This window comes from Kitasatospora sp. NPDC094016, from assembly GCF_040304045.1.
In the GTDB taxonomy this organism is placed as follows: Bacteria; Actinomycetota; Actinomycetes; order Streptomycetales; family Streptomycetaceae; genus Kitasatospora.
Genome location: NZ_JBEOUK010000037.1, coordinates 1 through 57,671, shown reverse-complemented (window position 1 = coordinate 57,671; position 57,671 = coordinate 1). Strand labels below are relative to the sequence as shown.

Genomic DNA, 57,671 nt, shown 5'->3' with positions numbered 1-57,671 from the left:
CCCGCAGGACGCGCCGCTCCTGGTGAACATGTACGGCATCACCGAGACGACCGTGCACGTCACCCAGGCCCCGCTGGAGCGCGCGACCGCCGCCGCCGGCGGCCCCGCACCGATCGGCACCGGCCTCCCGGACCTGCGGCTGTACGTCCTCGACGCCGACCTGGCCCCGGTGCCCCCGGGCGCCGTGGGCGAGCTGTACGTGGCGGGGGAGGGCCTGGCCCGCGGCTACCTCAACCGGCCCGGCCTGACCGCCACCCGCTTCCTCGCCGACCCCTTCGGCGCCCCCGGCACCCGGATGTACCGCACCGGCGACCGGGCCGCCCGACAGGCCGACGGCACCCTTCGCTACCTGGGCCGCGCCGACCAGCAGGTCAAGATCCGCGGCTACCGGATCGAACCCGGCGAGATCGAGGCCGCCCTCCAGACCCACCCGGGCGTGGGCGCCGCCACCGTGGGCGTGTACCAGGACGCCTCCGGCACCCGCCGGCTGGTCGCCCACGTCGTCGCCGGCCCGGGCGCGGCCCACCCCCCGGCCGCCGCCGACCTGCGCGCCCACCTCGAACGGCTGCTGCCCGCCTACCTGGTGCCCGCCGCGTACGTCCCCCTGGCGGCCCTGCCGCTCACTCCCAACGGCAAGCTCGACCGGCGCGCGCTGCCCTCGCCCGGCCCGGAGGGCTTCGCCGCCGGCCGGCAGCGCACCGCGCCCCGCACCCGCGCCGAGCGGCTGGTCGCCGCGGCCTGGACGGAGGTCCTGGACACCGGGGAGATCGGCGCCGAGGACGACTTCTTCGCCCTGGGCGGCGACTCCATCCTCGCCGTGCGGGTCACCGCCCGGCTGCGCGCGGCCTTCGGGGCGGCGGACCTCTCGCCACGGCTGCTGTTCACCCACCCGGTGCTGGCGGACCTGGCCGAGGCACTCGGCTCGCCCGGCGAGCCGGGCGCGGCGGACGGCCCGTCGGCCCTGGTCATCCCGGCCGCGGACCCGGCGGCCGAGCCGCCGCTGTCGTACGCCCAGCAGCGGCTCTGGTTCCTCGACCGGTTCGACCCGGGCAGCACCGAGTACACCTCGCTGTCCGTGCTGCGCCTGCGCGGAGCGCTCGACCGGGCCGCGCTGGGCACCGCCCTGGACGCCCTGGTCGCCCGGCACGAGGCGCTGCGGACCACCTTCGCCGAGCGGGACGGCCGCGCCCGGCAGGTGGTGTGCCCGCCGCAGCCGGTCGAGCTGCCGTGCGAGGACCTCGCCGGGGCGACCCCGGCGGCCCTGGACGCACTGCTGGAGCGGATCGCCGCCACCCCGTTCGACCTGGCCACCGGGCCCCTGCTGCGGGCCCGGCTGGTCCGGACGGCCGCGGACGAGCACGTGCTCGTGCTGGCCGTGCACCACATCGCCACCGACGGCTGGTCGATGGGCGTCCTGGGCCGCGACCTGGGCGAGCTGTACGCGGCGGCCCGCGAGGGGCGCCCGCCGCGGCTGCCCGAGCTGCCCGTGCGCTACACCGACTACGCGGCCTGGCAGCGCGCGCGCACCGACCTCGCCGAGGCGGACCTCGCCCACTGGCGCCGGACCCTGGACGGCCTGACCCCGCTGGAGCTGCCCACCGACCGGCCGCGCCCGGCCGTCCGCACCCGGGACGGCGCGCTGGTCGCCTTCACCCTGCCCGCCGGGCTGACCGCGCGGCTGCGCGAACGGGGCCGGGAGGTCGACGGCACCCTCTACACCACCCTCCTGGCGGCCTGCCAGGTCCTGCTCGCCCGCTGGTCCGGGCAGCAGGACATCGCGGTGGGCACCGTCACCTCGGGCCGTGAGCAGGGCGAACTCCACGACGTGGTCGGCATGTTCGTCAACACCCTGGTGCTGCGCGGCGCCGTCCGGCCGGAGCTGTCGTTCCGCGAACTGCTGGCCGCCGCCCACGGCACCGTCCTGGAGGCCCTCGCCCACCAGGAGGTGCCCTTCGAACGGCTGGTGGACGCCCTCCAGCCGGAGCGCGACACCAGCCGCACGCCGCTCTTCCAGGTCATGGTGGCCCTGCACAACCTCGGCGCCGAGGTGCCGAAGCTGCCGGGCCTGACGGTGGAGCCGGTCACCCCGCCCGTCCACGGCGCCACCTTCGACCTCTCCTTCGACTTCGTCGAGCGCGACGGCGGCCTGACCGGCTACCTGGAGTACAACACCGGGCTGTTCGACGCGCGGACCGCCGAGCACCTGGCCGGTCGGCTGGGCACCCTGCTGGCGGCCGTGGCCGAGGCGCCGGAGACGGCCGTCGGGGAGCTGCCGCTGATGACGGCCGACGAACGGCGCCGGGTGCTGCGCCAGGGGCGGGGCGCGCCGCTGCCCGCGCCGGACACCACCTTCCCCGCCCTGTTCGAGGCGCAGGCCGCCCGCACCCCGGACGCCACCGCCCTGGTCGCCCGGGACGCCACCCTCGACTTCGCCGCCCTCAACGCGCGGGCCAACCGGCTCGCCCGCCACCTCGCCGCCCTCGGCGCCGGCCCGGAACAGGTGGTCGCGGTCCGGCTGCCGCGCACCTCGGACCTGCTGGTGGCGCTGTTCGCGGTGCTCAAGGCGGGCGCCGCCCTGCTCTTCGTCGACCCGGACCTGCCCGAGGAGCGGGCCGCCCTCCTCCTCGACGACACCCGGCCCCGGGTGGTGCTGACCGCGCAGGCCCTGCGCGAGGTGCCGTGGGCGGCCCTGCCCGCCCACGACCTGACCGACGCCGAGCGGACCGCCCCCCTGCTGCCGCGGCACGCCGCCTACCTCGTCCACACCTCCGGCTCGACCGGCCGCCCCAAGGGCGTCGTCGTCGAACACCGCCAGCTGGTCAACCTCTGCCGGGACCACCAGGAAGGCCTGGTCGGGCCGCACACCGCCGACGGCGGGCGGCTGCGGGCCGCGCTGAGCGCCTCCTTCTCCTTCGACACCAGCTGGGAGGGCCCGCTGCTGCTCGCACTGGGCCAGGAGCTCCACCTGATCGACGAGGACGTCCGGCTGGACCCGCAGGCGTTCTGCGCCCAGGTCGTCGACCGCCGCCTGGACCTGGTCAACGTCACCCCCTCCTTCCTGCGCGAACTCACCGCCGCCGGACTGCTCGCCCCCGGCCCGCACCACCCGCGCCTGCTGCTGGTCGGCGGCGAGGCCGTCCCCGCCGCCGTCTGGCGGGAGCTGTGCGCGGCGTACGCGGACCTCGGTGTCACCGCCTACAACATGTACGGGCCCACCGAGTGCACCGTCGACGCCGCCTACGCCCGGTGCGCGGACCACCCCGAACGCCCCGTCATCGGCCGCCCCGGCCGCAACCTGGGCGCCTACCTGCTCGACGGCGCCCTGCGGCCGGTGCCGCCCGGCATGCCGGGGGAGCTGTACCTGGCGGGGGAGCAGGTCGCCCGCGGCTACCTGAACCGGCCCGGGCTGACGGCCGCCCGCTTCCTCGCCGACCCCTACGGCCCGCCCGGGGCCCGGATGTACCGCACCGGCGACCTGGCCCGCTGGGACGCGAACGGGCAACTGGAGTTCCGGGGCCGCGCCGACGAACAGGTCAAGATCCGCGGGTTCCGGATCGAGCCCGGGGAGGTGGAGGCCGCCCTGCTCGCCCACCCGGACGTCGCCGACTGCGCGGTCGCCGCGCGCGAGCACGCCGGCCGTACGGTGCTCGTCGGCTACCCGGTGCCCGCCGGCCGCCGCGTCCCGCCCGCCGAGGAACTGCGGACCTGGCTGCGCCGGACGCTGCCCGACCACCTGGTGCCCGCCGCGTTCGTCCCGCTGGCCCGAATACCGCGGACCACCGGCGGCAAGACCGACCGGCGCGCGCTGCCCGCGCCGCCCGCCCAGCCCGACCGCACCACCCCGTACGTCGCTCCGCGGCCCGGTGCCGAGGAACGGCTCGCCGCGATCTGGGCCGAGGTGCTGGGCGTGGAGCGCGTCGGTACCCGGGACAACTTCTTCGCGCTCGGCGGCGACTCCATCCTCAGCATCCAGATCGTCTCCCGCGCCCGCGCCGCCGGGCTCGCCCTCACCACCAAGGACGTCTTCCGGCACCAGAACATCGCCGAACTCGCCCTGTGTGCGGGAGATCTGACCGAGCAACGGGAACTCGGCGAAGCCGAGCCCGGCGAGGCGCCGCTCACCCCGATCCAGCACTGGTACCTCGACGGCCGCCGCCCCGGCGACGCCCTGCGCTTCACCATGACCCAGCGCCTGGAACTGGCCCCCGGCACCGATCCGGCGGCCCTGCGCCGGGCGGTGCTGGCCCTGGTGGAGCACCACGCGGCCCTGCGCACCCGCTTCCACCGCACCGAGGCCGGCTGGCGCCAGGAGGTGCTCGCCCAGGGCGCGGACGGCGTCTTCACCCACCACGACGTCACCGACCCGGGCCTCACCGGCCATGACGTGGAAGCACAGGTCCAGCGGGCCGCCGACGAGGCCCAACGCTCCCTCGACCCGGTCGGGGGCCGGGTGCTGCGCGCCCTGTTCTTCGACCGCGGCCCCCGGCAGCCGGGCCAACTCGTCCTCACCGTCCACCACCTGGCCGTGGACGGCGTCTCCTGGCGCATCCTGCTGGCCGACCTCGAAGCGGCGTACCGCACGGCCCGCGCCGGAGCCCCCGTCGCCCTGCCGCCGACCGGCACGTCCTACGGCCGCTGGGCGACCCGGCTGGAGCGGCACACCCGCGCCGGCGCCCTGGACGGCGACCTCGGCCACTGGACGCGCACCGGCGCGGCCCCGGCCGACCTGCCCGCCGGCCGCCCGGCCCCTGACACCGGCGCCCCGAACACCCACGCCACCGCCGCCACCGTCCAGGTGACGCTGGACGAGCGGACCACCGAGGCGCTGCTGCGCCGCGTCCCCGAGGTCTACCGCACCCAGGTCAACGACGTCCTGCTCAGCGCCCTGGGCCGCACCCTGGCCCGCTGGTGCGGCCGGGACACCGTGCTGGTCGGGGTGGAGGGGCACGGCCGCGAGGACCTCTTCGAGGACCTGGACCTCTCCCGGACGGTGGGCTGGTTCACCGCCGAGTTCCCGCTCGCCCTGCGCGTCGACCCCGACGCCGGATGGCACGACACCCTGCGCTCGGTCAAGGAGCAGCTGCGCGCCGTCCCGCTGCGCGGACTCAGCCACGGCGCGCTGCGCCACCTGCGGCCGGACGGCCCGCTGACCGGCTCGGCGGCGCCGCAGATCGGCTTCAACTACCACGGCCGGTGGGACACCCGCGGCGGCGCCGACGGCCTGGTCCGCGGCGCGCTGCCCCCGGCCGGTCGCGACACCGACCCCGACGAGCCCCGCCCCTACCTGCTGGACATCACCGGCGCGGTCCAGGACGGCCGCCTCGAACTGGCGTGGACCTACCCCGCCGCCGTCTACGACGAGGCGACCGTCCGCGGGCTCGCCGAGGAGACGGTCGCCGCGCTGCACGAGGTGGCCGCGCACTGTGCCCGCCCGGACGCCGGCGGCCGCACCCCGTCGGACTTCCCGCTCGCCGGCCTCGACCAGGACCGGCTGGACCGGCTCGTCGGCGACGGGCGCGAGACCGACGACGTGCTGCCGCTGACGCCGCTGCAGTCCGGCATGCTCTTCCACGGGCTCGTCGACGCCGACGGCGCCTACGTCGACCGGATCGCGGTGCGCCTGGCCGGCGTCGCCGACCCGCGGGCCTTCGCCGAGGCCTGGCAGCTGGTCGCCGACCGCACCCCGGCACTGCGTTCAAGTGTTCACTGGCGCGGCCTGCCGCACCCCGTCCAGGTGGTCGCACGGCACGCCGCACTGCCCGTCCGCCACCTCGACTGGCACGACCTGACGCCCGGGCAGCGCGCCGACCGGACGGAGCGGCTGCTCGCCGAGGAGCGCGCCGCCGGGATGGACCTCGCCACCGCGCCGCTCACCCGGCTGACCCTGGCCGCGCTGCCCGGCCACGAGGTCCTGCTGCTGTGGTCCAACCACCACCTGATCCTGGACGGCTGGAGCACCGGACAACTGCTCACCGAGGTGTGCGAGGAGTACGCCGCGCTGACCGGCGGCCCGCAGGCGCCCCGGCCGGTCCGACGGCCGTTCGCGGACTTCCTGGGCTGGCTGCGCGACCGGGACGAGGAGACGGCCGAGGCCCACTGGCGCGGCCTGCTGGCCGGATTCACCGGCCGGACCCCGCTGCCGTACGACCGCCCGCCGACCCGGGCCCACCGCGCCCGCTCCAGCGCCGCCGCCCACCGCGAACTGGACGAGACGCTCTCCCGCCGGCTGCGCGAGAACGCCGCCGCTGCCGGGCTGACCGTCAACACCGTGGTGGAGGGCGCCTGGGCGCTGCTGCTGGCCCGCTACAGCGGCGGCGACGACGTGGTCTTCGGCACCACCGTGTCCGGGCGCCCGGCCGAACTGCCCGGCGTCGAGTCGATGATCGGCCTGTTCATCAACACCGTGCCGACCAGGGTCCCGATCCCCTCGGGCGGCGTGCTGCCCTGGCTGCGGGAGCTCCAGGAACGCCAGAGCGACGGCCGCCGCTTCGACCACCTGGCCCTGCCGCGCGTCCAGGCCCTGAGCGAGGTGCCCGCCGGGGAGCCGCTGTTCGACAGCATGGCGGTCTTCGAGAACTACCCCGTCGACGAGTCGGCCGCCGACCGGACCGGGGTGCGGGTGGTCGAGGTGCGCGCCGACGACGCCACCACCTTCCCCTGGTGCCTGCGCGCCCACCTGGCCGAGCGGCTCGGCTTCGACCTGGCCTACGACCCCGCGCTCTTCGACCACCGGACGGCCCACGGCGCGGCCGACCGCCTGGTCCTGCTGCTCACCGCCCTCGCCGACGGCCTCGACGGCGACCTCGCCGAGCTGGACCAGCTCACCCCCGCCGACCGGGAGCAGCTGGCCTCCTGGCACGGCACCGCCCGCCCGGCGGCGCCCCGCAGCCCGCTCCAGGTCTTCGCGGAGCAGGTCCGGCGCACCCCCGGCGCGCCCGCCGTGCGCGACGGCGACCGCGAACTGACCTACCGCCAGCTCGACGACTGGTCCGACCGCCTGGCGGCCCGGCTGCTGGCCGACGGCCTGGCCCCCGAAGGCCGGGTGGCGCTGCTGATGGACCGCTCCGCCGAACTCGTCGCCGCCCAGCTGGCCGTCCTCAAGGCGGGCGGCGCCTACCTGCCCGTCGACCTCCGGGCCCCCGAGGAGCGCCGCCGCGCCCTGCTCGACCAGGTCGGCGCCGCCCTGCGGCTCACCGCCGAGCAGGTCGCCGCCGTGCGCACCGGCGCGGCCGGGCCGGTGGCGCCGACCCTGCCGCCCGCCGACCCCGACCGGCTGGCGTACGTGATGTTCACCTCGGGCTCCACCGGGGTGCCCAAGGCCGTGGCGGTACGCCACCGCGACGTGGCCTCGCTCGCCACCGACAGCCGCTTCGCCGACGGCCGCTGCGCCCGTGTGCTGCTGCACTCGCCGGTCGCCTTCGACGCCGCCACCTTCGAGGTCTGGGCGCCGCTGCTGGGCGGCGGCTGCGTGCTCGTCGCCCCCGACGGGCCGGTGGACGCCGCCCTGCTGCGGCGGCTCGCCGGACCGGACGGGCCGACGGCGCTGTGGCTCACCGCCGGGCTCTTCCGGCTGCTCGCCCAGGACGCGCCGGACTGCTTCGCGGGTCTGCGCACGCTGTGGACCGGAGGGGACGTGGTGCCCGCCGCCGCGGTGCGCCGCGTCCTGGCGGCCTGCCCCGGGCTGACCGTGGTGGACGGCTACGGGCCCACCGAGACCACGACCTTCGCCACCGCCCACGCCGTCGCACAGGCGGCGGCGGTGCCCGACACCCTGCCGATCGGCCACCCCCTGGACGACCGCCGCGTCCACGTCCTCGACCGGCGCCTGCGGCCCGTCCCGCCGGGCTGCGCGGGCGAACTGTACCTGGCCGGCGAGGGCGTGGCCCGCGGCTACCTGGGCCGGCCCGGCGAGACCGCGGCCCGCTTCCTCGCCGACCCCTCCGGCCCGCCCGGCGCCCGGATGTACCGCACCGGCGACCTGGCCAGGCGGCGCCCGGACGGCACCGTCGAGTTCCTGGGCCGCGCGGACGACCAGGTGAAGATCCGCGGCTTCCGGGTCGAACCCGGCGAGGTGGAGGCCGCACTCGCCCGCCACCCCCAGGTCACCGACGTCGCCGTGGTCACCCGCGAGGACTGGCCCGGCGCCCGGCGCCTGGTGGCCTACGTGGTCGGCCCGGCGGGCGCCGAACCCGAGGAACTGCGGGCCTTCGCCGCCCGCGCGCTGCCCGACTACCTCGTCCCCACCGCCTTCGTCCCGCTCGCCGCCCTCCCGCTGAGCCGCAACGGCAAGGTCGACCGGGCGGCCCTCCCGGCGCCGGACGAGGAGCACGGGAGCGGACGCCGCGCGCGGGTCGAGCCGCGCACCGAGGCCGAACGCCGCACCGCCGAGGTCTTCGGCGACGTCCTGGGCATCCGGCCGCCCGGCGTGGAGGACGGCTTCTTCGAGCTGGGCGGCGACTCCATCCTCAGCATCCGGCTCGCCGCCCGCCTGGCCGAGGCCTTCGGCGCCGACCTCACCCCCCGCGCCGTCCTCGACCACCCCACCCCGGCCGGCCTGGCCCGCCTGCTCACCGAGGAGCAGGGCCGCCCGGGCGGGCGCCCGCCCGTCCTCCCGGTCGTCCGCGACGGCGCGGCGCCGATGTCGTACGCCCAGCAACGCCTCTGGTTCCTGGAGGAGTTCGCGCCCGGCGGCGCCGAGTACGTGACCGCGCTCGCGCTGCGCCTGCGCGGCGCCCTGGACACCGACGCCCTCGGCGCGGCCCTGCGCGCCCTGGCGGCCCGGCACGAGTCGCTGCGCACCACCTTCGACAGCGTCGACGGCCACGGCGTCCAGCTCGTCCACCCGCCGCAGGACGTGCCGCTGCCGCTGCACGACCTGTCCGGCCGGCCGGCGCAGCCGCGGGCGGAGGCCCTGCGCGGCCTGCTCGCCGCCGAACGGGCCCGCCCCTTCGACCTGCGCCGCGGACCGCTGCTGCGCACCGCCCTGGTGCGGCTGGCCGAGGGCGACCACGTGCTGGCCCTGACCCTGCACCACATCGTCACCGACGGCTGGTCGACCGCCGTCCTGCTCACCGATCTGGCCCACCTCTACCGCGCCGAACTCGGATCCGGGGAGGGCCGGTTGGCGCCGCTGCCGGTGCAGTACGCCGACTACGCGCACTGGCAGCGCACGGTCGGCGCCGCCGGGGCCGACCAACTCGCCTACTGGAAGGAGCAGTTGGCCGACGTCTCGACGCTGCGCCTGCCCACCGACCGGCCCCGGCCCGCCGTGCGCACCACCAACGGGGCCACCGCCCGCCTGGAGCTGCCCGCCGACACGGCCCGCCGACTGGCCCGGGTCGGCCGGGAGCGCGGCGCCACCCTGTTCACCACCCTGGTCGCCGCCGCGCAGGCCTACCTCGCCCGGCTCGGCGGCGACCAGGACATCGCCGTCGGCACCGTCACCTCGGGCCGCGAGCAGGCGGAGACCCAGAGCCTCGTCGGCTTCTTCGTCAACACCCTGGTGCTGCGCTCGCGGGTGGAACCCGCGCAGCCCTTCGGCGACTTCCTCGGCGCGGTCCGGCAGACCGTCCGGGACGCCTTCGCCCACCAGGACGTGCCGTTCGAGCGCGTGGTCGACGAGGTGCAGCCGGTGCGCGACACCAGCCGCAGCCCGCTCTTCCAGGCCCTGGTCGTCCTCCAGAACACCCCGGCCGCCGACCTCGACCTCCCGGGCCTGCACGTGACCGACGTCGAGACCGACACCACGCAGGCGGCCTTCGACCTCGCCCTGGAGTTCGCGGAGGCCGACTCCGGCGCGCTGCACGGCCTGATCACCTACAACACCGACCTGTTCGACCCGGCCACGGCCGAGCGGATGGCCGGCCAGCTCGCCACCCTGCTGACCGCCGTCGCCGAGGACCCGGATCGCGCCGTCGGCGCGCTGCCGCTGGCCGGTGACGACCAGCTGGCCGCCGAACTCGACCGGGCGCGCGGCACCTTCCGGCCCGTCCCCGAGGCGACCCTGGCCGAACTCTTCGAGCGCCGGGCCGCCCGCACCCCCGACGCGGTGGCGCTGCTCGACGGCGGCCGCGAGCTGAGCTACGCCGAGGTGGAGCGGGCGGCCAACCGGCTGGCCCACCGGCTCATCCGGCGCGGCGTGGGGCCGGAGCGGCTGGTCGCCCTCGCCCTGCCCCGCTCGGCGGCGGCGGTGGTGGCCCAGCTCGCCGTCGCCAAGGCCGGCGGCGCCTTCCTCCCGGTGGACCCGGACTACCCGGCCCCCCGGCGGGAGTTCATGGTGCGCGACGCGGGCGCCCACCTGGTGCTCGACGACCCGGCCGAGGTGTGGTCCGCCGCCGGGCCGCAGACCCCGCCCACCGACGCCGACCGCGCCACCCCGCTCACCCCCGGACACCCGGCCTACGTCGTCTACACCTCCGGATCGACCGGCACGCCCAAGGGCGTCCTGGTGACCCACGCCGGCCTCGCCGTCTTCGCGGCGGCCGCCGCCGAGCAGTACACCGCCGGCCCCGGGGCCAGGGTGCTCCAGTTCGCCTCGCCCAGCTTCGACGCCTCCGTCCTGGAACTCTGCGTCTCCCTGCTCAGCGGGGCCACCCTGGTGACGGGGGAGGAGGGTCCGCTCGTCGGCGAGCGGCTGGCCGAGGTCCTGGCCGAACGGCGCATCACCCACGCCCTGATCCCCCCGGCGGCCCTGGCCACCGTGGACCCGGAGACGGCCGCGACGCTGCCCGCGCTGCGCACCCTGGTCGTCGGGGCGGAGGCCTGCCCGGCCGATCTGGTCGACACCTGGGCCCCCGGCCGCCGGATGATCAACTCCTACGGCCCCACCGAGGCCACCGTGGTCGCCACCTGGACGGGCCCGCTGTCGCCGGGCACCGGCGCACCCCCGATCGGCCGCCCCGGCGGCGCCGCCCGCAGCTACGTCCTGGACGCCGCCCTGCGGCCGGTGCCGCCCGGCGTGACCGGAGAGCTCTGGCTGGCCGGCCCCGGCCTCGCCCGCGGCTACCTCGGCCGCCCGGGACTGACGGCCCAGCGGTTCCTCGCCGACCCGTTCGGCGCGCCGGGCGACCGGATGTACCGCACCGGCGACCTCGCCCACCGGGACGCCGACGGCGAACTGCGCTTCGCCGGCCGGGTCGACGACCAGATCAAGCTGCGCGGCTTCCGGATCGAACCGGGCGAGATCGAGAGCGCGCTGCGCCGCAGCCCCCTGGTGCGCGACGCCGTCGTCACCGTGCGCGCCGACGCCCCCGGGAGCGGTACGGGCTCCGGGGCCGGCCGGCTGGTCGCCTACGTCGTCCCGGCGGTCGGGGCCGTAGCGGGCGGTGCCGCACCGGAGGGCGACGGCGACGGCGAGGCCGTCGCGGGCCTGCCCGCCGCCGAACTGCGCGCCCACCTGGCCGGGTCGCTGCCGCCGCACCTCGTGCCGTCGGTGTTCGTCCCGCTGGAACGGCTGCCGCTCACCCCGAACGGCAAGCTCGACCGGCGGGCCCTGCCCGAACCCGGTCCCGCCCAGGCCGCGGCCGGTCCGCGCCGGGCGCCGGGCACCGACACCGAACGCCGGATCGCCCGGATCTGGGCCGACGTCCTGGGCATCGAGGAGGTCGGCGCCGACGACAACTTCTTCCTGCTCGGCGGCGACTCCATCCTCAGCATGCAGGTGGTGTCCAGGCTGCGCCGGGACGGCCTGTACCTCGCCACCCGGGAGCTCTTCACCCACCAGACGGTGGCCGAACTGGCCACGGTGGTGCGTACCGCCCCCGACCGGGAGGACGACGGCCCGGTCACCGGGGACGTGCCGCTCACCCCCATCCAGGAGTGGTTCCTGACCACCCCGCGCGCCGCCCACCACCACTTCAACCAGTCGACCCTGCTCGAACTCGGCGCCGACCCCGACCCGCAGGCACTGCGGGCCGCGCTGGACGCCCTGCTCGAACATCACGACGCCCTGCGCCTGCGCTTCACCCGCGACGAGACGGGCTGGCACCAGTTCAACCCGCCGCCGGCCCCCGCCGAGGACCTCCTCGTCCGGTACGACCTGACCGGGCAGAGCGCCGAGGCCGCCGACGCGGCGATGGCCAAGGCGGCCGACGAACTGCACGGCGGCTTCGACCTGGCCCGGGGCCCGCTGCTGCGGGCGGCCTTGTTCACCGGCGCCCCGGACCGCCCGGCGCTCCTGCTGCTGGTCGCCCACCACCTGGTCGTCGACGCCGTCTCCTGGCGCCTGCTGCGCGACGACCTGGAGAGCGCCTACCGGCAGGCCGCCCTGGGCACGGCGATCACGCTGGGGGAGCGCGGCACCTCCTACCGGGACTGGGCGCTCCGCCTCGCCGCCCACGTCGCCGACGGCGGCCTGGACCACGAACTTCCCTACTGGGACGAGGCGGTGAGCGCCACCGAGGCGCTGCCCGGCCGACCCGCCGAGCCCGGTGCCGCCGACCCCGGTGCCGCCGACCCCGGTGCCGCCGACCCCGGCGCGGCAGAGCCCGGGACCGTCGAGCCCGGTGCGGCCGAGACCGCGACGGTCACCGTCGAACTGGACGAGGAGGACACCGAGGCACTGCTGCGCGCGGCCCCGGCGGCCTACCGCACCCGCGTCAACGACGTGCTGCTGACCGCCCTCGCCCTGGCACTGGCCCGCTGGACCGGCCACGAGCGGATCCGGCTGGACCTGGAGGGGCACGGCCGGGAGGACGTCGTGGAGGGTGTGGACCTGTCCCGCACGGTCGGCTGGTTCACCACCATGCACCCGGTCACCTTCCACGTCCCCGACCCCGAGGACCTCGGCCCGGACCGCGACTGGCGGGCCCTGGTGAAGTCGGTCCGCCGCCAGCTGCGTGCCGTGCCGGGCAACGGGCTGGGCTTCGGCGCCCTGCGCACCTTCGGCCCGCCCGAGGTCCGCGAGCGCCTCGCCGCCGGCGCGCACGGCCAGGTGGTCTTCAACTACCTCGGCCAGTGGGACGCGCGGCCCGAGACCGCCGGCGACGGCCTGGTCCGCGCCGAGCACGGCTCCTTCGGGCAGGACCACGACCCCCGCGACGGCGGCTCGCACCCGGTGGAGGTGGTGGGCGCGGCGCAGCACGGGCGCCTCGCCTTCACCTGGCACCACCGCCCCGCCCTCCACGACACGGCGACGGTGCGCCGGGCGGCCGAGGAGTTCGCCGTGGCGCTGCGGTACATCGCCCGGCACGCCCGGGGAGGACGGTGACGGCCGCCCACCCGCCGACGCCCACCCGCCGCTGAACCCCCTGCTGTCAGACCACCGCTGTCAGACCACCGCTGGAAACCCGGCAACGACGAAGGAGTACGACATGGACGAGAACACCCGCTACCAGGTGCTGCGCAACGACGAGGAGCAGTACTCCCTCTGGCCGGTCGACCTCGACGTGCCCGCCGGCTGGCAGCCCGTCGGCCAGGAGGGCAGCGAGGCGGAGTGCACCGCCTACGTCGACGAGGTGTGGACCGACATGCGGCCGCGGAGCCTGCGCGAGCGCATGGAGAACGCCGGATCCTGACCGGCCGCAGCACGCCCGTCCCACGACAACCCCGAGGAGCTGACCGTGACCCCTTCGCTGCGCACCGAACACCTGGAGTTCATCCCCTACCGGGCCGAGGACGAGGACGCCTTCGTCTCCCTCCTCCGCGACGCTGACGTGTGCAGCTGGATGGGCCAGGACCTGGTGCCCGAGCCGCAGATCCGCGCGCTGTTCCGCGCGATCCTGACCGACGTGTACCCGCAGCAGCTCTTCGACGTGTGGGGCCTGTGGCTGGACGGGAGGTACGCGGGCCACGCCGAGGTGAAGAAGACCGGGAACGTCGACGGCCACGAGCTGGTCACCGCCCTCGCCCCGGAGTTCTGGGGCCGGGGCCTGGGCACCGAGGTGGTCCGCGGTCTGGTCCGTTACGCCGCCGATGAGTTGGGGCTCAAGGAGGTCTACGGCATGGTGGGTGCGGAGAACGCCCCGAGCCTGGCGATGTCCCGGCGGCTGGGCTTCCGGCACCTGCGCGACGTCGTCGGGGACGACGGCTCGGTGACGAAGGTGGTGGTGCTCTCGACGACCGGCCAGGCCTGACCGGGCCCGGCCGGGTACGACCGCGGCCCGCGGCGCGTCCGGTCGCGCCGCGGGCCGCTGACGTGCGTGTCCGCTCAGCGGGCCGGTACCGCTCCGTTCGGCGCTCCCGGCCCGCTCGGCGTTCCCGCCGCGCCGTGGCCCAGCAGCAGGGCGAGGTCGTCGGCCTGGCAGCGGATCTCCGGGATGGCGGTGGTCTCCAGCAGGTTGCCGCGCCGCAGCGACCCCAGCGTCCACAGCGGCGCCGGCGCCCGGCCGCCGGTGGGGAGGAGGCGGCCGTCGGCGGCGGTGTCGAAGCCGCCGCCGACGGGGGCGGGGGAGCCGAGGCCGGTGGTGAGCAGGTCGGTGATCAGCGGGTCGTCGACCCGGGTGAGTTCGGCCTCGGAGCCGGTGCAGTTCAGCAGCGCCCCCACCCGCAGCGCGCGGCCGTCGTCCAGCCACACGTCGATGACCTCGGCCACCTCGCCGGGGCCGTCCGCGGTGGTCTTGGCGTCGGACACGGTGCCCCGGCCGATGCTGACCAGACCCGCGTCGACGGCGGCGCGCAGGGCCCTGGCGCTGACCGGCGGGATCCGGTGGCGGTGGGTCTCCCAGAGCCGGAGGTCCCGGGCCAGCAGCCGGGCCTGGTCGGCGGGCGGGAGCTGCTGCCACAGGGCGCTGGTGAGGGGGCGGAGGCTGTCGACCCCGGCCCGCCAGTCGCCGTGGACGCGGCGGCAGCGGGCGATCTGGCACAGCACCGCCCGGCGCAGCGCGGGCAGCCCCGCACGGGCGTCGAGCCGCGGGACGGCCGGTGCGTCCGGGGTGGTGAGCGGGGTGGCGGCGTGCGGTCGGGGGACCAGGCCGTTCCGGGACAGGGCGTGGACGACGCGTCCGGGGCGTTGCAGGCTGAGCGCCATGTCGACCATGGTCAGGCCGGTGCCGACGAGCAGGACGTCGCGGTTCTCGGGGACGGCCGCCAGGGCGCCGGGTGCCCAGGGGTCGGCCAGGAACCGCCCGGAGTCGCGCAGCCCCGGCGGTGCCCAGGTGTGGCCGGGTGCGAAGTTGCCCAGGGCCAGCACCGCCGCGTCGACGTCGAGCGGCGGCCCGTCGCGCAGCCACAGGCGCAGCGGCGGGGTGGTCGCCGACGGTCGGTGGGTGAGCCCGACGACGCGGTCGGGCACCCGGACCAGGTCGGGGGTGCCGGGGCGGTCGGCCGCCGCCGCCAGGCTCTCGGCGAGGTAGCGGCCGAAGAGGCGCCGGGGGACGAAGTCGTGCTCGCCGCCGCGGTCGCCGAGCCAGCGCACGAAGTGGCCGGGGTCGTCCCGGTGGGCGCTCATCTGGCCGGCCCGGACGTTCAGCAGGTGGTGCGGCGCGTCGGTGCCGAACGCCAGCCCCGGGCCCGCGGGCCCGGGGTCGATGAGCCGGATCCGGGCCGGTGCGGGTCTCCCGGCGGCCGCGTGGTGGAGCAGGCGCAGCGCCGTGAGGGTGCCGGCGGCGCCTGCGCCCACCACGGCGATCTCGTGCGGGGTGCTGCTCTGGTTCACGGCGGCCGCGTCGGACGCGGCGGGAGACGTCATGCGGCCAACATCGAGCCGATCGCGCCGCCGCGTCCAACGACGGTTCATAGGCCCCTCGCCAAGCAGGACTTATGGCCCGGCGGCTCGGTGTCGCGCCGTCCGGGGCGGGGGTGATGGTCACGTAGGGTCCGGAGTTCGACACGTTCCGTCCCATAAGGAGAGTTTGGGGGCGCTCCGCCGCTCGCCGTCCGGGCCTCTGGTTAGAGGGTGTCACGAAAGCTGTTGACCTCTCGCGAGTCTGCGTTATAGCTTATAACGAACGCGCAAGCATCTATCGAGCGCGGGGCCATGACAGCCGCGTTCGCAGCTCGACGGGCAACGCCCGCCCACCAACTGACACCCGACCAAGGGGAACCCATGTCCGGCACCCGCAGCACCGGCGTCCGCGCCGCCCTGTTCGCCGTCCCGCTCGTCGTCAGCCTCCTCGGCGCCGCGGCGGCGCCCGCCGGGGCCGCCAACTCGCACCCCGCCACCTCCCTGACCTGCCACGGCCAGGGCGTCGACCCCCGGGCCCAGGTCCGCTACCGGGCCGAGACGGTGATCCACGCGCCGCTGCACACCATCTGGAAGCTGCAGACCGACGTGGAGCGCTGGCCGTCCTGGCAGGGCCCCGTCACGAGCGCGGAGCGCCTCGACGACGGCCGCCTGCGCCCGGGCTCGGCGTTCCGGTGGACGACCCCGCTCCCGCCCAACCCCGCGACCACCGCCACCAGCCTGGAGATCGTCTCGACCGTCCAGCAGCTCCAGCGGGAGTCCTGCCTCCGCTGGACCGGCCCCGCCGTCGCCGAGGGGCTGCACATCGACGGCGTCCACGTGTGGAACTTCACCCGGGTCAGGGGCGGCGTCCGGGTGAGCACCGAGGAGACCCACACCGGCCCCCAGGTCGACGCGGACGTCCCCGCCGCCACCGCGATCCTGCGCCAGGGCCTCGACGGGTGGCTGCACGACCTGAGGACCACCGCCGAGGCCGACGCCGAACAGGGCTGACAGGGCCTAGTCGGACAGGGCTTCGAGGGCGGCCCGGGCGGCGTTGTGGCCGGGGATGCCGCTGACTCCGCCGCCGCGGACGGCGCCCGCGCCGCACAGCAGGACGTTCGGGTGGGCCGTCGCCACGCCCCAGCGGGCGGCGGGGCCGTCCACCGGCCCGGTCGCGAACGGGAAGGAGAGGTCCCGGTGGAAGATGTGGCCGCCGGGCAGGCCGATCTCCCGTTCCAGATCGAGCGGGGTTTTGGCCTCCACGCAGGGCCGGCCGGTGGCGTCCGGCGCGAGGCAGTCGGCGATCGGTTCGGCCAGCACCTCGTCCAGTTGGGCCAGACTGGCCGCCAGGGCGCGCTCCTTGGCGGCCGGGTCGGTGAACAGCCGGGCGGGCATGTGCAGGCCGAACAGGGTCAGCGTCTGGAGGCCCTGGCGGACGGCTTCGGGGCCCAGGATGGTGGGGTCGGTGAGGGTGTGGCAGTAGATCTCCGACGGGGGCGCGGAGGGCATCCCGCCGGCCGCCGCCTCGGCGTAGGCGGCCTCCAACTGCCGGTAGCCCTCGGCGATGTGGAAGGTGCCCGCGAAGGCCTCCCGGGGGTCCGCGCCGGTGTCCCGGAGCCGCGGCAGCCGGCGCAGCACCAGGTTGACCTTCAGCTGGGCGCCCTCGGGCGCGGGCCCGGGCTCCTCGCCGAGGAGTCGGGCCAGGGTGGCCGGGGCGGCGTTGACCAGCACCCGGCGGCCCGCCGCGGTGGCCTCGCCGCCTTGGTGGCGGTACGTCACCTCGGCGTCGCCGTGGCCGTCGGTGGCGATGGCGGTGACCTCGCACCCGGTGCGGATCTCGGCGCCGGCGGCCAGGGCCGCCCCGGCCAGCGCGTCCGTCACCGCGCCCATGCCGCCGACCGGGACGTCCCAGTCGCCCGTCCCGTTGCCGATCACGTGGTAGAGGAAGCAGCGGTTCTGCCGGAGCGAGGGGTCGTGGGCGTGGGTGAAGGTGCCGATCAGCGCGTCCGTCAGGGCGATCCCGCGAACCAGGTCGTCGCTGAAGGTCCGTTCGATCGTCTCGCCGAGCGGCCGTTCGAACAGGGTGGTCCAGGCGTCGTCGTCGGCGATCCGCCGGCGCAGTTCGGCACGTTCGGGCAGCGGCTCGGTGAGGGTCGGGAAGACCCGTCGGGCGACCTGCCCGGTCATGCCGTAGAAGCGCTGCCAGGCCTCCCACTCCCGGTCGGTTCCGGTGAGCGCCCGGAACGCCTCCGCGGTCCGGCCGGGGTCGGCGGCGTCCACCAGCAGGCCGGTGGGCTTCCCGTCCCGGACGGTCGGCGTGTACGAGGCGATCCGGCGGCGCCGCAGGTCGAGCCGCAGGCCCAGTTCCTGGACGATCTTCCGCGGCAGCAGGCTGACCAGGTAGGAGTAGCGCGACAGCCGGGCGTCCACGCCCGGGAACGCCCGGGCGGAGACGGCGGCCCCGCCGACCCGGGGCAGCCGTTCCAGCAGTAGGACCCGGCGTCCGGCCCGGGCGAGGTAGGCGGCGGCCACCAGCCCGTTGTGGCCGCCGCCGACGATCACGGCGTCGTACCGGGCGGGGGTGGACGAGTTCGCGTTCACCCCCGCCACGCTACGGGACGGAGCCGGGCCGGGAAATGCCCCGGACACGACGGCCCCGGACACGACGGCCCCGGAACGCCGCAGGGCCCCCTTGCAGCGGTTCGCGAGGGGGCCCTGCGGCGTCCGGCCGGTCAGCGGCCGCCGTGGATCAGTTCGACGGAGAAGCCGTGGTCGGTGGCGACGGTGGGCGTTTTGACCTGAGTGACCCCGGTCGCGGCGTCGTAGTACCAGCCCGAGGCGGCCGAGTCGAGCGCCGCCGCGGAGTCCAGCCGGGGCAGCGGTCCGCCCTGCGTGACGACCAGGCGCGGGGTGGGCTTGCCGTGCACGGTGAAGCGGTACCCCCGCTCGGCCGGCTTTCCGGTGTAACTCCCCACGCTGGCACCGACCTTGACGACGGTGACCGGCCCGTGGGCGCGGACGTCCACCCGCTGGGTGGCCGAGGCGCCGGCGGCGAAGCCGCGGGTGACGCCGTCGTCCTCGTACAGGGTGTAGGAGGAGTCGCCCTGCGGGTAGAGGTCGTAGTCGAGCCGGGTGCGGTCCCGGTTCTCCCAGGACAGCGTGCCCTCGGGCCACATCGGCACGATCGAGCCGCCCTTGACGAACAGCGGCAGGGTGTCCAGCGGCGCGGAGTAGCCGTTGATCGTGGTGGGGCCCTGGTAGGTGCGCCCGGTCCAGTAGTCGGTCCAGGTGCCCTTGGGCAGGTAGATGCCGTCGCGCACCGAGGTGTCCGAGTAGACCGGTGCGACGAGGAAGTCCGGCCCGGCCAGGAACTCGTACGTGGCGTTCGGGCCGAGGGCCGCCGGGTCGTCCGGGTACTCCAGGGCGAGCGGACGCACCGCGCCGATGCCCGTCCTGGTGGCCTCCGCCGACAGCGTGTACATGTACGGCAGCAGCCGCTCCTTCAGCTGGAGGTACTTGCGGTTGATCGAGGTGTAGGGCTCGCCGTCCAGCCAGGGCTGCTGGTCGCGCTGCTCCTTGCCGGCCATGTCCCTGGCCCAGCCGTCCATGGTCATGATGGCCGGGAGGAAGGACTTCCACTGGAGGTCGCGGGTGTACATCTTCGGGTCGCGGCGGTAGATGGAGCCGACGTCGCCGGTGTTGTAGGCGATGCCGGACATGGTGGCGCCGGCGTAGGTGGGGATCTGCCAGCGGATGTAGTCCCAGGACAGGCTCTGGTCGCCGCTCCACAGGACGCCGCAGCGCTGGGCGCCGGCCCAGGAGACGGGCAGCCAGACGAAGCCGCGGGCGTTGCTGCCGTCCTCGATGCCGGCCTTGGCCTGGTCGCAGGCGTTCAGCGCGAAGTCGTAGCCGTTGCCGACCCAGGCGACGTCGAGCTTGCGCACCAGCGCGCCGGCCTTGACCTCGGCGGCCTGGTCGGGCAGGCCGTTCTGGGTCCAGAGCCCGAGCTGGGCGTGGTCCTTGCGCAGGCCCTCGCCGGTCTGGGCGAGGTTCTCGTAGCCGCAGCCGTAGCCGTCGTTGACGAGCATCCAGCCGAGCGGCATCTGGTTCTGCACGTAGCCGTCGGCGACCTTGAGCGCCTCGGTGGTGTGGCGTTCGCCGCGGTTGGCGTTGTGCAGGTAGCAGTCGGAGTCGCCGGGCTCCAGACCGTAGACGGGCGGCATGAAGGGCTTGCCGACCAGGGTGGTGTACTTGCCGATCACCGACTTGACGTCACCGGTGAAGTAGTAGGCGTCCAGGCGCCGTTCCTGCTGTCCGGTGCGCACGGGCGAGCCGAAGTCGTAGGTGCCCGGCGCGAAGGTGTTGCGGAAGACGCCGTAGCCGGCGGTGGAGATGTAGAACGGCTGCGAGTTGTTGTAGCCGCCCTCGTTCCAGTTGGTGCTGTTGGCGACGTGGACGGTCTTGTCCCGGTGGGAGAAGGAACCGTTCTGCTCGCCGCCGCCGAAGAACTGCTCGTCGGCGCCGCGGACCAGGCTCTGCCGCAGCCCGCTGGTGGACCAGCGCAGCGGGGCGTCCTCCTGCCAGACGGCGGTGCGGTTGTCGGCCTTGTACAGGCCGAACCTCAGGGGGTGCTTGTAGACCCTCAGCACCTGGCCCTTGGAGCGGATGCCGTAGTAGTCGCCGGCGTCGAACGACGAGGTGCTGCGCTGGAGTTCGGGCTGCTTGCGGATGATCGTGCTGCCGGCCGGGTCGGTGAGCACGCCGTCCGGGGCGGCGCGCAGCCGCAACTGGTCGTCGGCGAGGAAGTCGACCTTGGCCTTGAGGGTGCCGGCGGCGATGTCGTAGCTGCCCTGGCCGCCGGAGAAGGAGGTGAGGTTTCCCGCGTCGGCGGTCTGCGGCAGGTAGGCGCGGCCGGTGAAGGAGCCGCCGTGCACGTCGTAGGGGACGACCAGGACGTGGTAGGTGCCCGAGGCCTTCGGGATGACGGTCGCCTCGGGGTTGGCGGTGCCCGCGCTCTCGGCGACCTCCTTGCCGTTGGCGTCGTAGATGTAGAGGTCGAAGTCGTCGGTGGGGTTCTGCCACTGGATCGAGAGCGGGACGCCGCCCTCGGGGTTGTCGTCCCAGTAGCCGGCGGGCGCGTCGACGGTCAGGTCGAAGCGGCCGCAGACCGTGCCGTCCGGGTCCTGGGCGGCGGACGGGCAGGAGGAGGCGCCGCCGAGGGTGCCCTTGGCGTACGTGGGGCTCTGCCAGGTGGTGCTCTGGTGGCTGCCGTCGAGGACGGCGGAGCCGGGGGTGGCGGCGCGGGCCGGCAGGGTGGGCCCGGCCACGGCGGCGATGCTGGTGAGGGCCACGGTGAGGGCGGCCCGGCGGAGGCGAGGTCGTACCAAGCGCACGGTGTGTTCTCCCGTCGGATGAGCAAGAGATGTTCACTTACTGCGCGAAGCTGCTTGAACATGGGGGAATACAAGCAACATTCACAGTTGTGGCCGGTCCATGTCAATGGCAGGGTCGCCGTTCCCGACGCCCCGGACGGCCGGGGCTACTTGACCGATCCGGCGGTCAGCCCGGAGACCACGTGGCGCTCGATGACGGCGAACAGCACCACGACCGGCACGATCGCGACGACCGATCCGGCGAACAGGTAGTTCCACTCCACGGTGTAGTTGCCGATGAAGCCGTTGATGCCGACGGTCAGCGGCTGGCTCTCCGGGGCCGTCGACAGGGTCAGGCCCATCACGAACTCGTTCCAGGCCGAGATGAAGGTGAAGATCACCGCGGTGACCACGCCCGGCATGGCCAGCGGCAGCACCACCCGGCGCAGCGCCCCGAGCCGGCCGAGGCCGTCGAGCAGCGCGGCCTCCTCCAACTCGACCGGGATCGAGCCGATGTAGGCGGTGAGGATCCAGACGGCGAAGGCCAGGTTGAAGGCGGCGTTGCAGAGGATCAGCGTCCAGACCGAGTTGAGCATGTCCAGCTGGTAGAACTCGCGGTAGAGGCCCACCAGCAGCGAGGTCGGCTGGAACATCTGGGTGACCAGCACGAGCAGCAGGAAGAGCTTGCGGCCCCGGTACCTGAACCGCGCGGTGCAGTAGGCGGCGGGCAGCGCGACCAGCAGCGCCAGCACGGTGGAGCCGCCGGCGACCAGCAGGGTGACCTTGAGGTTGGCGCCGAGCGTCGACTCGCGCCAGACGTCGACGAAGTTGGACCAGGCGGGGTGGTGCGGCAGGTAGCCCGCGTCGCGCAGCTCGTCGGCGGGGCGCAGCGCGGTGACGGCCATCTCCAGGTACGGGAGCAGGAAGACCGCCGCCAGCAGCCAGGCGGCCGCCGCCATGACCAGGGTGCGGGGCCGGATCCGGCGGGTGGCCGGGCGGGCCGTCAACGCTCCTCCCCGTTCCAGCGACCGACCTTGAGGAAGACGAGCACCATGAGCACCACCAGGGCGAAGTTGACCACCGACATGGCGGCGGACTCGCCGATGTCGGTGTTCTTCAGCTGGTACATGAACACCGTGCTGGTGGCCGTGGCGCTGCCGGGGCCGCCCTGGGTCATGCCCCAGATGACGGGGAAGGAGTTGAAGACGTTGATCAGGTTGATCACGAGGCCGACCAGGAAGGCCGGGCGCAGCAGCGGCAGGGTGATCCTCCGGTAGGCCTGCCACGGGGAGGCGCCGTCCACCCGGGCCGCCTCGTACAGCTCGCCGGGGACGGTCTGCAGGCCGGCGAGCAGGGTGTAGGTGGTGAACGGCAGCGAGACGAAGACGGCGACGAGGACCATCCAGGGCCAGGCGGTCGACGGGTCGCCGAGCCAGTCCCGGGGGCCGTCGACCAGGCCGAGGTCGGTCAGCGCGGTGTTGAGCACGCCGGCCGTCCGGTCGAGCATCCACCGGAAGCCGATGGCGGTCATCAGGACGGACGCCGCCCAGGGGGCGATCAGGGCCCAGCGGGCGAACCTGCGCCCGGGGAAGCGCTGGTTGAACAGCTGGGCCAGGCCGAGCGAGAGCGCCATCGTCAGGCCGACGACGGCCACCGTCCAGACCACCGTCGAGAGCAGCACCCGGCCGAGGTCGGCCTCGCCGAAGAGCTTGCGGTACTTGTCCAGCCCGGCGGAGCCGCGGACGAACCCGCTGGTGCTGATGCGCAGGAACGAGGTGCGGACCATCTCGTAGACGGGCCACAGGACGACGGCCAGGATCAGCAGGACGGCCGGGGCGATCCACGGCAGCGGTCCGAGCCGGCCGGGGCCGGAGCCCGTCCGGGCGGGCCGGCCGGGCCCGGGGGCTCGGGGGGTGGGGGAGTCGAGGGACACGGCGGTGCCTTTCGGACGGGGCGCGGGCCGGGGCGGGCGTGCCCTACTTGTTCGCGACGGCGTCCCGGGCCTTCTTCTGCAGGTCGCCGAGCACCTTGGCCGGGTCCCCGGTGACGGCGGTGCCGATGCTCTTCTTGAGCTCGGCCGAGACCGCGTCCCAGGTGGTGTTGCCGAGCGGGTAGAAGACGGCGTTCGGCAGGAGGGCGAAGAACGGTTCGAGGTCCTTGTGCTTGCCGCTGGCGGTCATCTCGCGCAGGGTGCTCTGGGTGACCGGCATCAGGTTGTAGGTCTCGTCGAAGGCGAGCGTGTTGTCCTTGGAGTACGCGAAGTCGAGGAACTTCCTGATCTGGTCGCGGTGGCCGTTCTTCTTGAAGGCCATCGTCCAGTCCGCGACGCCGAGGGTGGAGGCGAGCGGGCCGGTCCTGCCGGGGATGGGCGCGACGCCGTAGTCGACCTTGCCGTCCTTGGCCATCTGGATCAGCGAGGGGTGGCCGTCGGCCATGGCGGCCTTGCCCGCGGCGAAGTCGGCGAAGGCGGTCTTGCGGTCGGTGGTGGCCGGGTTGGCGTAGGTCAGGCCGGGGTCGACGAGGTTGGTCTTGAGCCAGCGGAAGGTGTCGACGTCGGCCTGGCTGTCGATGGCGTACGTGCCGTCCTCGGCGGTGGGGCCGCCGCCGTTGCCGAGCTCCCAGATCATGCTCTCGCCCTGGGCCTCCTCCGGGCCGAGCGGCAGCGCGTACGGGGTGACCCCGGGTGCCTTGGCCTTGATCAGTTCGGCGTCCTTGCGCACCTCGTCCCAGGTGGTGGGCGGCTGGGTGATGCCGGCCTGCTGGAAGACGGCCTTGTTGTAGAAGAGGGCGCGGGCGGAGGAGACGAACGGGATGCCGTACTGCACGCCGTCGACCCGGCCGGCCTGGGCGAAGCTCGGGATCAGGTCGGCCCGGGTGCCGGCGGACAGGACGTCCTCGGCCTTGTAGAGGAGGTCGTCGGCGACCTTGTCGGCGTAGCCCCCGGTCTGCAGGACGTCGGGGACGTTGCCGCTCTGGATCATCGTCTTGACCTGCTTGTCGATGTCGTTCCAGTTCATCACCTGGACGTCGACCTTGATGCCGGGGTTGGCCGCGGTGAACGCGGTGGCGACGCCGTTCCAGTAGGCCTTGGAGCTGTTGGACTCCTTCTCGCCGTAGTCGGCGGCGACGAGTTTGAGTGTCACGGCGCCGTTCGGGGAGGACCCGCCGCCAGTGCTGCCGCCGCACGCCGTGAGGGCGAGCGCGCCGACGGCGCAGGCCGCCCAGAGGGTCCGTACACGTGTGTTCACCGCAGTTACCGCCTTCGTACGCCGCTTGATCCTAGTTGCTTGAAGAGCGCTGGTTCTGAGCAGATTCGAAAGAGCGTGGCGTCGGGCAGTATTCACGAGGCGGACCGGCGGGGTCGAGGTGTCGCCCGGATGTCGTTATCGGACCGTTGCATGACAACTGGCGGGGCGACAGCGAGCCCGGCCGGTCCTCCCCGGCCGGGCACCCCGCGTGAACAGGTCAGACGCGCGCGACCCGGACCCCGCAGGCGGCGATCGCCTTCTCCTGGGCCGGGGTGGCCTCGTCGTCGGTGACGAGGTCGTGCACCTCGGCGAGCGGGCAGATCTTGGCGAAGGTCACCCGGCCGATCTTGGTGCTGTCCGCCAGGACCACCGACCGCGCGCTGGCGTGCAGGAACGCGCGGTCGGTCTGGGCCTCCATCTCGTCGTGCGTCGTGCAGCCGTCCTGCGCGGTCAGGCCGTCCACCCCGATGAACGCGAGGTCCAGGTGGTACTGGGCGAGCATCCGGTCGGCGGCCGGCCCCACCAGCTCGTAACTCGTGGTCCGGGCCAGGCCGCCGACCACCACCAGGCGGACCTCCGGCCGGACGATGAGGTCCGCCGCGATGTTGACCGCGTTGGTCACGATGGTGATCCCGCCGCGCTCGGCCAGCACCCGGGCCAGCTCGCTCGTCGTCGTGCCGCCGGTCAGGCCCACCACGGCGCCGTCCGGCACCAGCCGGTCGGCCGCCAGCGCGATCCGCCGCTTCTCCGCCTGCCGCGTCCCGTGCTTGTGGCGCAGCGGCAGTTCGAGGTTGACGGCACCGGTGACCGCCCCGCCACGGGTGCGGTGCAGCAGGCCCTGGTCGTGCAGTTCCTGGAGGTCCCGGCGGACGGTGGCCGGTGACACCTGGAGGAGACCGGCCAGCTCGTGCACATCGGCGCTGCCCGCCTCGGTGATGTGGGCGAGGATCCGGGCGGTACGGTCGGCTTTGAGCATGGCCGCAGTCTAGGGCGTGTCCGTTGGATCACACCGGGCCCGTGTGGCGGCGGCCTGTGCGCAGAACCGAACACCGGGAGGGCCGGAGCCGGCCGGGGCAGCCCGGAGCGGGGGCGTCACCGGGTGGCGAAGACCCAGCGGTCGGCGGCGAAGGCGTCGTGGGGTTCGGGCCGGGGGCCGCGGCCGTAGTGGCGGGTGAAGTCGAACGGGGTGTGGACGGTGGTGGACCAGCCGCGCGCGGTGAGATCGGCGGCGGTGTCGGGGCGGGGCCCGGCGTCGAACAGGGCGGGCAGGTCGACGCCGAGCCGCTCGCGGGCGGCCGTGTAGACGGGGTTGTCGCGGACCGCCGCGGACACCGGTCCGAGCCTGGCCTCGTACGCCAAGGTGCTTCCGGCGGCGCCGAGTCGGTCGACGGCGGCCGCGAGCCGCTGTTCGGCGGCGGCGGGCAGGTAGGGCAGCAGGCCCTCGGCGAGCCAGGCGGTCGGCTCGGCGGACTGGAAGCCGGCCGCGGTGAGGGCGTCGGCCCAGTCGCCGCGCAGGTCGGCGGCCACCGGTACGCGGCGCGCCGCCGGCCGGGCGCCGGCCCGGTCGAGGACGCGCTGCTTGAACGCGAGGACCTCGGGCCGGTCGACCTCGAAGACGGCGAGGTCGGCGGGCCAGTCGAGCCGGAAGGCCCGGGTGTCCAGGCCGGCGCCGAGCAGGACCACCTGGCGGACGCCCAGGTGGGCGGACCACAGCAACTGGTCGTCCAGCGCCCTGGTCCGCAGGGCGAAGTAGCGGCCGAGCCGCCCCCAGAGCGGATCGGCCTCGCCGCCCGGGACGTCCCGGGGGTGGACCGGCCAGTGTGCGGAGGCCCGGGCGGCGCGCACGAAGTGCTCGGCGTGGGCGTCCCGGGCGAGGGCGTCGGGGCGGTGGGTCTCGATCGCGCGGGCGGCGGCGACCATCAGGGCGGTCGGTCCGACGCCCTCGTCGACGCCGGCACGGGGGCGGGCGGCGGTGGCCATGGTCCCTCCTGGTGTTCGGACTTCGGGAAGCCGCGGCCAGGTCCTGTCCGGCGCGATCGGCCGGACAGGACCTGGCCGGCGGACCGGTCGTGGGTGGTGGCGCGGGCGCCGTGGGCCCGGTGCGTGAAGCGCGGGACGGCGTCGCCAGGCAGGAGCGGGGCGGCGACGCCGTCGCTCAGCCGATCCGGGCAGGTGCGCCTCGGGGGAGATCAGGCGGCCGGTCGGCCCACCAGCAGGTCGCCGGGGATGCCGGCCTTGTCCGGGGCGTAGTAGTCGCGGATCCCGGCGGCCCAGACGGCCACCGTGATGCGGTCCTCGGGGGTGGGGCCGAAGGCGTCGAAGAGGGCGTGGATGTTGGCGTGCTCGAAGCCGATCGCGGTCATCAGCGCCACGAACAGCGGGCGCTCGATCAGGCCGTCGCCGTCCGGGTCGCCGAGCGCGGCCAGGGCGTCGGCGAACTCGTCGGCGGTGGGGCCGAAGCGCTCGGGAGAGAGGACGAAGCCGCCGAACTCCTCGCGGCTGATCACGCCGTCGCCGTTGGTGTCCAACTCGCTGACCAGGGTGGTCCAGTAGCGCCGGAAGGCGGCGCGGATCGCGGCCTTCGCGGCGTCGTCCGAATCGGCGGCGGCCGCGACCACGCGGGCCGTCATCAGGTTGAAGTCGTCGACCTCGACGATGCCGTTGCGGTTGGCGTCGAACAGGGAGAAGACGAGGTCGATCCGCCGGGTGGCCTCGGTGGGCATGTGTCGCTACCTCTTTCCGTGGGTTCACGCGTGTCCGCGGGTCCACGCGTTCCGGTGGGACCGGATGGTGTGCGTCCGATCGGTCTCCCCACTATCGGCCACCCGGGTCGGGGCGGATGAGTCATGATCGAGTTCTTCACCTGATGGAGTGAACTATCATCGTTCGAAAGCCAGTTGGCGCACAAACGGACCCGCTCGGGCCGCCGGGGCGGCCGGCCGCCAGTCGGCGGGGCCGGTGGGCGGGAGGTGCCTGGGCAGGCCGGGCGTCCAGCGCCTGGTCCCGTCGGGCAGGACGGCGAGGGCCTCGACGCCGGGCCGCCGGGCGGCCCAGGGGAGCGCGCGGTCGGGGCCCATCGCGAAGGCGGCGGTGGGCCGGGCGCACGGCGGCACGGTGGACGCGGCGAGCCGGCCGGGGCGCACCGTGTTCACGGTCCGGCTGCCGCTCTGGCCTGGAGCGTGGGTGTGGTGGTGCGGAAGCGGTCGCGGTACTCGGTCGGGGTGGTGTCGAGTCGGCGGCGGAAGGCCCGGACCAGGGTGTCGGTGGTGCCGAACCCGCAGTCGGTGGCGACGCGTTCGAGCGTGGCGTCGGTGGATTCGAGCTGGTGGCGGGCGAGCTCGACCCGGGCCGACTCGATGTAGGCGCTGGGCGTGGTGCCCAGTTCGGCCTTGAAGATCCGGGTCAACTGCCGTTCGCTGACGTGGGCGTGGGCGGCGAGATCGGGGACGGTGAGCCGGCCGGTGAGGTTGCGCAGGACGTGGTGGCGCAGCTCCTCGACCCGCCGGGTGGTGGAGACGGGTTCCAGCGGGACACTGAACTGGCTCTGGCCGCTGGGGCGTTTGAGGTACATCACGAGCTGGCGGGCGACCCTCAGCGCGAGCTCCTCGCCGAAGTCCTCGGCGACCAGGGCGAGGGAGAGGTCGAGGCAGGCGCTGATGCCCGCGCCGGTCCAGACGTCGCCCTCGCGGATGAAGATCGGGTCGGCGTCCACCTCGATCTCCGGGTACTCGGCGGCCAGTTGCGCGGCGGTCGACCAGTGGGTGGTGGCGCGCTTGCCGTCGAGGAGCCCGGCGGCGGCGAGCAGGTGCGCGCCGACGCAGACCGAGGCGATGCGGCGTGAGCGCCCGGCGAGGGTGCGCACCCGGTCGACCACGGCCGGGTCGGTGCGCGGGTGGACCCGGTGCGGGCCGTCGACCTCGACGGCGCCGGGCACCAGCAGGGTGTCGATGGCGCTCGCGGCGGCCTCGTCGAAGGTGAGGTCGGGCAGGATCCGCACGCCGGCGGCGGTGGTGACCGGGTCCGTGGTCGCGGCGGCGAGGACGACGCGGTAGCCGGTCGCGTCGCCGGTCTCCCGCCGGACGAGGGAGAACACCTCGGGCGGTCCGGTGACGTCGAGCAGGTCGACGCCCTCGAACAGGACGATGACGATCAGTCGTTGTTCGGCGCCCACGGCCCCACCTGCGCTCTCTTCGTGCTCTCTCGATGTCGGAATCTGCAGGTTAGATGGCATTGCCGACATCCGGTGGCCGATCGTAGCGTTCCGGGGGTGGGCCGCCGCGGCCGTCGCAGTCGCCGCCCGCCCTTACCCGTGTACCGAACCGAAGGTGGTCCCCCCATGCCCACGACGACCCTGCGCGCCCTGAACGGCCTCGACGAGACGCCCGCCACGCTCGCCGCGTCCACGCTGATCCTGATCGACTACCAGAACACCTACGTGCGCGGCGTGATGGAGCTGGAGGGCTGGCGGGAGGCGCTGGACGCGGCCGCGGCCCTGCTCGCCCGGGCGCGTGCGGCGGGTGCCACGGTCATCCACGTGATCAACGACGGTGGCGCGGGCACCCCGTACGACGTCCGTGCCGAGATCGGGCGGATCCACCCCGCCGTGGCGCCGGTCGAGGGCGAGGCCGTGGTCGTCAAGCAGGCCCCGGACGCCTTCGTCGGTACCGGCCTGGGCGCCCTGCTCGACGAGGCCGGCCACCAGGACGTGGTGGTCGCGGGCTTCATGACCCACATGTGTGTGGCCTTCACCGCCGCGGGTGCCTTCCTGCGCGGCAACCGGCCGACCGTCGTCGCCGACGCCTGCGCGACCCGCCCGCTCGCCTCGGCGGGTACCCGGGTGACCGCCGCCCAGCTGCACCGCAGCGCCCTGGCGACCATCGGCGACCTGTACGGCGTGGTCGTGGAGTCCCAGGCCGCGCTGAGCTGAACCGTTCCCGCCGGGGCCCGGCCCGCCGGCCGGGCCCCGACAGCGGCGGTGTCAGGCCAGCGGGCGGCAGAGCAGCGCGTCCGGGACGCCGGCGTGCAGCCAGCGCCAGGTGAAGGCGATCCCCGCGACGTACTCGTTCGAGGCGCACTGCCCCTTGTAGGCCCCGGGCGCCCAGTCGCTGGCCGCGGAGTCGGCGCCGGTGGTGACCGGGGGCCGGTTGTCGCCGTGGTCGAACCAGAGCACCCGGCCGGTCGCGGCGGGCGGCGCGGCCGCGGCCGGGGCGCAGAGCAGGGCGGCCATCGCGTCGGCGTGGACGCTGTAGCCGACCGCGAACCGGCCGTCCGGGCACTGGAGCTTGTCGTAGCCGGGCGCCCAGTCGCCGCCGGTGACGTAGCGCTCGTCCGTGACGGTCGTCCAGGCGTCCGGCCCGGTGGCGGGCTGCCCGGCGTCGGTGCACAGGCCGCGGCCGTCACCGCGGCCGAGGCCGATCAGACGCTGGCCGTCCGGGCAGTTCCCCTTGCGGTTTCCGCTGCTCCAGTCGGGCAGGGCCAGCATCCGCCGGGAGGCGTTCTGGTCGGCGTGGTCGAGGTCGAGCAGGTTCCAGCGGGCGGCGGCCGGCACCCGGCCGGTGTACCCGGGGGCGGCGACCAGCCGGTTCCAGTACGCGGCGCGCCAGTCGCCCGGGTCCTCGACGCTCAGCCGCCGGCCCGCCCGGTCGTAGTGGAGCAGTGCCCAACTGTCCTGCGGTACACCGTCGTTGTGCCACCCGACCAGCGGCCAGACGGCGAAGTCGGTGTCGTGCTCGGCCAGGATCGCGGTGAAGCGGTCGAACCAGTCCTGCTCCTTGGCGTCGGTCGGGCCCCGCCCGCCCGCGCCGAACTCGCTGATCCAGACCGGGGCGGTGAAGTGCTGCCCGGCGCGGGTGACGAAGAGCGCCTCCTCGTCGACCACGGCAGCGAGTTGACTTGGCGTCAGATCCTGGTAGCGGGGATCGCCGGTGGCGCCCGGACCGCTGCCCGCGCCGGTGTTGGCCGAGCCGGTGTACCCGTAGAAGTGCACCGAGTACACCAGTTTGCCCGAGTCGATCAGGGTGTGGGAGAGCGTGGCCACCGGCTTGAGCATCGGGCGGCCGTGCGGCAGGCCCGCCAGCGGGACGCCCTGCCAGTTGATGCCCTCCATGATGATCAGCAGGTCGGGGGCGGCCTGGAGGATCCGGTTGCCCGCCTCCTCGAAGGCGGCGTACGCGTCGTGGGCGTCGCCCAGGCCCCAGTTGGGGTCGTCCCAGGTGTCGCGGCGGACCTCGTTGCGCAGGTCGGCGCCGACCACGCGCTTGTCGGCCCGGTACCGGTTCACCATGAACAGCCAGTCCTGCTCCCACGTCTCGGTGGACTGGCCGCTGTTCCACCGCTCGTTGCCGTCCAGGCCGCAGCAGAACCGGTACCCGGTGGTGTGGTTGTTGAGGATCACCGCGAACCCGTCGGCGGTGAGCGCCGCCACCACCGCGTCGTACACCTCCAGCGGGGTGCGGCCGCGAAGCCCGGGGTTGGCGGCGACGGCGGCGTCCGGGACGGCGGCGGTGTCCCGGATCATCGCGTCCGCGAACGGCAGGCGGACGCTGTTCAGCCCGAGGCTGTGGAAGCCCGCCAAGATCTCGGGCAGCGGCGCCCGGTCGAGTCCGAGCGGCAGGTTGTACGAGACCTGGCCGGCCTGGTTGTTCGCCGGATCGGTGGTCGAGCCGCTGCCCTGCCAGGTGCCCTGCGCGCCGGACCAGTTGCCGGACTTCAGCTTGAACCGGTCGCCCGACGCGTCGACGACGTACCGCCCCCGGGTGCTGAGCGGCCCCGCCCAGGAGGCCGCCAACTGCGCGCCGCTGAGCGGCACCGGGGCGGCGGTGTCGGTGGCGGCGGCCGGAGAGGTGGCCCCCGCAGGGGTGGTCGCAGGAGTGGCCACCGCCACAACGAGCAACGCGGACAAAGCCGTTGCTGCGGACAGTACGCGGAGCGCGAGTCTTCTCATGAGGGTCCCCGGCGGTGAGGGTGGGCGGGTGTCCGTACACGGTCACCCGGGATCCTGGCACAGCCGCGCCCCGCCCGGCAGTCCTCCGGTCCACCCCGTCCGCCCTCTGGACGAATACCTCTCACTGAGAGCTAAAATCGGAGGTATGAGTGCGACACCGGAAACGCTCGCCCCCGCACCGGCCGCCGACCCCCTGGCGACCCCCGATCCCGACGTGGCCGACGAACTCTCCGCCCTGCTGGTCGGCATCCAGCGCCTGGTCCGCCGCCGGCTGCGGCAGGGACTCACCGAACCGAGACTGCGCGGAGCGCAGATCGAACTGCTTCGCCTGGTGATGGACACCCCCGGGCTGCGGGTGTCCGACGCGGCCGAGGAGCTGTGCCTCGCCGGCAACTCGGTCTCCACCCTGGTCAACCAGCTGGTCGCGCTGCGGCTGCTGCGCCGGGAGGTGGACCCGGCCGACCGCCGGGCCGCCCTGCTGTACGCCACCGACGAGGCCGTCGAGCGCCTCGCGGTCTGGCGGGCCCGGCGCACCGCGCTGGTGGGGGAGGTGGTGGCCGGCCTGCCCGCCGACTCCCGGGCGGCCCTGGCCGCCGCGGTGCCCGCGCTGCGCGAGGTGGCGACGGGCCTGCGCACCCGACCCGGTGAGCCGGGGGAGGAGGAGCGATGACGTTCCCGGAGAACGGCGGTGACGAGGCGGTGGCCTGCCGCGGTCTGGAGTACACCTTCCACCACGGGCGCGGGAAGGGCGCCGGCACCAAGGCCGTCGACGGTGTCGACCTGACGGTGCGCACCGGCGAGGTGTTCGGCCTGCTCGGCCCCAACGGCGCGGGCAAGACCACCACGATCCGGGCGATCACCACCCTGCTGCCGGTCCGCGCCGGCATGGTGCGGGTCTTCGGCCACGACCCCGCCCGGCAGCGGATGAACGTCCGCCGGCTGCTCGGCTACGTGCCGCAGCAGCTCTCCGCGGACGGCGGGCTGACCGGTCGGGAGAACGTCGCGCTGTTCGCCCGCGTGTTCGACGTGTCGCACGGCGAGCGCCGCGAGCGGGTCGCCCAGGCGCTGGCCGCCGTCGGCCTCGCCGACGCGGCCGACCGGATGGCCGGCACCTACTCCGGCGGCATGGTCCGCCGGCTGGAGCTCGCCCAGGCCCTGGTCAGCGCCCCGCGCCTGCTGGTGATGGACGAGCCGACCATCGGCCTGGACCCGATCGCCCGCACCGGCGTCTGGGAGTGCGTCGAGGCGGTCCGCCAGGCCACCGGGATGACGGTGCTGGTCACCACCCACTACATGGACGAGGCCGACCGCTACTGCGACCGGATCGCCCTGATGGACCGCGGCCGGATCCGCGCGCTCGGCACCACCGAGGAGCTGAAGACCGTGGTCCGCGCCCAGGACCCGCAGCTCACCGACCCCAGTCTGGACGACGTGTTCCGCCACTTCGCGGGCCGCGAGCTGGCCCCCGGCGAGGCCCCGGAAGGAGAGTTCAGCGATGTCCGCCGTACCCGCCGCACCGCCTCCCGCGTCGGCTGAGCCCCCGGGCCCCGCCGCCACTGCCACTGCCTCTGCCACCGCGACCGCCGCCCGCCCCGACCTCGGCCTGCTGCTGGTCCCCCCGCGCGCCCGCACCGGCTGGCGGCTGGTGCCCGCCCGGACGCTGGCGATGTGCACCGTCGAGCTGCAGAAGCTGCGCCACGACCGCACCGAGCTCTACACCCGAGCGGTGCAGCCCGCGTTGTGGCTGCTGATCTTCGGGGAGACCTTCACCCGGCTGAAGGCCATCCCCACCGGCGGCATCCCCTACCTGGACTTCCTGGCCCCCGGGATCATCGCCCAGTCCGCCATGTTCATCGCGATCTTCTACGGCATCATGATCATCTGGGAGCGGGACTCCGGGGTGCTCACCAAACTTCTGGTCACCCCCACCCCGCGCGCCGCGCTGGTGACCGGCAAGGCCTTCGCCGCCGGGGTGAAGGCGGTGATCCAGGCCGTCGTCGTGGTGGTGATCGCCGCTCTGCTCGGAGTCGCGATGACCTGGAACCCGCTGCGGCTGCTCGGGGTCGTGGTCGCCGTGCTGCTCGGCTCGGCGTTCTTCTCCTGCCTCTCGATGACCATCGCCGGCATCGTGCTCACCCGTGACCGACTGATGGGCATCGGCCAGGCGATCACCATGCCGCTCTTCTTCGGCTCCAACGCCCTCTACCCGGTGGACCTGATGCCGGGCTGGCTCCAGGTGGTCAGCCGGGCCAACCCGCTCAGCTACCAGGTCGACGCCCTGCGCGGCCTGCTGATCGGCACCCGCGCCCACCTCCCGCTCGACTTCGCCGTCCTGACCCTGGCCACGGTGCTCGGCATCACCGCGGCCTCCGCCCTCCTCGGCCGCCTGGCCCGCTGACGCCCGTGCCGCCGCGCGACCGCCGGCCCGCGCGGGATCAGCCGCGCGGCTGGCGGGGCAGGGCGAGGGTGAGGGCCTCGGGGGAGGCGGGCGGAAGGGCGAGGGCGGAGACGGTCTCGGCGGGGAGCGGGCGCAGACCGAGCAGGGCGGTGGCCAGGCGGGTGGTGGCCCGGTGCCAGTCGGGGATGCGCTGGAGCATGGCGTGGCCGCTGCCGGTGACGGTGTAGCCGCAGACGCGGGCGCCGGCGGCCCGGCTCCGGGCGGCGAAGGCCCGGGTCTCGGCGGGCGGGGTGACCTTGTCGCGGTCGCCGTGCAGCAGCAGGACGTCCCGTCCGGCCAGTTGCTCGCACGGGTCCTCGGCCGGGCACCAGGGGGCGAGGGCGACCAGACCGGTGACGGCCGGGTGACCGCCGGCCCGCAGGGCCGCGCGCCCGCCCATCGAGTGCCCGATCAGGACGGTCGGCACCTCGCCCAGCTCCCGGGCCAGCTCGTCGAGGGCGGCGAGGGCGTCCAGCGCGGCGTCGGCGCGCTGCCCGTTCCAGCCCCGGTGGCGGTAGCGGACGGTGCCGACGGCCACGTCGGCGCCGGCGGTGTCCTTGGCGAGGGAACGCAGGAAGCCGTGCATCCGCAGCAGCGGCAGGTTGACCGGACCGGGCCGGGAGAGGTTGTGCTCCTCGCCGCCGTGCAGCACCAGGACGGCGGCGCGCGGCGCCTCGGGCCGTACCCGCCAGCGCAGTGCCGGGTGCCCGGCCGTGCTGCCGGTCGTCGCGCCGCCGTCCACCGTGTCGCTGCTCACACCCGCACCGTCCCGTCCCGTCCCGCCCCCGTTCCCTGCCCTTGAACATCACTTTACGCGGGGCGTCTACGGGCCCGTTTCACCCGGGGGGAGCAGCCCGGGGACCAGGGGCGCGCGGGCCGGGCGGGGTGCTGCTATCCACGAAGGGGGGGCCGCACGCGCCGCTCGTGGCGCCGTGTCACCGAGTGGAGGACTCCGTGGCTCAGCAGCTCGCACTCTCCGTGGACTTCGGATCGGGTTTCACCGACGCCTGGTCCAAGATCGCGAAATTCATCCCGCAGTTCATCGCCTTCCTGGCGATCCTGGTCATCGGCTGGATCGTGGCGAAGGCGATCGCCAAGGTCCTGGACCGCGTGCTGCGCAAGGTCGGCTCGGAGCGGGTCGCCGAGCGGGCCGGGATGGCCCGCCACCTGAGCGGGTCGAACTACGACATGACCGGCATCATCTGCAAGATCGTCTACTACGCGATCCTGCTGATGGTGCTGCAACTGGCGTTCGGCGTCTTCGGCCCGAACCCGATCAGCGTGATGATCCACAGCATCGTCGCCTGGCTGCCCAGGGGCATCGTGGCGGTCGCGATCGTGGTGGTCGCGATGGCCATCGCCAACGGCGTCCGCGACATCGTGCGCAACGCGCTCGCCGGCGCCTCGTACGGTCGGACGGTCGCCACGATCGCCTGGGCGTTCATCGTCGCGCTGGGCGTGATCGCGGCGCTCGGCCAGGCCGGGATCGCCACCGCGATCACCGGACCGGTGCTGATCGCGGTGCTCGCCACGATCGCCGGTGTGCTGGTGGTGGGCGTCGGCGGCGGCCTGATCCTGCCGATGCGCCAGCGCTGGGAGCGCTGGCTGGGCCACGCCGAGCAGGAGAGCGCCAAACTGCGCGGCAGCGCCTACCAGGCGGGCCGGGCGGACGTGCTGGCCAACCAGCCGACCCGGCCGACCACCCAGGCCGCTCCGGGCACCACCCCGCCGCCGCCCGGCATCGACCCGGGCCGCCCGGGCGACCAGCCGAGCTAGGGCGGGCGTGTCCTGGGTCGTGGCGACCCGCAGCGGGTTCAGGCCCGCAGCAGGCCCTGCTCGCGCACCAGCCAGCAGATCGCGGTCAGCCGGTGCACCGCGTAGTCGTACCCCACCGGCTCCCGCCAGCCGATCTCGGTGAGCGCGTCCAGGAAGCCGAGCGCGTAGTCCGACAGTTCCTCACGGTCCAGGGGCCGGGGCGCCAGCTCCGGCCCCTGCGCGTACAGCAGTTCGCGCAGCATCGCGACGTGCTGGTCGACCATCGCGACGAAGCCGGGCTCGAAGGCGAACTCGGACAGCCGTGGCGTGAACGCGGCGACGATGCCGGGCAGCGGGCAGCCGGCCGGCTCGTCGGGGGAGCGCCGGAAGGACTCGTCGGGGGTGGCGAACATCCGTCCACGGTAGGCGAGCGGGTCGGCCGGACCGGCGGCTCGTGACGGTTCCGTGCTGAGACCTTGGCCACCCTCGGGAGCTTCGGCGGCTTGGCCGGTTCTCCGCGCGGATCCGCGGGTGGTCTGCACCAGAATGGTCCGCATGGATCTCCGCATCTTCACCGAACCGCAGCAGGGCGCGAGCTACGACACCCTCCTGGCGGTCGCCCGGGCCGCCGAGGACCTGGGCGCCTTCAGTGCCTTCTTCCGCTCGGACCACTACCTGAAGATGGGCGACGTCGACGGCCTGCCCGGGCCGACCGACGCCTGGATCACCCTGGCCGGCCTCGCCCGCGACACCCGCTCCATCCGCCTCGGCACCCTGATGACCGCCGCCACCTTCCGCCTGCCCGGCGTCACCGCGATCCAGGTCGCCCAGGTGGACGCGATGAGCGGCGGCCGGGTCGAGTTCGGCCTCGGCGCCGGCTGGTACGAGGCCGAGCACGCCGCCTACGGCATCCCCTTCCCGAAGGAGAAGTTCGGGCGGCTGGAGGAGCAGCTGGCGATCATCACCGGCCTGTGGAACACCAAGCTCGGCGACACCTTCGACTTCGCCGGCGAGTACTACACGCTGACCGACTCGCCGGCGCTGCCCAAGCCGGCCCAGGACCGGATCCCGGTGCTGGTCGGCGGGCTCGGCCCGAAGCGGACCCCGGCGCTGGCCGCCCGCTTCGCCGACGAGTTCAACCTGCCGTTCGCCTCGGTGGAGGACAGCGCCGCGCAGTTCGGCCGGGTCAAGGCCGCCGTCGAGAAGGCCGGGCGATCGGTCGGCGACCTGGTGTACTCCAACGCCCTGGTGGCCTGCGTCGGCCGCGACGACGCCGAGGTGGCCCGCCGGGCGGCCGTGATCGGCCGGGACGTGGACGAGCTGAAGGCCAACGGCCTGGCCGGTACCCCGGACGAGGTCGCCGAGAAGATCGGCCGGTACGCGGCCGTCGGCAGCGAGCGGGTCTACCTGCAGATCCTGGACCTGGACGACCTCGACCACCTGGAGCTCATCGCCTCCCGGGTCGCCCCCCAGCTCGGCTGACCCGCCCGCACGGCACGCCCTGATCCGGCACCGGCCGGCCGGGCCCGGCGACCACCGCTCTTTACTCGCTCTTGGGAATGCGTAATGCTCCGAGGGAGGGAACGGCGCGGGGAGGACCGGTGACCAGGACGAGAACGGCGGAGGCGGCGGCACCCCGGGTGCCGCCGCCCCCTGGTCAGGGCCCCGCCGCCGCCCCGCAGGCCTTACGGGTGCAGCCCGGCCTGCACGACCTGCGGGTCGGCCCCGCCCCGGTGGCGCTGCACTACCCCGCCGGCGACCTGCTGGTCGTCTCCGGGCTGCCCGGCAGCGGCAAGAGCACCCTGATGCGCCGCTGCGTGCGCGCCCCGCTGGTCGACTCCCAACTGGTCCGCGAGGAGTACGCGGCCAGACTGCCCGGCCGCCTCCCGTACGCCTTCTACCGCCCGCTGGCGCGGATCGCGCACTACCGGCGGCTGCGGCGCGCGGTGCTGGCCGGCGGGCCGCTCGCCGTCCACGACTGCGGCTCGCTGTCCTGGGTGCGGCTCTGGCTGACCCGCACCGCCGCCCGGCAGGGCCGCCGGGTGCACCTGCTGCTGCTGGACGCCGAACCGGCCGAGGCGCGGGAGGGCCAGCAGAGCCGGGGGCAGAGCGTCTCCCGCTACGCCTTCCTCCGGCACCGGGCCGCCGTCGACAGGCTGCGGCGCCGGCTCACCGGGGCCGGACGGGCGCCGGAGGGCTGTGCGTCGGCCGTGGTACTCGACCGGGCCGCCGCGCGCGCCCTGCGGGAGATCGTCTTCGCCGCGTCGTAGTCTCGGCGGGTCCGCGCCGAGCCGGGCGGGCCCGGGGCGCGGCCGACACTCCGCCAACTCCCTTGTCAGGAGCGCAGATGCGCCGTACTGCCCGGGTGCGCTCGCGTGCCCCCCGTCTGTTCCCCTGGGCTGCCGCGCTGGTCGCGGCCGCCGGTCTCAGCCAGCTCGCCGCCCCGGCCCCGCACTCCGCCGCCGCGACCCCGCGCTCTGTCGCCGCGGCCGCCGTGACCGCGGCCTGTGCGGGCTCCGACTCCGACGCCGCCGCCCGCAAGCCGGCCGGCAGCCAGGCCGGGCGGGACCCGAACGCCGTCACCGCCGCCGAGGCCCGGGCGATGCAGGCGGATCTCGACGACCGGCTCGCCCGGCTCTCCTCCGCCCAGGCCCGGATCGGCGCCCCGACGACGGTGCCGGTCTTCGTCCACGTGATCCACGCCGGTGACACCGGCCGGCTCGACGGGGGCGTCGTCGTCGCCCAGATCGACCACCTCAACGCGACCTACGGCGGCCAGGGCGACGGCAACACCCCCAGCCAGTTCCACTTCGAGCTGGCCGGCACCGACTACACCGACAACGCCTCCTGGTACGACGGCATCACCCCCGGCTCCGGGGCCGAGGCGGCGATGAAGAGCGCGCTGCGCAAGGGTGACGCCGGCACCCTCAACCTCTACACCGCCAAGCTCGGCCAGTCCCTGCTCGGCTGGTCGACCTTCCCGAGTGCCTACCGCTCGAACCCCGCCGACGACGGCGTGGTCGTCCTCGACGCCTCCCTGCCGGGCGGCGCCGCCGCCCACTACAACGAGGGCAGCAGCGCCACCCACGAGATCGGCCACTGGCTCGGCCTCTTCCACACCTTCCAGGGCGGCTGCCTGCCCCCGGGCGACTACGTGGACGACACCCCGCCCGAGCGCACCCCGGCCTACGGCTGCCCCGAGGGCCGCCACACCTGCACCGGGCCCGGCCTGGACCCGATCCACAACTTCATGGACTACAGCTACGACTCCTGCATGAGCCAGTTCACCCCCGGCCAGGTCCAGCGGATGGCCGACTCCTGGGCCGCCTACCGGAGTTGAGCCGTCAGGGCCTGTTCGACGCCCCGGGCGCCCTCGCAGAACCACAGAACCACAGAACCACAGAACCGCAGAACCGCAGATCGGTAGGGCCTGTTGCCATCGATCTGAATGCAAAACGCCGATCACGGCGTGGCAAATGCCGACCACGAGCCCGATCTGATCTATGTTCGGAGTGTCGGGACCGAGCAGGAACTGAGCGCCAAGGAGAAACGCCATGAGTGCCAACCCCCGGATCGTCGTCGGCGTGGACGGCTCGCCCGCCTCGGAGCAGGCGCTGCGCTGGGCGGTCGACTACGCACGGGCCGTCGGCGGGACCATCACCGCGATCGCCGCCTGGGAGTACCCGGCGTTCTACGGCTGGGCCGCGCCGAACGTGCCGTCCGCCGAGGTCTTCAACCCCGAGGAACTGGCCGGCAAGACCCTCTCCGACACCGTCGTCAGGGTCGTCGGCGACGACCCGGGCGTGCGGATCAGCGAGAGCGTGATGCCCGGCAGCGCCGCCCAGGCCCTGCTGGAGGCCGCCAAGGGCGCCGCGCTGCTCGTCGTCGGCAGCCGCGGCCTCGGCGGCTTCTCCGGCGTGCTGCTCGGCTCCGTCAGCCGCCACCTCACCGAGCACGCGCCCTGCCCGGTCGTCGTCGTCCGGGAGGGCCAGGTGGCCGAGGCCGAGTAGCGCACCGCCCCGCCGGGCCGCCGCGCGGTGGAGGATGGAGGCATGCCAGAAGGTGACTCCGTCTACCGCGCGGCGGCCCGGCTGCACGAGGTCCTCGCCGGGCAGGTGCTGACCAGCGCCGACCTGCGGGTGCCCGCGCACGCCACCGCCGTCCTCGCCGGCCGCCGGGTGCTGGAGGTCGCCCCGCGCGGCAAGCACCTGCTCACCCGCCTCGATGGCGGCCTCACCCTGCACACCCACCTGCGGATGGACGGCCGCTGGGAGGTCTACCGGCCCGGCGAGCGCTGGTCCGGCGGCCCCGCCTGGCAGATCCGCGCCGTCCTCGGCACCGAGCGGGGCACCGCCGTCGGCTACCGGCTGCCCGTCGTCGACCTGCTGCGCACCGCCGACGAGCAACGCGCCGTCGGCCACCTCGGCCCCGACCTGCTCGGCGCCGACTGGGACCCGGTGGAGGCCGTCCGCCGGCTGCTCGCCCACCCCGGCCGCCCGCTCGCCGAGGCGCTGCTGGACCAGCGCAACCTCGCCGGCATCGGCAACGTCTACGCCGCCGAACTCTGCTACCTGGCCGGCGTCACCCCGTGGACCGAGGTCGGCCAACTCCCGCGCCCCGACCGGCTGGTGGAGCGGGCCCGGGAGCTCCTCGACGCCAACCGGCTGCGTCCCGGCCACGTCACCACCGGCGACACCCGGCGCGGTTACCAGCACTGGGTCTACGGCCGGGCCGGCCGCCCCTGCCCGCGCTGCGGCACCCTCGTGCGGACCGCCCGCCAGGGCGCGCCCCCGCAGGACCGGGCGGCGTACTGGTGCCCCTACTGCCAGCGCGGCCCGGCCCCGGCCGGTACGGGTGTCAGGTCCGCTCGACCAGGGCCGGATGACGCGGGTCGTCCACCCGGACGGTGACGTCGGCGGCCTCGGCCGGGCCGGTCTCCGCCTCGTAGCGGGCGAAGGCGGGCAGCGTCCACTGCTGGTCTGCGGGCGTGCGGCGGGCCAGGGCGGTCGGGGTGAGCGCGAGGTGGACGGCCAGCTCCAGCGGCAGCCAGCGGCCGAGCAGCAGCGCGCCGTCCAGCAACAGCACGCCGCCGGGCGGCAGTTCGGCGTACGGGGCGCGGGTCGAGCGGTCCGTCACCGGGTCGCGCAGCGAGGGCAGCACGCGGCCGCTGGCACCGGGCTCCAGCGGGTCCAGTACCTCGCGCAGCAGGGCGCGGTCGTCCAGCCAGAGGTCGTGGAAGGCGTCCGCGTCCTGGTGGCCGTACTCCAGCCGGATCGAGGCCGGACGCAGGAAGCCGGCCGCCGACACCCGCAGCGCGGGGCGGCCGCGCAGCAGCAGCGGCTCCACCAGGGCGTCGGCGAGCAGGTCGGGGCGGGCGGCGGGCGCGCCGTCCACCGCGACCCGCAGCCACCGGCCGCCGGGGTCGGACAGTGCGGCGATGCGGTCGGCGAGCACGTCGGCCAGCCGGTCGGGGGAGATCGGGCGTACCTGCATCAGGCCATCCTGTCGTGCCGTCGTGGCTGTGGTGCCGTCGTGGCTGCGGTGCCGGGCGGTCAGCTGAGTGGGAGGGCGTGCAGGACGTCGTCGTGACCGACGTAGAGGTGGTTCGCGTCGACGGCGAGCGACCAGACGTCCTTGCCGGGGCCCGAGTCGAGGAACGTCCAGCGCGGCGTGCCGCTCGCGGTGTCGATCGCGCACACCCCGGCGGTCGCCGGTCCGGGGACGAACAGCGTGCCGCCGACCACCAGCGGGTGGCTGCGGCGGTCCAGCAGGAACGGCAGCCGGTAGGACCACTGCCGTGCGCCGGTGACCGCGTCGTGCCCGGTGACCAGGCCGTTGTCGCGGGCCAGGTAGACCCGTGGGCCGTCGGAGACCGCGGGCATCGCCCGCCACGACTCGCCCCGGCCGGGGGACACCGTCCAGGCCGGCTCGCCGCCGGGGCGCAGCGCACGGACGCCGCCGGCCCCGTCGGGGACGTAGACGTGCACCGGGCCGCCGACGCACCAGTCCAGGCCCCCGGCGCCGGGGGCCGTCCACAGCTCCCGGCCGTCGGCGGTGTCCCGGACCACCAGCTCGCTGCCGTTGCCCAGGTCGCGCAGGCACGGGAGGTGGCCGCCGGGCGCGGTGACCGGGGTGAACGGCTGCTCGTTGCGGTCGGTGGGGAGGTGCCACAGCATCGAGCGGTCCGCGACCCGGACGGCGAGGAGCCGGCCGTTCGGCGTCGAGCTCTCCCGTGACCAGCCCCAGACGTAGCCGTACAGGATGCCGTCGTCGAAGCCGGACAGCTCGACGGAGCCTTGCAGGTCGTCGGGCAGCGGCAGGCTCCAGTCGGCGGCGGGGTCGCCGAGGTGGCGGGCGTCCAGGTGGCCCGGGGAGGTGGTGAAGAGCCGGTCCGGTCCGAGCACCACCTTGCCGAGCACCTCCAGGTCGCTCGGCCAGTCCCCGCGCGGCCGGTCGAGGGTGAGCAGCCGCGCCGCCTCGCCGGTGGCCGGGTCCAGGACCTGGAGCCCGGCCCGGGACAGGAACACCGGCCGGGTCGGGGGGCCGGCCAGCCGCTCCGGGGTCATCGCCTCCGGCCCCCGGTACGTCCACAGCGGGGTCGGCCCGGACAGCGCGGTCGGCCGCGGCTTCGGCTGCGGAGCCGGCTGGTCCGCACCCGAACGGCCGAACGCCCACACCGCCGCACCCGCCGCCAGCACCCCGGCCCCCGCCAGCAGCCCGCGCCGGCTCAGCCGCGGCCCGTCCCCGCCTCCGCCGACCACGTCCACGGGCTCCCGCGCGGCGCCGTCCGCCTCGCCGTCCCACTGCCACGACGCCTCGCGCACGGGCCCCTCGGACGACGGCGACTGCATACCGGCTCCCACCTCCCCCATGGCGCCCCACGCGCCACCACTCGCCCGGAGGATATCGAACAGCCCCCGAACCACCCGAAATCCCCGACCCGTGGTGGAGGCCGGTCTCTCCGGGCCGTGAGGCGTGCGGCCGTCAGTGGTGCGGGGGGCGGTCGGCGAGGTCGGCGAGGACGTCGGCGTGGCAGGGGAGCGGGGCGCACCAGCAGCCGAGGCGGCGGCCGCGCAGGGGCGGGACGAGGGCGAGCAGGTCCGGGCGGGCGAGGAGGTAGGCCCGGTAGTCGGCGACCATCTGCTCGCGGGTGAGGTCGGGGCCGGGCCGGTAGGGGCAGTGCAGCGGGGATTCGGGCAGGTGCCAGCCGCCGCGGTGCATGGCGCGGCCGACGTAGACGACGTCGGCGCAGGAGGGGTCGTCGCGGTGGCCCTTGAGGTTGACCACGGTGGTGCGGCCGGAGGCGGTCGGCATGCCGCCCATGGTGGCGCAACCGGGGCCGACGGGCATCCGGAGGCCCCCGGGGGCTCGCCTTGACACGCCCCGGGGCCCGGCGTAGCAAAAGAGCATGCGCCATCCGCACGCGGGCGGCCGTGACCGGGCGGCGCCGCCCGGCCCGCACCGGCCGCTGGAGCCCGACGCCGCCCCGGCGGCGGCCGAGCGGGACGACCTGCTGACGGGTGCCGTCCGCGGGGCGCTCGGCGGCACCGGGGCGTACGGGGCGATGGTGTACCTGCGCTCGCGGGACGGCCGCTCGCTGGTGCTCTGCACGATCGCGGGCGTACCGCTGTCGATCATGAGGCCGTTCCGGCGGATCGCCGCCGCCGGCCCGTTGCCCGTCGCCGTCAGCTTCCGCACCGGGCGGACCATCACCCTCGCCGACACCGAGGACACCATGCGGCGCTTCCCGCAGCTCGCCGTCGGCATGCCGTACGACTTCGCCTCCGCCTGCGTGCCGGTGGCGGGCGGCAAGGAGCGGTTCGGGGTGCTCAGCGTGTTCTGGCCGGCCTCCGACGACGGCGTCCCGGAGGGTGCCCCGGCGCGGCTGGCGGAGGTGGCCGGGCGGCTGGCCGCCGGGCTGGCGGGCCTGGCGGCGGCCGGGCACCCGGTGGAGCCGGGCGGCGACGCGGCCGTGGTCGAGCTGCCGCCGCCGTCCGCGCCGACCTGCCGGCTCGGGATGTTCGACTGGAACGTCGCCACCGGGGCGCTGGCCGCCGACCAGCAGTTCCTCGCGATCTTCGGTCTCGAACCCGACGAGTTCGACGGCACGCTGGCCGCCCTCGGCGGCCGGATCGCCCCCGGTGACCTGCCCGAGTTCCGGGCCGCCGCCCGGACCGCCCTGGCCCGGGGCGAGGTGCTGGCGGCCAGGGTCCGGGTGCTCGGGCCGGACGGCCACCCGCACCCGGTGGAGCTCTGGGCGAGGGTGCCCGCGGCGATCTCGGACGGCCGCACCCATCTGGTCGGTGCCGTGCTGGACGCCCGCACCCTCACCGCGGCCGCGGCCGCCGTCGAGCGACTGCGCGAGGGCGTCTTCTCACTCGACCCGGACGGCCGGGTCAGCTACGCCAACCGCGCCACCGAGCCACTGCTCCAGGCACGCCGCGAGGACCTGGTCGGCCACCACCTGTGGGACGTGCTGCCCTGGCTCGCCGACCCCTTCTTCGAGAACCGCTACCGGGCCGCCCTGCTCTCCCAGCAGCCCACCGCCTTCCTGGCCGCCCGCCCGCCGGACGGCTGGCTCGCCTTCTCGCTCTACCCCGACACACACGGAGTCACCGGCCGGGTGGTGGCCGCCGAAGCCCCGCCGGGCGCGGCCGAACCGCGGGCCGCGCCGCCGCCGCCCGCGGTCCGCGGCGGCCCCCGGACGGACGCCCCCGCCGGTATCGGCGGCACCTACCACCTGCTCCAGCTCGCCAGCGCGCTCACCGAGGCGGTCACCGTGCGCGAGGTCTGCCGGGCCGTGGCCGAGGAGATCCTGCCGGCCTTCGGCGGCCAGGAACTCGCCATCTACGGGGTGCGCGACAAGCACCTGCACCTGATCTCGCAGACCGGCTACCCGGACGGCTTCCTGGACGGCTTCGAGGGCACCCCGGTCGCCGCCCGCATCCCCGGCGCGGAGACGCTGAGCACCGGCACCCCGATCTTCTTCGAATCGGTCCGCGAACTCGCCGCCGCCTACCCCGGCCTCGCGCTCGACGAGATGGGCGCCTGGGCCTTCCTGCCGCTGATCGCCTCCGGCCACCCCGTCGGCAGCTGCATCCTCGGCTTCGACCGGCCGCGCCCCTTCACCGCCGAGGACCGCGGCCTGCTCACCGCCCTCGGCGGCTTCATCGCCCAGGCCCTGGAACGGGCCCGGCTGTACGACGCCGAGTTCGCCCTGGCCCGCGGCCTCCAGCAGGCGCTGCTGCCGCACCGCCTCCCGGACGTGCCCGGCATCCGGATCGCCGCCCGCTACCTGCCCGGCACCCAGGGCATGGAGATCGGCGGCGACTGGTACGACGCGATCGTCACCGGCGGGGACGTCACCCTGGTGATCGGCGACGTCGAGGGCCACAGCGTCGGCGCGGCCGCCACCATGGGCCAGCTGCGCAGCGCCGTCCGCGCCTTCGCCACCGGTGACGACCCGCCCGACCAGGTGCTCGCCCGCACCAACCGGCTCCTCCTCGACCTCGACCCCGGACTGCTCGCCAGCTGCTGCCTGGTCCGCCTCACCCCCGCCGACGGCCGCGCCCGGATCTCCCGGGCCGGGCACCTGCCGCCGGTGCTGCGCTTCCCGGACGGGTGGGCCGAGGCGCTGTACGTGCCGGGCGGGCCGCTGCTGGGTGTGGAGGAGCGGGCCGAGTACCCGGTCAGCGAGCTGCGCCTGGAGCCCGGCACGGTGGTCGCGCTCTACACGGACGGGCTGGTGGAGGATCCGGCGGTGGCGATCGACCACGGGGTGGACCTGCTGCGGGCCGCGCTCGGGCGCGGTGAGGAGCAGGGGCCGGACGGTCTGGAGCTGCTGGCGGAACGGATCCTGCGCGAGGTCGGCTCCTCGCACCGGGTGGACGACGTGGCGCTGCTGCTCATGGCCTTCGGTGAGGACGTCTCCACAGGCATGCCCACAGGGGTGCCCCGAGCTCCGTGAGCGGCGACTTTCGTCGGGGGCGGGGGCGACGAACGGTGGCGGCGGCCGGGCGGCGCGGCCCGATAGCCTCGACGGGTGGATGCGATGGCGCGGGCCTGGAAGAAGGCGGTACGGACGGCGTTTCCCGGGCCCTGGCCGCCCCGGCGGGTGGTGGGCCAGGGCGCGATGGCCCTGCTGATGGGCGGCGCCGCGGCCCTGCTGGAGGTGGCCGCCGGTGCCGGGCACCCGGTCCTGGTGGGGCTGGGGGTCGCGCTGCTGTGGGTGCTGCGGCCGGCCTTCCCGGCGACCGTGCTGGTGCTCACCTCGGCCGCGGCCGGCTGGGCCGTCGGGCCGATGCCGCTGCTGGTCTGCGCGGGCTGGTCGGCCGGGGCGAGGCTGCGCAAGGTCACCGCGCTGGTCGGCACCTTCGTGCTGAGCTGGTTGCTGTTCATGGTGACCGGGGTGCTGAAGGACGCCGGCTCGGCCTCGCCCAAACTGATCGTCGGGCTCTCGCTCGGCGGCTTCCTGCTGGTCGCCGTGCTGCCCGCGCTGTGGGGCCGCTACCGGGCTCAGCGCCGCGCTCTGCTGGACGCGCTGCGCGAGCGCAACGACCAGCTGGTGCGCGAGCGGGTCATGGTGGTGCACCAGGCCCGGCTGCGCGAGCGGCACCGGATCGCCCAGGACATGCACGACAGCCTGGGCCACCAGCTGGCGCTGATCTCCGTGCACTCCGGCGCGCTGGAGGTGGACCGTACGCTCAACGACCGACAGCGCGAGGCGGTCGGGGTGCTGCGACAGGCGGCGGTCGCGGCGATGCGCGAGCTGCGCGAGGTGGTCGGCGTCCTGCACGACGAATCGACGGCGGTGCGGCCGGTGACGGACGCGGCGCCGGCCCGGGGCGGGGTGGACGGGATCGAGGGGCTGGTCGACTCCTCGCGGGCGGCCGGGGCGCGGGTCTCCTTCTCCCGGGAGGGCGAGCCGCGCCCGCTGGCCGCCGCGGTGGACCACGCGGCGTACCGGATGGTGCAGGAGGCGCTCACCAACGCGCACAAGCACGCCCCCGGCGCGCCGATCACCGTCGCGCTCCGGTACGAGCCGGACGCGCTGGTGGTGGAGGTGGTCAATCCGTGCGCGCCGGAGCCCGTGGGCGTGCGCGCCGGCGCGGGCCCGGCGGTCAGCGGCGGCCAGGGGCTGACCGGCCTGCGCGAGCGAGCCCGGCTGGTCGGCGGCATGGTGCACGCCGGGCCGACGCCGGATCAGGGGTTCCGGCTGGCCGGCGTGCTGCCGTACGAGGGGGCGGAGGGCGCGGGCGACGGGGCCGCGGCGATCGCCGGGGTCGACGACTGGGTGCTGGACGGCCTGCCGCCGGTCGCCGGGGCGGAGGACGGGCGGCGCAGCCCGGCGATCGGCTGCGCCGTCGGGGTGGGGGCGGTCGGCCTGACCGTGCTGGGGCTGTTGATCTGGGGCGTGGTGGCCTTCGTCCAGGGCACCGGCGACGCGACGGTGCCGAAGTCGGTGTACGACGGGCTGGAGGTCGGCACGCCGGAGGCCGACGTGCTGCACCGGCTGCCGCCGGGGAACACCTTCTTCACCGACGACTACCAGGGCAGCGGGCCCAAGGTCCCGGAGGGCTCGCACTGCCGCTGGTACCTGTCCGGTGACCTCAGCGACACCTGGGGCCAGGACAACGTGGTGCGGTTCTGCTTCAAGGACGGGGTGCTGGTGGAGAAGGAGCACTACCTCACGAAGTCCTGACGGCCCTGACCGCCCTGACGCCCTGATGGCTCTGACGTCCCTGGCCGCTCCGACCGGGTGGGGCGCGGGGTTCGGCCGGATGTGAGGATGGTGTTCCTGCCGCAGCACCGTTCGAGGGGAATGACCAGCCGTGATCCGAGTCCTCGTCGCCGACGACGAGCCGCTCATCCGCGCCGGGATCAGGATGATCCTGGGCTCTGCCGCCGACATCGAGGTGGTCGCCGAGGCCGCCGACGGGCGGGAGGCGCTGGAGCTGGCCCGGGCGCACCGGGTGGACGTGGTGCTGCTGGACATCCAGATGCCGGTGATGGACGGGCTGACGGCGCTCGCGGAGCTGCCGAGGGTCGCGCCCGGCGCGCGAGCGCTGATCCTCACCACCTTCGGGGAGCGCGAGAACGTCCTGCGCGCCGTGACCGAGGGCGGCGCCGGATTCCTGCTCAAGGACACGGCGCCGCACGAGCTGATCCAGGCGGTGCGCGCGGCGGCCGGCGGCTACGCCTTCCTGTCCCCGGCCGCCACCCGGCACATCGTCGACTCGCTGGCCTCCGGGCGCAGCGGTTCGGCGGCCGCCCGGGGCGCGGAGGCCCGGCGTCGGCTGGAGGTGCTGACGCCGCGTGAGCTGGAGGTGCTGGAACTGCTCGGCGAGGGGCTGTCCAACGCGGACGCGGGGGCGCGGATCCACATGAGCGAGGCGACGGTGAAGACGTACGTCAGCCGGATCCTGGCCAAGTTGGGCTGTGAGAACCGGGTGCAGGCGGCGCTGTTGGCGCGGGACGCGGAGCTCGGCGCCCGGGACTGAGAGCGTCCGGCCGGTCGCGGAGCGTGTCGGGTGTGGCGGATGCCACCAAACGGCCCGTCGGAACGGGGAACTCCGGCTTCGGTGGTGACGGTGCGTCAGCTCGTGGTCGCGGTGGGTGGATGGTGTGCTCGGCCTCACAGGTGGACAGAGGTGAAGGGGGGCGTGAAAGTTGATCAGTTGATCTTGAGAATGCGGTCAAACCCGGTCGAACTGGGCACGTCTCCTTGATCGATACCGCCGGTAACAGTCAACTGACCTGCGGAGACCAAGAATTGCTTGCTGCACCCCGAGGTGGCCCGTAGCTTCATTGGCGGTGCAACGAGCACCACCCGGGTTCACCCCGACGCACGGCCCGCCGACCTGACCCCCGGCGCGAGGGCCGTGCCCGCCGACGCGACCAGCTCGAACAGGTCGTCGGCGAGTGGAGGTGGCCGGGGCGGCACGGCGCGTCCCAGACGTGTCCGGCCGCCCGTCGAGCGAGGTGAGCGCGACCGTCGGCCCGTCATGGGTCTGGTTCCGCCTGCCCGCCCGGGGCTTGCCGAGAGGACTTATATGACTTCCCGTCACGAGACCGCCGCTGCCACCGACACCACCGCCACCAAGCGCAACCGCGTGCGGATGGCGGTCGTCGCGGGAGCCGCCGTCGCGGCCCTGCCGGTGGCCGGCCTCGTCACGGCCACCTCGGCCTCCGCCGCCCCGGCCTCCAGCTGGGACTCCGTCGCCCAGTGCGAGAGCGGCGGCAACTGGAGCATCAGCAACGGCAACGGATTCTCCGGCGGACTGCAGTTCACCCCCAGCACCTGGAGGGCGTACGGCGGCACCGCCTACGCCCCCCAGGCCCACCAGGCCAGCAAGGCGCAGCAGATCACGGTCGCCGAGAAGGTCCTCGCCTCGCAGGGGCCCGGCGCGTGGCCGGTCTGCTCCAAGAAGGCCGGTCTGAGCAAGGGCGGCGCCCCGGCCGCCGTCGACACCACCGACACCGCCGACACCGCACCCTCGAAGCCGGCCGCCAAGCCGGCGCCCAAGGCCAAGACGCCCAGGACCCAGGCGCCGCAGGTCCCGCAGGCGCCGAAGAGCAAGCCGGCGCCGAAGCAGCAGGAGGCGTCGAAGCCGCAGCAGTCGGCCAAGCCGGCGCAGTCGGCGCCGTCCTCGGAGAAGAACACCTCCGGTGGCGGTTACACCGTCAAGAGTGGCGACACGCTGAGCGGCATCGCGGCCAAGTTCGGCACCGACACCGGCAACCTGTACGACAAGAACGCCCGCACCATCGGCGGCGACCCGGATCTCATCTTCCCGGGCCAGACCCTGACCGTCTGACACCTCCTCGCCCCCGCGCCGAGCGGCCGCCCCTCCCCGGGGTCGGTCGCTCGGCCCGGCGCGTTTCCGGGGCCGGTGCGTTTCCGGGATCGGGCGTGAGGGAGGGGGCGTGCGAGCGGGCGTGAGGTCGCGCGAGCAGCGGCTTCGGGAGATAGTTGAAGATTGAACGCGATGTCTGAATACCGCCGGAGCTTTCCGGCGCCGAGGCCCAGGATCGAGTCATGTCCGAGATCGGAACCGGTGGTTCTGATCGGAACGAGTCGGATCACATCCGAATGAGGAGTTCTGGAGATATGACGATGAACGGTGCGGCGAAGCTCGACGGCAAGGTGGCCCTGGTGACCGGTGGCAGCCGGGGGATCGGGGCGGCGGTCGCGCTGCGGCTGGCCGAGGACGGTGCCGACGTCGCCCTGACCTACCAGGGTGGGGCCGAGCGGGCCGAGGAGGTCGCGGCGAAGATCACCGCGATGGGGCGCCGCGGCTGGGCGGTCCGCGCGGACTGCGCCGACCCGCAGGCGGTGCAGTCCGTGGTCGCGCAGGTCGCGGAGCGGTTCGGGCGGCTGGACGTCCTGGTGAACAACGCGGGCGTCGGTGTCCTCGGCCCGATCGGCGACCTGGCGCTCGACGACGTCGACCGGGTCCTGGAGGTGAACGTCCGGGCGCCGTTCCTGTTCGCCCAGGCCGCCTCCGCGCACCTGGCCGACGGCGGGCGGATCGTCACCATCGGCAGCTGCGTCGCCAAGCGGGTCGCCTTCCCCGGCGCCACCGTCTACTCGCTCAGCAAGGCGGCGATGATCGGCCTGACCAAGGCGCTGGCCAGGGAGCTCGGCCCGCGCGGGATCACCGCGAACGTGGTCCACCCCGGCCCGATCGACACCGACATGAACCCGATGGACGGTGAGGCCGCCGAGCCCCAGAGCAGCCTGACCGCACTCGGCCGCTTCGGCACGGGCACGGACGTCGCCGCCGCCGTCGCCTACCTGGCGGGCGAGGACGGCCGGTACGTCACGGGCGCGGAGCTCGCGGTGGACGGCGGGTTCGCGGCCTGACGGCCGGGGCCGCCTGACGGTCCGGGCCGGACGGCTCACAGCACGTCGCAGCACGTCGCAGTACGTCGCAGTACGGAGACCGGCCCGGTGGTCCGACCACCGGGCCGGTGTCGTGGCGGGCGGTCGTCGGCGGACGCGTTTACGATCGCCCGGTCCGAGCGGTGCTCCCGACCGCACCCGGCCACGCCGGCGACGCGCTCCCGACCGAGAGGTGTGCCATGACCGCAGCGGAAGACCCGATCGAGCTGCTCGCCCGGGCCCTCGCGCAGACCGCCGGGCTGATCGACGGCGTCGGCGTCGAGCTGGCCGGGCACCCGACGGCCTGCCGCTCCTGGGACGTCGGCGACCTGGTCAGCCATCTGCTGTTCGACCTGCGGCAGTTCACCGTCCGGGCCGAGGGCGGGCAGCCGGACTGGTCGCAGCCCTTCGAACGGGTGGAGGAGGACTGGCTGCACGCCTTCGAGGCCGGCGCCGAGGAGCTGGTCGACGCCTGGCGGGCGGCGGGCGACCTCACCGGCACGCTGGAGGTCCCCGGTGTCGGCGCCCTGCCGGCCCGCTTCCCGGTGGACCAGCAGATCGCCGAATTCGCCGTCCACGACTGGGACTTGGCCCATGCCACCGGCCAGTCCACCGACGGCCTGGACCATGAGGTGGCCCTCGCCGCTCTGGCCTGGGCCCGCGGCGCCCTCACGCCCGAGTACCGCGGCGCCGAGGAGGAGCAGCACGCCTTCGGTCCCGAGGTCGCCGTGCCGGAGGACGCCCCGCCGTACGACCGGCTCGCCGGCTTCTTCGGCCGCGACCCGGAGGCCGCGCGGCCCTGAGTCCCACTGGGTCGGCGGGCTCCACGGGTCCCACAAGCTCCGCATCACCCACCTGGCGGACCGCATCCGGGCAGGTCGGAGGCCCGGTCGGCGCGGCCGGACCGGGGTTGACGACGGTGTGCCCTTCCACCACTCTTCCACTAATCGAATAGTGAAAGGGTACTTTGCCGATGCGCCTGTTCCGTCCGCCGCGTCGACCAGCCGTCCTGCCCTGGGGCCTGGCCGCCGGGTTCGCCGCGCTCTACACCTGCGTCGCCGTCAACCGCTACCGGCGCGGCCTGAGCAAGGCCTACGACCTGGGCATCTTCGAGCAGGCCATCCGCGCGTACGCGCACGGACAGGCGCCGATCGTGCCGCTCAAGGGGCCCGGCTACCACCTGCTCGGGGACCACTTCCACCCGCTGATCGCCGTGCTCGCTCCGGTCTACCGGGTGTTCCCGGGGGCCGTCACCCTGCTGGTCGCCCAGGCGCTGCTGATGGCGCTGGCGGTCGTGCCGCTCACCCGGTGGGCGTACGAGGTGGGCGGGCCGAGGGTCGCGCTGGTGATCGGATGCGTGACCGGGGCGTCCTGGGGGATCGTCCGGGCCGCCAGCGACGACTTCCACGAAATCGCCTTCGCCGTACCGCTGTTGGCCTTCGCGGCCACCGCGCTCGGCCGGCGGCGCCACCTGGCCGCGGCGCTCTGGGCGCTGCCGCTGCTGCTGGTCAAGGAGGACCTCGGCCTGACCGTGGCCGCCGTCGGTCTGCTGATCGCCTGGCGGGCCCGCCGGGGCGGGCGCGGCCGGTGCGGCCCGCTGCCGGGGCTCGTGCTCGCGGGCGCCGGGCTCGCGGCCACCGTGCTCACCGTGACGGTGGTGCTGCCCTCGTTCAATCCGCACGGCGGGTTCGACTACTGGCAGCAGCTGGACGGCGGCGGGCAGCCCTCGCCCTGGGCGCTGGCGGCCCGGATCGGCTGGCCCCCGGTCAAGTGGCTGCTGCTCTTCCTGCTCGCCGCGACCGCGGGCTTCCTCGGACTGCGCTCGCCGCTGCTCCTGCTCTGCGTGCCCACCCTGGGCTGGCGGCTGCTCTCGGCCAACCCGCACTACTGGGGCGTCAGTTACCACTACAGCGCGGTGCTGATGCCGCTGGTGCTCGCCGGGCTGGTGGACGCCCTGACCCGTACCGACCCGCGTCGGGCGCGGCGCGCGCTCGCCGTCAGCGCCCTGGTGGCGGCCGTGACGGTGCCGGTCTATCCGCTGCACGAGGTGGTGATGCCCGAGGCGTGGCGCACCTCGCCCCGGCTCGCGCACACCCGGGCGCTGCTCGGCTCGATACCCGACGGCGCGACCGTCGCCGCCTCCAACCGCCTCGCCGCGCAGCTGACCGGCCGGGCCACCGTCACCCTGGTCTGCCGGGCGCCGACCGGGCCGGGGCCCGAGTGGGTGGCCGTGGACCGGACGGACCCGAGCGTGCAGGCCCCGTGCGCGACCGCCGACACCGCCCGGATGCTGGTCGAGTACGAGCAGCGCGGCTACCGGCGGGTCGTCGACCAGGACTCCCTCCTGTTGCTGCGGCGGCCCTGACCGTCCGCATCGCCGGGCCCCCGGTCGGGCTTGACCCGGGCGCCGCAGTGGGTCACTATTCCACTATTGGACTAGTGAAAGGTCGAATCGCGTGTGATCGAGTACCGCATCGAGCGGCGCAGTGGCGTCTCCACCTACCAGCAGATCGTTCAGCAGACCAAGCAGGCCTTGCGGCTCGGCCTGCTCCAGCCGGGGGACAAGCTGCCGACCGCGCGGGAGGTCGTCGAGCTGACCGCGATCAACCCCAACACCGTGCTGAAGGCCTACCGCGAACTGGAACGCGAGGGCCTGGTCGAGCCCAGGCCGGGGCTCGGCACCTTCGTCCGGCGCTCGCTCGCCCGGCCGGAGGCGGCCGCCGACGGGCCGCTGCGCGCGGACCTGGTCGGCTGGGTGGACCGGGCCCGCGAGGTCGGACTGGAGCGTGAGGACATCGCCGCGCTGATGGCCTCCGTCCTGGAGCAGCGATTCGACACCGGGGTCTCCCCGGAAACACCGAGTTAGAGGACAGTGGGGGGACCGGGTGGACGACCCGATGAACACACCACCGGCAGCGGCGGCACCGGGGGCTCCGGCGGCGCTCGCGGCCGACGGCCTGGGCAAGCGCTACCGGGGAGAGTGGGCGCTGCGCGACTGCACCTTCGCCGTCCCGGCCGGGCGGATCTGCGGGGTGGCCGGCCCCAACGGTGCGGGCAAGAGCACCCTGCTCGGCATCGCCGCCCGTCTGCTCACCCCCACCGAGGGGGAGCTGCGGGTGTTCGGTGAGCCCGCCACCACCGAGGACCTGCGCGCCCGGGTCGCGTACGTGGCCCAGGACAAGCCGCTGTACCCCGGCTTCACGGTGGCCGAGACCCTGCGGCTCGGCCGGGAACTGAACCCGTCCTGGGACCAGGGCCTCGCTCAACAGATCATCGATCAGGGTGAGTTGAGGATGAGGGCGAAGATCGGCTCGCTCTCCGGCGGCCAGCGCACCCGGGTCGCCCTGGCGCTCGCCCTCGGCAAGCGCCCCGACCTGCTGCTGCTCGACGAACCGATGTCCGACCTCGACCCGCTCGCCCGGCACCAGCTGATGGGCACCCTGATGGCCGAGGCCGCCGAGCGCGGCACCACCATCGTGGTCTCCTCGCACATCATCCCCGAGCTGGACGGCGTCATCGACTACCTGCTGCTGGTGCAGTCCGGGCGGATCCGGCTGTGCGGCGACGTGGAGGACCTGCTGGACGGACACCAACTGCTCACCGGCCCGGCCGACAGCGCGCTCCCCGAGGACGTCCTGGTCGAACAGCGTGCCACCGGCCGCCGGACCGACGCGCTGGTCCGCACCGGCGATCCGGTCGACGGCCCGTGGGAGAGCGGCCGGCCGAGCCTGGAGGAACTGCTGCTCGGCTACCTCCGGACCCCGCCCGGCAGCGCCCGGGCCGCCGCCAGGCCGGGCACGCAGGCCCAGACGACCGAGAACGGGATCGCCGCATGAGCACCAACGTCCTGGCCGACCGCGCCACCACCGCGGCGCCACCGCGCGAGCCGCGGACCGCGTCCCGCCCGGGCGGCCTGCTCTGGCTGAGCTGGCGTCAGAGCCGCACCGCGCTGTGGGCGATCGCCGCCCTGGTCGTCACCGCGTCGGCCACCCTGCTCTGGCTGCACTTCTCCGTCCAGCCGCTGATGTCGGATCTGCGTCAGGCCGAGTGCTCCGACGTGGCCAGCTGGTCCAACGCCGGCTGCCAGGGCATGGTCTCGCCCATCACCCGCCGCACCTACCTGTACACCACGTGGCTCCAGCCGGCCCTGGTCGCGTTCCCCCTGCTGATCGGCATGTTCCTCGGCGCCCCGATGCTCGCCCAGGAGTACGAGCGCGGAACCGTCCGCCTCGCCTGGACCCAGTCCGTCAGCCCGCTGCGCTGGCTCACCGCGCGGATCGCCCTGCCCGGGATGGTCGTGCTGACCGCGAGTGCGGTGCTCGCCGTCCTGGCGACCTGGGTGTGGCGCGCGGACATCGGCGGCCGCCCGTTCGCCTTCGATCCGCCGTTCCAGGGCCTCACCTATCCCGCCCTCGGGGTGGTGCCGGTCGCCTGGTCGCTGTTCGCGCTGGCGCTGGGTCTACTGGTCGGGCAACTGCTGCGGCGCACAGTGGCCTCGGTCCTGGTCACCGGCGTCCTGGTGGCGGTCGTCCACGGCCTGCTCCGGTGGGGCCGCGCCTCCTTCCATCCGTCGGTCAAGGAGATGGTCCCGCACGGCGTCTACTTCGGGCAGCCCACCAACGCGTGGCTGATCGACCGCGGGGTCGTGCTCCAGGACGGTCGGTGGGCCTCGGACCAGTTCTGCTGGGACGGCGACCGGACGAGGGGCTGCGAAGGCGCCACGAGCAACTGGATCGAGTACCACCCCGTCGGGCACTTCGTGCCGATCCAGCTCGTCGAGGCCGGGATCCTGGTGGCGCTCACCGTCGTGGCGCTGACGGTGCTCTTCCTCCGGGTGCGGCGGGACGGCAACTCGCTGCGGGCGACCCGGCGGGCCTGACGCCCGAGGCCGTGGCCCCGGTCGGGCGTCAGTCGTGGCTCCAGCGGAGTTCGACCTCCGGGAAGCGCGGTGACGGGCCGTCGAGGAGGGGAGCGGGGCGGCCGCGGAGGAAGTGGTCGGCGAACGCCAGGGTGTAGGCGCGGGTGAGCGCGGTCGCCCTGGCCGGGTCGATGGTGCCGAGCAGCGCGGCGTAGGTGTCGGCGGGGAGGTGGCCCGGCAGGTTGCCGGGGAGGGCGGCGTGCGGCAGGTCGGTGAAGCTGAGGTGGCCGGCGCCGAGGGTGCGCAACTGCCGCCCCCAGGCGTGCTGGTGGCTGCGCCAGCGCTGCCAGGTCTCGTGGTCGGCGAGGGAGGTGAGCAGGAGGAAGGGCCGGTCCAGGCCGAGGTCGGGAACGGGCGAGCCGAACAGGCCGCCGTCCAGGTTGAGGCCGATCCGGAACCGCTCGTCCTGGCGCATCGCCTCGGCGGCCGCCGAGCCGCCCATCGAGTGGCCGAGCGCGCCGATCCGGCCGCCGTCGACGCGGAAACGGCCCTGGCGCTCGGTCAGTTCGGTGGTGACGAAGCGCAGGTCGGCGACCCGGGCGGCGATCTCGCGGCGCTCGGCGGCCTCCCAGTCGGCCGGCTCGTCCTCCAGCACGGTGCGCACCAGCCGGCCGTCCGGGAACTCGACGGCGAGGGCGTCGTAGGTGTGGTCGACCGACGCGACGAGGTAGCCGTGGGCGGCCAACTCCTCGGCCAGCGCAGTGCAGTTGCTGCGCAAGCCGGTGCGGCCGTGGCCGAGCAGCAGCAGCGGGAGCGGGCCGGGGAGCGCGGGGGCGTCGGTGCGGGCGGTGGAGCGGACGGCCGCGATGGTGCCCGGATCCAGCGGCAGCCGCTGATCGATGGCGGCGGCGACCCGGGGTGTGGTGTACGGCGCGCGGGGGCGGCCGGCGGCGGCGCGGGCCGGGTACCAGAGCTGCACCATCAGCTCACGCGGGCCGGCGGCGGGCACGAACGGGTCCGGCCGGTCGCGGTCGACCAGGTGCAGGGTGGTCGTGCCGACCGGGTGACCGGTGGTGGGGGCGGGCAGGTCGATGGTGCGCGACCGGGTGGCCTGAGCGGCCTGAGCGGTCTGGGCGGGCCCGGCGGGCAGCAGGACTGCGGCGCCGCCGAGGCCCGCGAGTGCCAGCAGTGAACGGCGCCTGATCATCCAACATCCCTCGGTGGTGGGTTGGTTGAGGTCCGGTCAGCCTAACTGATCGTTTCAGAACGAGTGGTGTGGGCAGCGCACTCCGCCAGCACCGCCCGAGCCCGTGGGTCCGCCACATGATGGTGGACCACCTGCTTGAGCAGGTGCCACGGGATGTCCTTCTCTCCGGAGCGGTACTCGCTCCAACTGGTCTTGCCGGTCTGGTGCCGCTGAGCGAGCTCGCGAACGGTGACCCCAGATGCCACCTCCCGCACGAACCGGGCCAGGGCATCCGCCTGCTCGGTCTTCCCCTTTGAGCCGCCCCTGCGGACCTCCAACACCCACCCCGCGCCCCCTGCTTTGTCCGCGGCCGAATCGGGTTGTCCGCCGCTCACCTGGGTGTTGCCGACTTCTGGTGGACGGACAATCCGACATGCCTCACGGTGGGACATCCACCGGCTCGTCGGGCAACTTGGCGGGTCCGTAAAACCCGCGAAGCATTCCGGGATCGAACCGAGGACGAGACCTTCCGCTCCCTCCATCATCGAAGGGAATTCCATGCGATTTCACGGTCGGACGGCTTCTACTGCCGTCATCATCAGCGGCGCACTTCTCGGTGCGCTGGGTTCCGCGGCGCCCGCACAGGCGGGCGGTGCGTGGAACGAATGGGGGCTGGGCAGCTATCACGCCGGCCGCGACGGCACCGCCGGGAGTAACAACGTGACACTCGGCGGATTTGCCTGCGGCGGTTGGAGCGCCACGTTGTTCTATGTGCAACTCGTCCGATCCGATGGAACGAAGATCCGGTCCACGAAGAGCTGGGCGGCCGACGGGGCCTACCAGTACCAGACCTTCTACGGGGCAACCTCGCCCGGAACCACGTACTACGTCCGCTGGTACGGGCAGGACAGCAATGAGAACAACGGCTTCCCCGCCAAGTGTTCCGGCGCAGGGTTCGACTCCTGAACCGGCCGGTACGGGCGGACCATCCGGCCCTCACGGCTTGCCGGTCCGCCGGGCGGTCCACCCGGCCGGGCAGACCGAGAGGAAGGAACCGATCTCGTGTGGGCATCCACGGGAACGGCCTGGTGTCGAAGGTCATGTCCGGCTGTGCCGGGCTGATCACAGCGTTTACCTTACTGACCGCCTGCGCTGCCGGGGCCTCCTCTCCGAGTCCGCCGTTCGACGTGCTCTCCACCGTCGAACGCGGAACAACGGCAGGCCTCGAATGGCGCGTCGAACTGGTGCACAAGGGCAGTGAGTTGTGCACCGCGGCAAAAGTGCGGGACGACCTAGGGCGCGTATTCGGTCGTGATCAACGGGTCCGGGTGAGGTCCTTGATCCAGATCATCGCGCCACGGAGGTGGAGGCCTGCGAGGTAGCTGTC

43 protein-coding genes (1 of these 43 running past the window's edge) are annotated in these 57,671 nt (G+C 74.6%); 25 read left to right on the top strand and 18 right to left on the bottom strand.

Annotation, left to right across the window (positions count from 1 at the left end):
- The 3 genes from ABT015_RS28120 to ABT015_RS28110 form a co-directional block, all read left to right on the top strand.
- Positions 1 to 13,207: the 3' portion of a non-ribosomal peptide synthase/polyketide synthase gene (locus ABT015_RS28120; protein ID WP_350883870.1), read on the top strand. It extends 6,884 nt beyond the left edge of the window; 13,207 of the gene's 20,091 nt are visible here — the last part of the coding sequence; its start codon lies off the left edge, out of view; its stop codon occupies positions 13,205 to 13,207.
- Positions 13,208 to 13,310: 103 nt separating this feature from the next.
- Positions 13,311 to 13,514, top strand: coding sequence for an MbtH family protein (locus ABT015_RS28115; protein ID WP_350883868.1), 204 nt, complete (start codon positions 13,311 to 13,313; stop codon positions 13,512 to 13,514).
- A 45-nt stretch (positions 13,515 to 13,559) separates the two neighbouring features.
- Positions 13,560 to 14,072: a GNAT family N-acetyltransferase gene (locus tag ABT015_RS28110; protein ID WP_350883866.1), complete on the top strand. Its 513-nt coding sequence runs from the start codon at positions 13,560 to 13,562 to the stop codon at positions 14,070 to 14,072.
- A gap of 74 nt (positions 14,073 to 14,146) precedes the next feature.
- On the opposite strand, the gene ABT015_RS28105 is transcribed toward ABT015_RS28110, so the two are convergent.
- Positions 14,147 to 15,625 (bottom strand): FAD/NAD(P)-binding protein, encoded by a 1,479-nt coding sequence (locus ABT015_RS28105; RefSeq protein WP_350883864.1) that lies wholly within the window; start codon positions 15,623 to 15,625, stop codon positions 14,147 to 14,149.
- A gap of 357 nt (positions 15,626 to 15,982) precedes the next feature.
- Here ABT015_RS28105 and ABT015_RS28100 point away from each other — a divergent pair, with 357 nt between their 5' ends.
- Complete coding sequence (locus ABT015_RS28100; RefSeq protein ID WP_350883862.1) at positions 15,983 to 16,612, top strand: SRPBCC family protein; 630 nt, start codon at positions 15,983 to 15,985, stop codon at positions 16,610 to 16,612.
- A gap of 6 nt (positions 16,613 to 16,618) precedes the next feature.
- On the opposite strand, the gene ABT015_RS28095 is transcribed toward ABT015_RS28100, so the two are convergent.
- From ABT015_RS28095 to ABT015_RS28050, 10 genes are all read right to left on the bottom strand, one after another.
- Positions 16,619 to 18,202: a phytoene desaturase family protein gene (locus ABT015_RS28095; RefSeq protein WP_350883860.1), complete on the bottom strand. Its 1,584-nt coding sequence runs from the start codon at positions 18,200 to 18,202 to the stop codon at positions 16,619 to 16,621.
- A 131-nt stretch (positions 18,203 to 18,333) separates the two neighbouring features.
- The gene (locus ABT015_RS28090) at positions 18,334 to 20,988 is read right to left on the bottom strand and encodes a glycoside hydrolase family 31 protein (protein ID WP_350883858.1); all 2,655 of its coding nucleotides are present in this window, start codon (positions 20,986 to 20,988) and stop codon (positions 18,334 to 18,336) included.
- A gap of 152 nt (positions 20,989 to 21,140) precedes the next feature.
- On the bottom strand, positions 21,141 to 21,932 hold the full coding sequence (locus tag ABT015_RS28085; RefSeq protein ID WP_063351631.1) for a carbohydrate ABC transporter permease: 792 nt from the start codon (positions 21,930 to 21,932) through the stop codon (positions 21,141 to 21,143).
- A 44-nt stretch (positions 21,933 to 21,976) separates the two neighbouring features.
- Positions 21,977 to 22,906 (bottom strand): carbohydrate ABC transporter permease, encoded by a 930-nt coding sequence (locus ABT015_RS28080; RefSeq protein ID WP_350883856.1) that lies wholly within the window; start codon positions 22,904 to 22,906, stop codon positions 21,977 to 21,979.
- A 43-nt stretch (positions 22,907 to 22,949) separates the two neighbouring features.
- Positions 22,950 to 24,221 carry an extracellular solute-binding protein gene (locus tag ABT015_RS28075; protein WP_350883854.1) on the bottom strand — a complete coding sequence of 424 codons (1,272 nt, stop codon included), beginning with the start codon at positions 24,219 to 24,221 and terminating at the stop codon, positions 22,950 to 22,952.
- A gap of 217 nt (positions 24,222 to 24,438) precedes the next feature.
- The gene (locus tag ABT015_RS28070) at positions 24,439 to 25,197 is read right to left on the bottom strand and encodes a DeoR/GlpR family DNA-binding transcription regulator (RefSeq protein ID WP_350883852.1); all 759 of its coding nucleotides are present in this window, start codon (positions 25,195 to 25,197) and stop codon (positions 24,439 to 24,441) included.
- 116 nt (positions 25,198 to 25,313) lie between these two features.
- Positions 25,314 to 26,201, bottom strand: coding sequence for an SAM-dependent methyltransferase (locus ABT015_RS28065; protein WP_350883850.1), 888 nt, complete (start codon positions 26,199 to 26,201; stop codon positions 25,314 to 25,316).
- Between the two features lie 209 nt (positions 26,202 to 26,410).
- The gene (locus tag ABT015_RS28060) at positions 26,411 to 26,944 is read right to left on the bottom strand and encodes an EF-hand domain-containing protein (RefSeq protein ID WP_350883848.1); all 534 of its coding nucleotides are present in this window, start codon (positions 26,942 to 26,944) and stop codon (positions 26,411 to 26,413) included.
- Positions 26,945 to 27,100: 156 nt separating this feature from the next.
- The gene (locus tag ABT015_RS28055; protein WP_350883846.1) at positions 27,101 to 27,373 is read right to left on the bottom strand and encodes a hypothetical protein; all 273 of its coding nucleotides are present in this window, start codon (positions 27,371 to 27,373) and stop codon (positions 27,101 to 27,103) included.
- A complete protein-coding gene (locus ABT015_RS28050) occupies positions 27,370 to 28,392 on the bottom strand; it encodes a GlxA family transcriptional regulator (RefSeq protein ID WP_350883844.1) in 1,023 nt (340 codons plus the stop codon). The genes ABT015_RS28055 and ABT015_RS28050 overlap by 4 nt, the downstream gene beginning before the upstream one ends.
- Positions 28,393 to 28,557: 165 nt before the next feature.
- On the opposite strand from ABT015_RS28050, the gene ABT015_RS28045 reads away from it, so the two are divergent.
- Positions 28,558 to 29,148, top strand: coding sequence for an isochorismatase family protein (locus ABT015_RS28045; RefSeq protein WP_350883842.1), 591 nt, complete (start codon positions 28,558 to 28,560; stop codon positions 29,146 to 29,148).
- Positions 29,149 to 29,199: 51 nt separating this feature from the next.
- On the opposite strand, the gene ABT015_RS28040 is transcribed toward ABT015_RS28045, so the two are convergent.
- A complete protein-coding gene (locus ABT015_RS28040; protein WP_350883840.1) occupies positions 29,200 to 31,164 on the bottom strand; it encodes a glycoside hydrolase family 5 protein in 1,965 nt (654 codons plus the stop codon).
- 145 nt (positions 31,165 to 31,309) lie between these two features.
- Here ABT015_RS28040 and ABT015_RS28035 point away from each other — a divergent pair, with 145 nt between their 5' ends.
- The 3 genes from ABT015_RS28035 to ABT015_RS28025 are packed head-to-tail and all read left to right on the top strand — an operon-like array spanning position 31,310 to position 33,562.
- A complete protein-coding gene (locus tag ABT015_RS28035) occupies positions 31,310 to 31,834 on the top strand; it encodes a MarR family winged helix-turn-helix transcriptional regulator (protein ID WP_350883837.1) in 525 nt (174 codons plus the stop codon).
- Complete coding sequence (locus tag ABT015_RS28030; RefSeq protein WP_350883834.1) at positions 31,831 to 32,700, top strand: ABC transporter ATP-binding protein; 870 nt, start codon at positions 31,831 to 31,833, stop codon at positions 32,698 to 32,700. Before ABT015_RS28035 ends, ABT015_RS28030 begins: the two co-directional genes overlap by 4 nt.
- Positions 32,660 to 33,562 carry an ABC transporter permease gene (locus ABT015_RS28025; protein WP_350883832.1) on the top strand — a complete coding sequence of 301 codons (903 nt, stop codon included), beginning with the start codon at positions 32,660 to 32,662 and terminating at the stop codon, positions 33,560 to 33,562. The genes ABT015_RS28030 and ABT015_RS28025 overlap by 41 nt, the downstream gene beginning before the upstream one ends.
- A 37-nt stretch (positions 33,563 to 33,599) precedes the next feature.
- Here the strand turns inward: ABT015_RS28025 and ABT015_RS28020 are convergent, their stop codons facing one another.
- The gene (locus ABT015_RS28020; RefSeq protein ID WP_350883830.1) at positions 33,600 to 34,358 is read right to left on the bottom strand and encodes an alpha/beta hydrolase; all 759 of its coding nucleotides are present in this window, start codon (positions 34,356 to 34,358) and stop codon (positions 33,600 to 33,602) included.
- Positions 34,359 to 34,555: 197 nt separating this feature from the next.
- Between ABT015_RS28020 and ABT015_RS28015 the strand changes: the two genes are divergently transcribed.
- Positions 34,556 to 35,377 carry a mechanosensitive ion channel family protein gene (locus tag ABT015_RS28015; protein ID WP_350883828.1) on the top strand — a complete coding sequence of 274 codons (822 nt, stop codon included), beginning with the start codon at positions 34,556 to 34,558 and terminating at the stop codon, positions 35,375 to 35,377.
- Positions 35,378 to 35,415: 38 nt separating this feature from the next.
- On the opposite strand, the gene ABT015_RS28010 is transcribed toward ABT015_RS28015, so the two are convergent.
- On the bottom strand, positions 35,416 to 35,769 hold the full coding sequence (locus tag ABT015_RS28010) for a DUF6401 family natural product biosynthesis protein (RefSeq protein WP_350883826.1): 354 nt from the start codon (positions 35,767 to 35,769) through the stop codon (positions 35,416 to 35,418).
- A gap of 142 nt (positions 35,770 to 35,911) precedes the next feature.
- Between ABT015_RS28010 and ABT015_RS28005 the strand changes: the two genes are divergently transcribed.
- The 5 genes from ABT015_RS28005 to ABT015_RS27985 all read left to right on the top strand — a co-directional run bounded on the left by ABT015_RS28005 (position 35,912) and on the right by ABT015_RS27985 (position 40,266).
- Entirely contained in the window at positions 35,912 to 36,838 is a 927-nt protein-coding gene (locus ABT015_RS28005; RefSeq protein ID WP_350883824.1) for an LLM class F420-dependent oxidoreductase, read from the top strand.
- A 119-nt stretch (positions 36,839 to 36,957) separates the two neighbouring features.
- A complete protein-coding gene (locus tag ABT015_RS28000) occupies positions 36,958 to 37,626 on the top strand; it encodes an AAA family ATPase (RefSeq protein ID WP_350883822.1) in 669 nt (222 codons plus the stop codon).
- Between the two features lie 77 nt (positions 37,627 to 37,703).
- Complete coding sequence (locus tag ABT015_RS27995) at positions 37,704 to 38,696, top strand: zinc metalloprotease (protein WP_350883820.1); 993 nt, start codon at positions 37,704 to 37,706, stop codon at positions 38,694 to 38,696.
- A gap of 214 nt (positions 38,697 to 38,910) precedes the next feature.
- The gene (locus ABT015_RS27990) at positions 38,911 to 39,366 is read left to right on the top strand and encodes a universal stress protein (protein ID WP_350883818.1); all 456 of its coding nucleotides are present in this window, start codon (positions 38,911 to 38,913) and stop codon (positions 39,364 to 39,366) included.
- Between the two features lie 42 nt (positions 39,367 to 39,408).
- Positions 39,409 to 40,266 carry a DNA-formamidopyrimidine glycosylase family protein gene (locus ABT015_RS27985; RefSeq protein ID WP_350883816.1) on the top strand — a complete coding sequence of 286 codons (858 nt, stop codon included), beginning with the start codon at positions 39,409 to 39,411 and terminating at the stop codon, positions 40,264 to 40,266.
- Here the strand turns inward: ABT015_RS27985 and ABT015_RS27980 are convergent.
- The 3 genes from ABT015_RS27980 to ABT015_RS27970 form a co-directional block, all read right to left on the bottom strand.
- Positions 40,214 to 40,849: a nucleoside/nucleotide kinase family protein gene (locus ABT015_RS27980; RefSeq protein WP_350883814.1), complete on the bottom strand. Its 636-nt coding sequence runs from the start codon at positions 40,847 to 40,849 to the stop codon at positions 40,214 to 40,216. The genes ABT015_RS27985 and ABT015_RS27980 overlap by 53 nt on opposite strands.
- 59 nt (positions 40,850 to 40,908) lie before the next feature.
- A complete protein-coding gene (locus tag ABT015_RS27975) occupies positions 40,909 to 42,207 on the bottom strand; it encodes an outer membrane protein assembly factor BamB family protein (protein ID WP_350883812.1) in 1,299 nt (432 codons plus the stop codon).
- Between the two features lie 133 nt (positions 42,208 to 42,340).
- Positions 42,341 to 42,670, bottom strand: coding sequence for a DUF4326 domain-containing protein (locus ABT015_RS27970; protein WP_350883810.1), 330 nt, complete (start codon positions 42,668 to 42,670; stop codon positions 42,341 to 42,343).
- Positions 42,671 to 42,764: 94 nt separating this feature from the next.
- On the opposite strand from ABT015_RS27970, the gene ABT015_RS27965 reads away from it, so the two are divergent.
- From ABT015_RS27965 to ABT015_RS27920, 10 genes are all read left to right on the top strand, one after another.
- Entirely contained in the window at positions 42,765 to 45,323 is a 2,559-nt protein-coding gene (locus tag ABT015_RS27965) for a SpoIIE family protein phosphatase (RefSeq protein WP_350883808.1), read from the top strand.
- Positions 45,324 to 45,407: 84 nt separating this feature from the next.
- Positions 45,408 to 47,057 carry a sensor histidine kinase gene (locus ABT015_RS27960; RefSeq protein ID WP_350883884.1) on the top strand — a complete coding sequence of 550 codons (1,650 nt, stop codon included), beginning with the start codon at positions 45,408 to 45,410 and terminating at the stop codon, positions 47,055 to 47,057.
- Positions 47,058 to 47,187: 130 nt separating this feature from the next.
- Complete coding sequence (locus tag ABT015_RS27955; protein ID WP_350883806.1) at positions 47,188 to 47,856, top strand: response regulator transcription factor; 669 nt, start codon at positions 47,188 to 47,190, stop codon at positions 47,854 to 47,856.
- A gap of 552 nt (positions 47,857 to 48,408) precedes the next feature.
- Positions 48,409 to 49,173, top strand: coding sequence for a transglycosylase family protein (locus tag ABT015_RS27950; RefSeq protein ID WP_350883804.1), 765 nt, complete (start codon positions 48,409 to 48,411; stop codon positions 49,171 to 49,173).
- A 293-nt stretch (positions 49,174 to 49,466) separates the two neighbouring features.
- On the top strand, positions 49,467 to 50,222 hold the full coding sequence (locus ABT015_RS27945; RefSeq protein WP_402454543.1) for an SDR family NAD(P)-dependent oxidoreductase: 756 nt from the start codon (positions 49,467 to 49,469) through the stop codon (positions 50,220 to 50,222).
- A 218-nt stretch (positions 50,223 to 50,440) separates the two neighbouring features.
- The gene (locus ABT015_RS27940) at positions 50,441 to 51,043 is read left to right on the top strand and encodes a TIGR03086 family metal-binding protein (protein ID WP_350883802.1); all 603 of its coding nucleotides are present in this window, start codon (positions 50,441 to 50,443) and stop codon (positions 51,041 to 51,043) included.
- A 170-nt stretch (positions 51,044 to 51,213) separates the two neighbouring features.
- Positions 51,214 to 52,605, top strand: coding sequence for a DUF2079 domain-containing protein (locus ABT015_RS27935; protein WP_350883800.1), 1,392 nt, complete (start codon positions 51,214 to 51,216; stop codon positions 52,603 to 52,605).
- A gap of 93 nt (positions 52,606 to 52,698) precedes the next feature.
- Positions 52,699 to 53,106 carry a GntR family transcriptional regulator gene (locus ABT015_RS27930; protein WP_063350485.1) on the top strand — a complete coding sequence of 136 codons (408 nt, stop codon included), beginning with the start codon at positions 52,699 to 52,701 and terminating at the stop codon, positions 53,104 to 53,106.
- A gap of 31 nt (positions 53,107 to 53,137) precedes the next feature.
- Positions 53,138 to 54,076, top strand: a complete 939-nt coding sequence (locus ABT015_RS27925; RefSeq protein WP_350883797.1) for an ABC transporter ATP-binding protein — start codon at positions 53,138 to 53,140, stop codon at positions 54,074 to 54,076.
- Positions 54,073 to 55,119, top strand: a complete 1,047-nt coding sequence (locus ABT015_RS27920) for an ABC-2 membrane transporter-related protein (RefSeq protein WP_350883795.1) — start codon at positions 54,073 to 54,075, stop codon at positions 55,117 to 55,119. The genes ABT015_RS27925 and ABT015_RS27920 overlap by 4 nt, the downstream gene beginning before the upstream one ends.
- Positions 55,120 to 55,147: 28 nt before the next feature.
- Here ABT015_RS27920 and ABT015_RS27915 read toward each other — a convergent pair whose 3' ends face one another.
- Entirely contained in the window at positions 55,148 to 56,305 is a 1,158-nt protein-coding gene (locus tag ABT015_RS27915; RefSeq protein WP_350883793.1) for an alpha/beta hydrolase family protein, read from the bottom strand.
- 537 nt (positions 56,306 to 56,842) lie between these two features.
- On the opposite strand from ABT015_RS27915, the gene ABT015_RS27910 reads away from it, so the two are divergent.
- Complete coding sequence (locus ABT015_RS27910; protein WP_350883791.1) at positions 56,843 to 57,250, top strand: hypothetical protein; 408 nt, start codon at positions 56,843 to 56,845, stop codon at positions 57,248 to 57,250.
- Positions 57,251 to 57,671: the final 421 nt, after the last annotated feature.

Bases quoted from the DNA above. Each gene is read 5' to 3' on its own strand.
- ABT015_RS28115 (WP_350883868.1), top strand. From the start codon at position 13,311: ATGGACGAGAACACCCGCTACCAGGTGCTGCGCAACGACGAGGAGCAG.
- ABT015_RS28105 (WP_350883864.1), bottom strand. From the start codon at position 15,625: ATGACGTCTCCCGCCGCGTCCGACGCGGCCGCCGTGAACCAGAGCAGC.
- ABT015_RS28100 (WP_350883862.1), top strand. From the start codon at position 15,983: ATGTCCGGCACCCGCAGCACCGGCGTCCGCGCCGCCCTGTTCGCCGTC.
- ABT015_RS28085 (WP_063351631.1), bottom strand. From the start codon at position 21,932: ATGGCGGCGGCCGCCTGGCTGCTGGCGGCGGTCTTCCTGCTCCCGTAC.
- ABT015_RS28070 (WP_350883852.1), bottom strand. From the start codon at position 25,197: ATGCTCAAAGCCGACCGTACCGCCCGGATCCTCGCCCACATCACCGAG.
- ABT015_RS28065 (WP_350883850.1), bottom strand. From the start codon at position 26,201: ATGGCCACCGCCGCCCGCCCCCGTGCCGGCGTCGACGAGGGCGTCGGA.
- ABT015_RS28060 (WP_350883848.1), bottom strand. From the start codon at position 26,944: ATGCCCACCGAGGCCACCCGGCGGATCGACCTCGTCTTCTCCCTGTTC.
- ABT015_RS28045 (WP_350883842.1), top strand. From the start codon at position 28,558: ATGCCCACGACGACCCTGCGCGCCCTGAACGGCCTCGACGAGACGCCC.
- ABT015_RS28040 (WP_350883840.1), bottom strand. From the start codon at position 31,164: ATGAGAAGACTCGCGCTCCGCGTACTGTCCGCAGCAACGGCTTTGTCC.
- ABT015_RS28035 (WP_350883837.1), top strand. From the start codon at position 31,310: ATGAGTGCGACACCGGAAACGCTCGCCCCCGCACCGGCCGCCGACCCC.
- ABT015_RS28030 (WP_350883834.1), top strand. From the start codon at position 31,831: ATGACGTTCCCGGAGAACGGCGGTGACGAGGCGGTGGCCTGCCGCGGT.
- ABT015_RS28025 (WP_350883832.1), top strand. From the start codon at position 32,660: ATGTCCGCCGTACCCGCCGCACCGCCTCCCGCGTCGGCTGAGCCCCCG.
- ABT015_RS28010 (WP_350883826.1), bottom strand. From the start codon at position 35,769: ATGTTCGCCACCCCCGACGAGTCCTTCCGGCGCTCCCCCGACGAGCCG.
- ABT015_RS28005 (WP_350883824.1), top strand. From the start codon at position 35,912: ATGGATCTCCGCATCTTCACCGAACCGCAGCAGGGCGCGAGCTACGAC.
- ABT015_RS27995 (WP_350883820.1), top strand. From the start codon at position 37,704: ATGCGCCGTACTGCCCGGGTGCGCTCGCGTGCCCCCCGTCTGTTCCCC.
- ABT015_RS27990 (WP_350883818.1), top strand. From the start codon at position 38,911: ATGAGTGCCAACCCCCGGATCGTCGTCGGCGTGGACGGCTCGCCCGCC.
- ABT015_RS27985 (WP_350883816.1), top strand. From the start codon at position 39,409: ATGCCAGAAGGTGACTCCGTCTACCGCGCGGCGGCCCGGCTGCACGAG.
- ABT015_RS27980 (WP_350883814.1), bottom strand. From the start codon at position 40,849: ATGCAGGTACGCCCGATCTCCCCCGACCGGCTGGCCGACGTGCTCGCC.
- ABT015_RS27975 (WP_350883812.1), bottom strand. From the start codon at position 42,207: ATGCAGTCGCCGTCGTCCGAGGGGCCCGTGCGCGAGGCGTCGTGGCAG.
- ABT015_RS27970 (WP_350883810.1), bottom strand. From the start codon at position 42,670: ATGCCGACCGCCTCCGGCCGCACCACCGTGGTCAACCTCAAGGGCCAC.
- ABT015_RS27965 (WP_350883808.1), top strand. From the start codon at position 42,765: ATGCGCCATCCGCACGCGGGCGGCCGTGACCGGGCGGCGCCGCCCGGC.
- ABT015_RS27960 (WP_350883884.1), top strand. From the start codon at position 45,408: ATGGCGCGGGCCTGGAAGAAGGCGGTACGGACGGCGTTTCCCGGGCCC.
- ABT015_RS27950 (WP_350883804.1), top strand. From the start codon at position 48,409: ATGACTTCCCGTCACGAGACCGCCGCTGCCACCGACACCACCGCCACC.
- ABT015_RS27945 (WP_402454543.1), top strand. From the start codon at position 49,467: ATGACGATGAACGGTGCGGCGAAGCTCGACGGCAAGGTGGCCCTGGTG.
- ABT015_RS27940 (WP_350883802.1), top strand. From the start codon at position 50,441: ATGACCGCAGCGGAAGACCCGATCGAGCTGCTCGCCCGGGCCCTCGCG.
- ABT015_RS27935 (WP_350883800.1), top strand. From the start codon at position 51,214: ATGCGCCTGTTCCGTCCGCCGCGTCGACCAGCCGTCCTGCCCTGGGGC.
- ABT015_RS27925 (WP_350883797.1), top strand. From the start codon at position 53,138: ATGAACACACCACCGGCAGCGGCGGCACCGGGGGCTCCGGCGGCGCTC.
- ABT015_RS27920 (WP_350883795.1), top strand. From the start codon at position 54,073: ATGAGCACCAACGTCCTGGCCGACCGCGCCACCACCGCGGCGCCACCG.
- ABT015_RS27915 (WP_350883793.1), bottom strand. From the start codon at position 56,305: ATGATCAGGCGCCGTTCACTGCTGGCACTCGCGGGCCTCGGCGGCGCC.
- ABT015_RS27910 (WP_350883791.1), top strand. From the start codon at position 56,843: ATGCGATTTCACGGTCGGACGGCTTCTACTGCCGTCATCATCAGCGGC.